Source organism: Flavobacterium arabinosi (assembly GCF_048158725.1).
GTDB classification, from domain to species: domain Bacteria; phylum Bacteroidota; class Bacteroidia; order Flavobacteriales; family Flavobacteriaceae; genus Flavobacterium; species Flavobacterium arabinosi.
Genome location: NZ_JBLNKX010000006.1, coordinates 230,687 through 288,357, shown reverse-complemented (window position 1 = coordinate 288,357; position 57,671 = coordinate 230,687). Strand labels below are relative to the sequence as shown.

The following is a 57,671-nucleotide window of genomic DNA, read 5'->3' as shown; positions in this document are numbered from 1 at the left end:
AATGGTTTTGTCCAATTGAATCTCGTAAATTCCTTTGTCTTTTGAACCTACATAAAGGATGTCTTTTTTTGGACTGTAAACAACATTCAACAAATTTTTGGAATCAATTCCGTATTGTTCCGAAATATTTGTTATTTGATTATTGGCAATCGAATAAAGTCCGCCACTTAGATCAAAAACGCCCCAAGCCGCTGCATAAAGCGTGTGGTTTTTGTCTTTTGCAAAATCCCAAACTATAGATTTTCCAAACGATTTGGAAGCTGTTTTTCCTGAAATCAAATCTTGAATTTTGAAACTATCCATAAATCCTTTGTTTCCGCTAAAAATAGTATTGTCATAAAATCCTAAACTATAAGCAAATTGATATTTATAAACTTGCTTTATAAGCGGTACATTGTTTGTATAAATGATTTTAAATAAACCTTCATTTGAAGTTGAAAAATAAACTTCGTCATTAAATACTAAAAAATCATTGACTATAAAAACACCAAAATGAGGTAAAATTCCTTTTGGTACTATTATTTTATTGGTTTTAATATCGATAATGGCAATACCCAATTCTGTACTTGCAAAAATGTTATTTTTGTAAGATAATAATTTTCGAGTTCTATCTATTGGTAAGCCGTTTTTGTGATTAAAAATAGTGAATTTATTACCATTAAATTTGTAAACCCCACCACCATAACTGGCAAACCACATATTCTCATCTTTGTCCTGAGTAATATCCCAACAACTATTATTTGTTATAGTATTTGGAAGGATAAGATTTGTAAAAGCGCCATTTTCTAATTTCGAAATTCCGTTCTCAGTACCAATCCACAAATCTGATTTTTTGTCTAAAAATAAAGAACGTACAGCGTTGTTAGGCAAACCATCAGCAGTGGTGTAATTTTTTGAAGGCTTGTATTGTGCCTGTAAAGAAAAAGCACTTAAAAATAAAAGGAGAAGTAAAAATTTAATTCGAAATTGCATCCATTAATTCTGTTTTGTTGTAAAATTTTTCAGAAACTTTTATGGCACGACCATTGTGCATTCTTAAATTAAAATCTTTACTATTAAATAATTCCACCATTTTTTTATTGATTATTGCACTACCACTGACTTTCAGAAAAATAGTTTCAGGAAGTAATTGAAACATTTCTTTTAAGGATTTTGTGACTACAATGGTTTCTTTTGTGGTTTCAATTTTGCATTTTCCATTGCCGTTTTCGGTTTCACAGCTAATGATGTCCGAAACTAATGCTACTTTAAAACCGTCATTATTTGGGAAGACAATTGATTTTTTATCACCATTTAGATTACTTTTTAAAACTTCAAATCGATTTAATGATCTTTTTTCTAGCGCTTTAATATCAAATTGTTCGATTATTGATTTTAGATTTAATGGATTGATTGGCTTCATTAAATAGTTAAGCGCACAATATTTTATTGATTCGGTGAAATGATTGTTATGTCCAGTAACAAAAACAATTTCAAAATTTATGTTTTCAAAATGATTTACCAAATCAAAACCGTTTTTTTCGGGCATATCAATATCTAAAAAAATTAAATCGGGATTATTTTTTTCGATAGAAACAATCGCCCTATCAACAGAATTACACAAATCTAAAATCTGAATTTTATCATCAAGGTAAGTTTTACAAAAGGTATGTATCAGTTCACGGGATTTTAGATCATCATCAATGATGATTGCTTTAATTTTCATGGATTTATATTTTACTTCAATTATAAACGCAAATAATTAGCTAATAAATAAAATAATTGACTTGTTTTAACATAATTTTTGCAAAAAAGCGAAGTTACCATTTTGATTTATTCTTTCGATATAATTGCTTAGAAATTTGTATTAGAATACATCATAAAAAAATGCCAACCGAAGTTAGCATTTTTTATTCTGGATGTGGTTTCTAAAATATCTAATTTTACTTCTTCGATATTAGTTTATTCTATCGTCATTGATTTTAGTTTGGCTCTATAGGCTTCAAGAGCAATAGATTTTGAAATAAAACCATAATATTTACCCTCTTTGATTACGGGCAGAAAAACAACTTTCGCCTTTTCAAATTTATTCATTACCGTTTCCATACTATCCTCGGGTGCTATTATTTCGATAGGCGGAATCATAACTTCTCTTATCAAGGTATATTTTACGCGATATGGGTTAAAAATAATTTCTCTGATGGTATTAAAATGTACTATTCCTACCATTTTGCGTTCTTTATCAACCACAGCAAAAATAACTTGATTGGAATGTGAAATTAAATCAACTAATTTTTCCAGATTTTCATCAGGAGAAACTGTTAAATAATCTGTTTGAATAATGGAATTAGTATCTAAAGTTGAGAGTACATTGGTATCTTTATTGCTGGTAAAAGCATGTCCTTTTTTGGCTAAATTTTTCACGTCCATTGAATGTTTTTCAAATCGTTTCGAAATGGCAAAACTAATAGAAGCAACTATCATTAAAGGAATCATCAAGTTATACCCACCAGTAATTTCCGCAATTAAGAAAATTGCCGTTAGTGGCGCATGAAATAATCCACTTAATATTCCGGCCATTCCCACCATGGTGAAATTACTGATTGGCAGTTTTGTCAATCCGGTAAGATTTAGAAATTTAGAAAAGAAAAAGCCAACATAAGAGCCTAAAAATAGGGATGGAGCGAAGTTACCCCCATTGCCCCCACAACCCAGCGTAATTCCTGTGGCGAAAACTTTAACCATCATCGTTACCCCAACAAAAGCCAAAAGTGCCCAACTGTTATTTCTAAATCCTTCAAACAGCGTATTTTCCATTAATTGTCCAGGATCATTCTCAGATAATGTTTTAATACTTTCATATCCTTCTCCAAAAAGCGTCGGAAAAATAAAAATTAGGATTGCCAAAACAGAGGCCCCCAAGAATGCTTTTTTATAAGGGGAAAATTTAAGTCGGTGGAAAAAATGTTCGACTTTTTCAAAATTTCTGGAGTAATAAACAGAAATAAATCCAGTGAATAACCCTAAAACAATATAGAAAGGAATATTATGGTAGTCAAAAGTTTGTTGTTGTCTAAAAGATAATAAAATGGTCTCGTCTAAAGCAATAACAGAGACTAATGCACCAGTCGCAGCCGCAATCATAATTGGAGTAAATGCTGAAATACTTACATCTACCAATAAAACTTCAATAGCAAACAAAACGCCGGCAATGGGTGCATTAAAAGCAGCAGCAATTCCGGCAGCAACACCACAGCCGATGAGGAGCGTACGGTCTTTATAACTTAATTTATATTTTTGAGCATAATTGGATCCAAAAGCGGCACCAGTAATTACAATAGGACTTTCTAACCCTGCTGAACCTCCTAAACCAACAGTTAGGGAACTAGTTATGATTTGGGCATACATTTGTTTTTTTGGAATAATACTCGCTTTTTTGGCAACAGCATACAAAATTTGAGAAGTTCCTTTTTCAATGGTGCCTCCTAAAACTCTTTTTACTACAAAAACGGTAAGCAAAATCCCAATGATTGGCAAAATACTATTGACAAATCCCAATTTTAAAATTCCACTGACATAAGTGGCAAACGAGAAAACCCAGTGTGCAAAAGTTTTTAAAACGATAACGGCAAAGGCAGCGGAAATACCAACTAAAACAGAGGATAAAAAGATAAACTGCTTTGGCGTTAACATGGATTGCGCAAAAGCTATTATGATTTCTAATTTGGATAAATATTTTTTGAACATTATAATTTTTTAAAAGGGTGCAAAACTACTACTATTTTAAGGGTAACAAATGTTTTTTAATGCTTCTTTTGTGCTTAATGGTTTTAAATTATGATTTAGAACAAAATTCTTCACCGCTTCGGGATTTGTTTTTGCATATTCCCGTAATGCCCAGCCAATCGCTTTTTGAATAAAAAATTCCTTAGAATGAGCCTGCCTTAAGCATTCTGAAAATAAAAAAGCAGTGTCCGTTTTTTGTTTGTAATTTAATTGGAATAAAATGGCACTTCGATTCAACCACATGTTCTCTGACTTTGAAAATCGTTCTATTATATTTTTGGTTTCCAAGGGAAATTCCAATAGATATTCACCCAAAATATATTTTGCAATCGTATCCACGCTGTCCCACCATGAATTGGTACCTATCAGTTTTTCAATCAGTTGAATATCCTCTTTTTTATAATTCCCTTTAAGTTCTTTTATCAAAATTTCAATGGCGCAATACTGAAATTCCCGTTCTTGTTTCGAGTACAAAGCAACTGCAATCTCTCTTGCATTTTCGGTAACTTCTTGTTTGTTTTCTTTCCAAATTTCCTTTAAAATACGTCTTCGTTCCTCTGTTTTTATTCCAAAAAAGGGAAAGTTATTCTTCATGTATTTTGCCATCGCAAAAGCATTTTCCGGATTTTTATTTTGTTTTAAAGCGTTTTCTAATGCAATTATAAAGTTCATAAATCTTGATTTTCAATACATTTAAAATCCTAGGGCTTTATCGTCTCCTCTAAAATCAGCACCACCTTCCAGTTTTTTATTTGGTAAAACCAAAATCGCATCCACTTTACCAATTACTGGTGTCGTTTTTTCGTTGATAAGATATCCTTTTGATTTCAAGGTTTCAAAGGTTTTAGTATCGAATGTACTGGGTTCAAAAGTAATTAAATCCGGTAACCATTGGTGGTGAAAACGAGGTGCATTTACTGCTTCTTGCATACTCAAACTATACTCGTAAACATTTAATATCGTTTGCAATACCGATGTGATTATCGTAGAACCTCCGGGAGAACCAACAACCATGAATAGTTTTCCGTTTTTCTCTACAATAGTTGGAGTCATTGAACTCAACATCCGTTTTTGTGGCGCAATACTGTTGGCTTCATTTCCAACTAACCCAAACATATTTGGTTCTCCTGGTTTGGCACTGAAATCATCCATTTCATTGTTTAGAAAAAAGCCCAATTCATCACAATAATATTTAGAACCATAACCGTCGTTTAATGTTGTGGTTGACGAAACGGCATTACCAAATTGATCCACAATCGAATAATGGGTAGTCTCCGTACTTTCATTATAATTTACTTTTCCTTCTTTTATTTCCGATGATAAAGTAGCTTTTTCGAAACTAAAATTCGACATTCTTTGTTTCAAATAATCATCTGCCATTAATGCTTTCAAGGGAATTTTTACAAAATCTGGATCACCCAGATAATAACTTCTGTCTGCGTAAGCTCTTCTTTCGGCTTCCACTATAACTTGAATGGCTTCCGTTGAATTATGTCCCATTTTAGCCAAGTCATAAGGCGCTATCATTTTGAAGATTTCAGCTAAACAAATTCCGCCACTGCTGGGAGGAGGCATGGAAATAATCTTCAAATCTTTATAATCAAAAGTGAGCGGCGTTCTCCATTTAGCTTCGTATTTAGCCAAATCTTCCAAGGTGATTATGGCTCCTTTTTCTTGAAGATAGTTAACTAATATTTCAGCCGTTTTCCCTTTGTAAAATTCATCTCTGCCATTTTTTGAAATCCTTTTCAATGTAGCTGCCAGCGCAGGATATTTGATAACATCATTTTCTTTAAAAGCAGTTGCAAATAGCGTTTTATCGCCATTTATTTTTATGATTTTGGCTCGATACGTATTTAATCGGTCTTCTTGTTTTTTGGTAACAATAACACCTCTTTCGGCTAATGCAATTACCGGTTTCAGAATTTCTTGAATCGGTAATGAACCCAACTTTTCATGAACTGCAAAAACACCGGCAATTGTTCCGGGAACTCCTATAGCCAAAGGAGATTCGGTACTCTTTCCTTTTATAACATTTCCTTTTTCGTCAAGAAACATGTCTTTAGTGGCTGCTAATGGCGCTTTTTCGCGGTAATCTAATGAACCAACTTCGCCATTTGCTTTTCGATACACCATAAAACCGCCACCGCCAAGATTTCCTGCAAACGGGTAAGCCACTGCAAGAGCCAATTCGGTTGCAACCATAGCATCAAAAGCATTGCCTCCTTTTCTCATAATTTCAACTCCAATTTTTGAAGCTTCTTCACGTGCCGAAACGACCATTGCTTCTTTAGCAACTAGTCCTGTTGGTTGAACCATAACATTTTGGGTTTTGCAACCAATAGAAAAGACACTCAATAGAATAATAATTTTTTTCATTCAGATGTTTAAATTTAAAAACCAACGGCTTTGTTGTCACCTCTTTTATCTGCGCCACCTTCCAATTTTCCATTAGGTAAAATCAAAACAGCATCTACTTCACCAATGATTTCTTTGTTTTTTTCATTGATAATGTATCCTTTTTTCTTCAAATTGATTAATAATTCTTTATCGAATGAATTCGGTTCAAAAGTAATTTCATCCGGTAACCATTGATGGTGAAAACGAGGAGCATTTACCGCTTCTTGCATGCTCATGCTAAATTCATACACATTTAAAATCGTTTGTAAAACTGATGTGATAATGGTGGAACCTCCTGGCGTACCCACGACCATGAAAAGTTTTCCTTCTTTTTCTACAATCGTTGGTGACATAGAGCTTAACATTCTTTTTCCGGGAGCGATGCTATTGGCTTCACTTCCAGTCAATCCGTATAAGTTAGGAACTCCCGGTTTGGCACTGAAATCATCCATTTGATTATTCAAAAAGAAACCTAATTCATCACAATATATTTTAGAACCATAATTATCATTTAAAGTGGTCGTTGCCGAAACAGCATTTCCAGCAGCATCAACAATAGAGTAATGCGTGGTTTGGTTGCTTTCATATCCTTTGATTGTTCCATGGGCAATATCCGAAGATTTAGAAGCTTTATCGAATGAAAAATCACTCATTCTTTTTTCTAAATAAGTCGCATCTACCAATTCTTTCATTGGAAGTTTTACAAAATCTGGATCACCCAAAAAATAATTCCTGTCGGCATACGCTCTTCGTTCTGCTTCTGTAATTACTTGAATCGTTTTTAAACTGTTGTGTCCCATTTGTGAAAGGTTGAAAGGCTCAATCATTTTCATGATTTGATTCAAACAAATTCCTCCACTGCTAGGAGGAGACATCGAGGTGATTTTTAAATTTTTATATTGAAAGGTAATTGGAGTTCTCCATTTGGCATTATAACTGTTTAAATCTTCTAGTGTAGCATTTCCGCCTTTTTTAGCAAGAAAAGAGACTAATTTTTGAGCTGTTTCTCCTTTGTAAAATTCATCCCGACCGTTTAAGGCAATTCTTTTTAATGTTGCTGCCAAAGCAGGGTATTTGATAGTATCATTTTCTTTATACACTTTGGAAAACAAACTATTCGGGCCATTACTTTTTAGGAAAGAAGCCCTATAATAGGCCAAACTTTCAGCTTGAAATTTAGTCACAACAACGCCTCTTTCTGCCAAGGCAATTACAGGTTTCAGAATTTCACTTATGGGTAAAGAACCATATTTTTTGTGTACTTCAAATATTCCTGCAATGGTACCCGGAATTCCGGATGCCAAAGCGGTTTCTCTACTTTTTCCCGCTATTACATTTCCTTTTTCGTCCAGAAACATATCTTTGGACGCCGCCAAAGGTGCTTTTTCTCTGTAATCTATTGCACCCGTTTCACCATTGGCTTTTCTGAAAACCATGAAACCGCCACCACCAATATTTCCTGCCTGTGGATGTGAAACTGCCAAAGCCAGTTCCGTGGCAACCATCGCGTCAAAAGCATTCCCGCTTTTTTTCATGATTTCAACTCCAATTTGCGAAGCTTCTTCACGAGCTGAAACTACCATAGCTTTTGAAGTGACTAAACCAGTTGGTTCAACAGTTTTTTCATTCGATTTGCAACCTAAAACGGCAAAGGCAAGTAGAAAAAGTATTTTTTTCATAGCGTTATTATTTTATTATTGGAGTGAATTCTTAATTCTGCAAAAAAATTGGTAAACTCATTTTCAAATTCGATATAAAATTCAGAAAGTTCATTAGTAGCAAATCTCATTTTAGATTCGTTTTTGGTACGATGATCCATTTGCGTCAAAATTCGATTAATTCCTTCAACAGTTTGATAACTCACTAACCAATTGTATTTGATCATGTAAGGCATTATTTCCTTGGTTCTTTCGGATAAAATCGCAGTGTTGTCTTGTAAGGATTGATAAAAGCGCGCTACAAAATCTTCCAATTTCTCATCAGAATAAGTGTGCCAGTTTTTAGCCAAAAAATGATCATAAAAAACATCAACAATTACACCTGCGTAATGATGGTATTTTTCATGTAACTTTTTGGTGCTACTTCTAAAAATGGGATGTGCATCGGTAAAAGTGTCAATGGCACGATGTAAAATGATTCCTTTTTGAATTTCTAATGGATAACTTTCAAAATGTTTTCCACGAATTCCATCAGCCATAAAATTGCCAATTTTGATTAAATCATTGTCGCCGGAAAGATAGATGTGGGCTAGGAAATTCATTCGCCTAATTTATGAATTATAAATGACTTTTGTAAACCGTCAATTATTATATTTGTGAGCAATTTAAAAATTAATATCCAAAAATTCATAAAAATAGAAATATGACTTTAATAAAATCAATATCAGGGATTCGTGGGACAATAGGAGGTAAAGTTGGTGATAATCTTACACCGGTTGATGCTGTTAAATTTGCTTCAGCATACGGAACTTGGTTAAAAAAATATATTGGAAAAGAAAAAATCACTGTTGTTGTAGGCCGTGACGCCCGTATTTCGGGACCAATGATTCACAATTTAGTGGTAAATACTTTAATTGGTTTAGGAATTGACGTGATTGATTTGGGGCTTTCGACAACGCCAACTGTTGAAGTTGCTGTTCCATTAGAAAAAGCCGAAGGTGGAATTATCCTTACTGCCTCCCACAATCCAAAACAATGGAATGCTTTGAAACTATTGAACGAAAAAGGAGAATTCCTGAATGGAGAAGAAGGACTAAAAATTCTTGAAATTGCTGAAGCAGAAGCTTTCGATTTCTCGGATGTGGATGATTTAGGCGCCATTATGATTAATGATGCTTATATGGATATTCATATTGATGAAGTGTTAAATTTGCCTTTGGTAGATGTTGATGCAGTAAAAGCAGCTAAATTTAAAGTGGTTGTTGATGGTGTAAATTCTTCGGGTGGAATTATTATCCCAAGGTTACTGGAATTAATGGGTGTTGAAGTAGTTGAATTATATTGTGAACCAAACGGACATTTTCCTCATAATCCAGAACCTTTAAAAGAACATTTGACTGATATTTCAGAATTGGTAGTCAAAGAAAAAGCAGATTTAGGAATCGTTGTGGATCCTGATGTGGATCGCTTGGCTTTCATTTGCGAAGACGGTGAAATGTTTGGTGAAGAATATACTTTAGTGGCTTGCGCTGATTATGTTTTGAGTAAAACGCCTGGAAACACCGTTTCGAATATGTCGTCTTCCCGTGCGTTGCGTGATGTGACAAATGCTCATAACGGAAGCTATGAAGCCAGTGCAGTAGGTGAGGTGAATGTAGTGGAATTAATGAAAAAGAATAATGCAGTAATAGGTGGTGAAGGAAACGGCGGAATCATTTATCCGGAATTGCATTACGGTCGTGATAGTTTGGTAGGAGTGGCACTGTTTTTAACGCATTTGGCCAACAAAAAAATGACAGTTTCTGCTTTGCGTGCTTCGTATCCGGAATATTACATGAGCAAAAACAAAATAGAATTGACACCACAAATTGATGTTGATGCGATTCTTGTTGCCATGACGGAGAAATACAAAAACGAAGATATTACCACTATTGACGGTGTAAAAATTGACTTTTCTGAAAATTGGGTTCATTTGAGAAAATCGAATACAGAGCCTATTATTCGTATTTATACCGAAGCGGCTTCACAAGAAAAAGCAGATACTTTGGCACTTCGAATCATTGACGAAATAAAAACAATTGCCGGAATATAATTCCGCATTTTTAAATAAAAAGAACCCTTTCAAAATAGAATTTGAAAGGGTTTTGTTTTTTAGAATACAGTAAAAAATGGAATTAAAAATTCACTCTAAAACTTACATTTGGCGTTAAGCCAAGTGACTTGTTATCTACTTGAATAGCATCATTAGTGTCATTTGGATTGACTTTGTAATAGCGATTGATTACATTATCTTGATTGGTAGCGTTAATTACACCGGCAGTAAAAGAAGCTTTAATAAATTTCGAAAGGTTGAAATTATAATTTAAAGAAGCATCTAAACGCATGAAATTGTCCAGATTTTCACTGTTTGGCAGATCATAATTTACCATGGTATTATTTCCGTTTTGTATGGTTGCGTTACCTTCAATTGGTTTTGTATACGGCTGACCATTTCTCCAAATACCACCAACCGCTATTTTTAGATTTTTACGAATATTGTAATAAAAACCAAGTGATACAGAATGCCTTATATCTACATTATTAGGAAAAGTTGAAGGTGTAAAAGTATCAAATTCATAATCATTTACACTAAACGTGTAACTCACCCAAACGCTATATTGACGCGCGGTTTTATTGGCTAAAAATTCAAAACCTTTGGCGGTGTAACTTCCATTTGCGTTGTTAAACTGAAAGCTGTTATAGAAACCCTGATTAGAAGCCGTAATGCCGTCAACAATTTTATAAAAACCTGTAGCCTCAATATTTAGTTTATTTTGATTGAATTCTACACCAAAAGAGCCTTGTTTACTCGTTGCAATTGGGATGTCTTTATTGTTGACTAAAACCCAACGTCTTTTTTCAACACCTAAAAAATCATCTTCAAAATCCACGATTTGGGTAGTAGATTGATTTTTAAATTCCCCTTCTAATTTTAAAGCGAATTGATCAGATAATTTCTGTCTGATGTTTATTCTTGGTTCGATCAAAAGCTTTTCAAATTTTTGAAAATAATTCAAACGCAATCCAACTCTCAAATAGGTATTGTTTTTATTGTATTCCACCTCAGAAAATAAGGCGTGATTCAATAAAACATCTTTTTTAGTGCTAGAGTAAAACGGAGCACTAACGGTGGTTTGATTTAGCATTCCTGTTTCATTAAATTGGTACCCAAACCAGAAATTTAAGTTGTCATTAGTTTTGTAATGTGTATTTAATTTTACTCCAGTTTCCAATACTTCATTAGCTTCGGTTAAGCGCTGATCCGTTTCCACTCTGTAATCCGCAGCGTCAATATTGTATCTGGAAAAGTAAGTGATGAAGTTTGAACTTAATTTTGAATTCCATTGTGCTTTCCAATTTCCTCCGTAACCAATATTTTTCTGGGATAAATTACTGGTTTTAGATTGGATTTCATTTGAATTTGTAATGCGGCTTTCTGAATAATCCAAAGCGTTATTAATACCAATAATATTCGCTCTGAATTGATGCTTTTCATTTAAATCAAAAAGTAATTTAGCAGTATAATCATAAAAGTAAAAATCAGAAGCCGTATTATTCTGGTCACTATCTGCATTGATTTCAGTGTCCTGAAAACTACGGTCAAAGTATTTAGTGTACGTAGGAGATTTATACAAATCAGTAATCGAACGACGTCCTGAAATATGAAGTTCTAATTTTTTAGTTATTGGAATTTCTAAAAAGGCATCGGCACTAATGGTGTTAATTCCTGCGCCACCAGAAAAGGTATTGGTTACCAGATCTTTCGTGTACATATTGATAGTACTGGAAACACCATCACTGTATTCAGCACTTGTTCCGTTTTTACTGACGATAACTTTGTTGGTAAGATTAGGATTGTAAGCAGAAATTAACCCGAAGAAATGACCGGAATGATACATTTTGATATTGTCCCAAAGGACTAAATTCTGATCATTAGTTCCTCCGCGCACGTTAATGTTGGCAATGCTTTCGTTGGTGCTTTCAACACCGGGAAGCGCTTGAATGGATTGCAAAATATCAGGTTCTATTAATCCGGGAAGAATACCAAATTTTTTAGTGTTTAAAACCGTGCTTCCATCTAGGTATTTTTGTAATCCAGGCGTTAAATAAACATTTATCAGCACCTGATTTAGCTCTTCGTTTTTTGTGGAGAGAACAATTTCTTTGCAATTATTTTGTGCTGAAAAAAATTCGTTAGCAGAAAATTGTCTGGATTCAAAACCCAAATAGGAAATGGTTAGCGTTGCATTTATGGGTATATTCTGTAAATTGAATTTACCATTTTGATCTGTAATTACCCTTCTTCCGATGTCATTTGCAACGACCGAAGCACCAATTAACGGAGACTTTTTTTCATTTGATAAAACAATTCCGCAAATGGATATTGTTTTGTTTATCACCGATACGGTAACATATCTATTATCTAAAGCTTTGAAATTTAAAAGTGTTTTCGAGTTTAAATAATCTATTGTTTCTTGTAATGTAAAGGAAGTATTTGGTTTTTCAATTGTAATAGCAGCTACATCTTCAACGGCATACGAAAACTTAATACTGAATTGTTTTTCTACGGAAATAATAACCTCGGGTAATGGAATCTTATTAGATGTATTTTGTCCATAAGAAATACTTCCTATACAAAGTAATACATAAATTAACCATTTATTTGACATCATAGTTGTAAAATATAACGATTTTGCCTTCAATTCTGTAGCTTAATTGAAGCGGAATTGTAACCGCTTGAAGCGCTATTTCTTTATTGGTATGTGTAAAACTTCCCGTAAACAGTTTTGAAGTATCTACGCCTTCTACTTTAATTTTTATATCATATTGACGCTCCAGTTCCGCAATAACCTGATTTAAGGGAATTTTCTTAAAACTTGATTCTTGTTGTATCCACGAAGGATTTTGGGCATTAAAATCTTCAACATTTTCAATAGTGCCATTTATAACCCGGAATGTTTTACCAGGAGGTAATTTAACGGTTTTATTATTGTAAGTCACACTCACCAAGCCTTCGTAACAATTAACTTCAAAATAGTTTTTACGTTCTTTTACATTAAACTGAGTACCTAAAACTTTAACGACTCCTGCAGTTGTGTTTACACTAAAAGTTTGTCCTTTTTGTACCTTAAAATAAGCTTCTCCTTCTAACGTTAAATCTCTTTTGTCAGCCCATTTTTTTTCGTTAAAAGTTAATTTTGAAGCGGAATTTAATATCACTTCTGAATTGTCCGGTAGTGTAACCGTTTTTGTTTGTGCTATTTGAGTTTCGAAAGATTTAGTGTTATTAAAAAACAAGAAATAGGCTGAGGTCAGCAAAACAACCAAAACTGCAGCAACTCTATAGAATGCTTTGAAGTTTAAAGTTCTGACTTTTGATTTCTTTTTAGAATGGTTTCGGGCCTTAAAAGCTTCCAAGGCAGCGTGAGCATCTACTTTTGGAGTTTCCAATAGTGATGTATAATGAGCAATTTTTTCAAGTGTATCAAAACCTTCAGATTGTTTTAAATCTTCAATTTCTTCGCTTGAAAGCTCATTATTTAACCATTTTAATATCTCTTTTTCGTTTTTCATTTTATATCTCTATGTTTATAAGACAACTAAGTTTTAAATTACCCTATAGCTAAATGACTAATTATATATTCTCTATTTGGGCTCTTAATAGTTGCAGCGCACCGGACATCCTTTTTTCTACGGTTTTTTGGGAAATATCAAGCAGTTCAGCTATTTCTCTGTACTTTTTCCCATCGATTCGATTCATTAAAAATACTTCTCGCTGCGCTTCACTTAATGAGGCGATAGCTTTTGTGAGTTTTTGTTTGAATTCTTCTTCTTCGAATAGATATTCTGGACTTTGATTATTGGTGTCTAAATTTGGAGCGTCTTTGGCGTACCTCAATACTACTTTTTGGTGCTTTATGTTATTTAGAAATAAATTATTGATACTGGTAAATAAATACGTTTTTACTTTACTAAAGTCAATTTTGGAACAATTCTCCCAAATTTTGGTAAATGCATCTTGAACGAAATCTAATGCAGCTTCATCATCACCACATTTGTAATAAGCAAAATTATTTGCTGATTGCACATGTTTTAGGTAAAAATCTCTAAAGTGATTTTCGTCACAAAGTTTACTGTTTTCGTCGCTCATTTAGTTTTAATTCATTTTTGTAGGTTGTAAAAGTAAATTATTTTTTCAAAAAGCAATTGGGTTAATTATAATTGGTTTCTTAGAAAAAATATCTTAAAAGTTAGATTGTTGATTTGTAGTATTTTATGAATTTTTTTGTAAAACTTTATATTTATTTTAAAATTTAAGTAGGGTAAAAAGAAAGCGAGTTGTCTTACTAATAGAAAGGCGTTAAAAACATCGCTTGTAAATATAAAAAATACATTAAATTTGAAAATTATGAAAAAATTAAAAATTGTTACAGGAATTGCATTGATGGCCATCTTAGGATTTACATCATGTCAAAGTGAAATTGATGACGTACAAGGAGAAAATCCAAATACAAATTCGGCGAACTCCACTACAACAAGTAATCTAAAACGTACTTCGATGTACGATGGTACATTTGATGATTTCTTGGATGGAGCGTCATGTTCTTCAATTTTATTACCAGCTACCGCTAAAATAAATGGAGTTCAGGTTTCTATTTTAAGTCAATTAGATTACCAACAAGTTATTTCTATTTTTGGACAGTATAATAATGATCAAGATACAGTTGTGTTACAATTCCCTTTAAGAGTTAGATTAAGTAATTATACGGAGGCTACCGTTAATAATCAAACCGAGTATAATGCGATTCTTAATGCGTGTACATCAGCGGAAACTTCGGGTCAAGATGCTATTTCTTCTGTAAATATTAGTTTCCCAATTACAATTTTAACTTATAATTTAAGTTTACAACAAACAGGAAGTATTGTCATCACATCCGAACAACAATTATATACGTATATGTCTAATGTAAGTAGCACTGAATTATTTTCGGTAAAATACCCGATTTCAGTTGCAATTGCTGATGGAACGAAAACAACTGTTTCAAGTGATGCTGAATTGCAATCCAGTATTAACGCATCTCTAAAAACTGAAGCAACAATGGCAGCAGCAGTTGAAAATTCAAAAAAATTAGAAACTATTTTAGTTAATGGAAAATTTAAAGTAGATTCATTTGTAAGCGCTGGAGTTAACTCAGCAACAAATTATAAAGATTTTACGGTAGATTTTGCAAATAATTTATCGATAACTGCTGTAAATCTACTGAATACAACAGTAAATGGTACTTATGCAGTAAGCTCGGAATTAGATGTTTTGCTAAAACTAAATTTTACTGGAAACGCTACGTTTACGTTATTGAATAATAATTGGAAAGTAACAAGTTTTACTGCTTCGACAATATCATTACAGAGTACAACTAATGCAGCAGTTACATTAGTGTTAAAACAAATATAGGCTACATCTTAGGTGGTGCTTTTTTAAAAGAACAGCTGCTGAACATGATGTAGCTGTTCTTTAAAAATAAACTTAAAATACAAAAGAGAATAATGAAAAAAGTAATTGCAATGTTAACAATGGGTTTTTTCCTATTAGTATCCTGTTCAAAAGATGACGCTAATGATACTGTTGAAACTATAAATCCTGTTACTAATAAACAAACAACCGGAAGTTCTTCGAATGATTTATTATCGGATAAAAAGTTTACTAGGATGGTTATAGAAGTAGTCTACGTACAAGGCTTTGAACCATCAACAACTGCGATTAACAATTTTGTGTCATTTCTTAATGCTAGAACTTATAAACCAAACGGAATAAGTATTGTAAAAAGAGCCATTCCATCACCTGGGAAAGCAACTTTTACCAATCAGGAAATTGTGGCAATTGAAGATGTAAACAGAACAAAATTCAATACATCGAATCAAATAGCGGTTTGGGTATTTTTTGCAGACGGAAAATCATCAAGTGACACAAGTACATCCGTTATTTTAGGCACCGCTTATAGAAATACCTCTTTAGTTATTTATGAGCAAACAGTTCATGGATTGAGTGACAGTTCATTTGAACCTAATAGAAGTTTATTAGAAACAACAGTCATTACGCATGAATTAGGACATATTTTGGGACTAACCAATTTAGGAACCACATTACAAAGTAATCACGAAGATGCGGCCCATCCCAAACATTGCAATGTAGAAACTTGCTTAATGTATTGGTCATCAGAAAGTGGAAAGGGAATTGCAAATATGGTTTCCGGAGGTTCAGCACCACAACTGGACGCGCAATGTATTGCAGATCTTCGTGCCAATGGAGGAAAGTAAAATTTAAATAATAGTATATATGAAACAGATAAAAATAAAATTTTTAATAATAGCTTTATTCATTGGAATAGCCTCAACAATAAATGCGCAAGAGAATGCCACCCATAAATCGAATGGTGGAATTAAAGGAGGATATAATTTAGCCGCTGTAAGTTTTGATGGTGAAGGAGAGACAGAACAACGACATAGTTTTCATGTAGGAATTTATGGCGAGTCATTTATAAGTAAAAGCTTTTCTATTCAACCGGAATTAATGTACTCTCAACAAGGATATGTAATTACAAATAGCAACGGTACTTTTACCCAAAAGCTAAATTACATCAATTTGCCATTAATGTTTAAAGCGTATCCGTCTCAAAATTTCTTCTTGGAAGCAGGACCACAAATTGGATTGGCTGTTTCGCATAAAGAAGAATATGATGGACTTTTTAGTAGTTCACAACAGTACGATCCTAATAGTTTTGATTGGGGAGTTAATTTTGGAGGAGGTTTTAAAACTGATTCTGGAGTAAGTTTAGGCGTGCGTTATCATTTAGGTTTGGGCGATTTGTACGATGAAGGAAAAGCACAAAATAGAGTTTGGCAATTTTCAGTAGGGTTCGATTTATAATCTTAAAAGTATCAGATTGTAAATTTAAATATCAAAAATAAAACCCTTTCAGAGTGAAGAACTTCGAAAGGGTTTTATTTTTGATATTTAGTTTAGGAATATTTTTATAACTTATTAATTGCGAAGTATTTTTAGTTAAAATTAATTAGATAAAAACAGGTTATTATTTTATAATTCGGAATCTGTTTTGGGAATGTGTTTGATGCTTTCTAGATATAACTCGATGTTAATTTTTAATTTCTTGATACGAGAATATTCATTTCCATTAAAAATGATGTAAAGCACGATAAGTGCAGAAATTATGTAAATAACGACACCTGATGTTGCGAAAAGATTGAAGGATATTATAGTGATAATAATACTAAATAATAGTCCAAATATTTTTAATGAATTTTCAGGATTTGATTGGACAGTATTAACTTCAATAATTTCAGGTAATTGTTGTAGTAATGAATTAATTTCGGGTTCATAAATTTCATTTTTTTTCAAATCAGCAATCAAATCTTCAACAGTTTTTATTTTCTTGTTTTTAGAATAAAGGTAAGGGAATATCTCATTGATAAAATTTTGATTTCTTAAATCTTGAATATTCCCAATCAACATTTTAACTTCATTGGGTAAATCTTTTCTGATGGCGATTTCCTTTTTTAAAGCATTAAAGCTTATTGTTGTTAATGAATCAACATTTTTATAAATATATTGAGTTAATTCTTCTTCAGAGAAGGAATTTATTTTTTCCTCTAGAATGATACGATTATCCATGATAAAATGTGGTATTAATTTATGAAAGAGATAAATATTTCTATATCTTTTACAAAAGTATTTCCTTTGGTTGTCATTATTTTACGTAAAACCTCAATTGAAATTATTAAAAATTCATAAAAAAGTAATTGACACTCAGAAATAACAAACTGCTACATTCTCAATTTCGTAAAATAATAATATCTTTGAGTTAAATTAAATTGCAATGACTACAATCGAAACGCCAACACAATTAGAACTTTACTTCCAAAAGTTTCGTCAAAATATAATAGGAATTAATCAAGATTTTCAATCCCCTTACGGAAAAAAACAAATTATTTATACGGATTGGACAGCGAGCGGTCGGTTGTATCGCCCTATTGAGGAAAAGTTGATGAATGAGTTTGGTCCTTTTGTGGCCAATACCCATACTGAAACTACGGTTTCTGGAACAGCAATGACCAAAGCGTACCATCAGGCACGAAACATTATTAAACAGCATGTAAATGCCAATAATGAGGATGTTTTAATTAATGATGGAACTGGAATGACGGGAGTTGTCAATAAATTCCAACGAATTTTGGGATTAAAAATCCCAGAAAATTTAAAGGATTTTATCAATATTCCCGCTGAAAAGAAACCGATTGTGTTTATTTCGCATATGGAACACCATTCCAATCAGACTTCTTGGTTGGAAACTATTGCCGATGTTGTCGTTATTCCTTCTTCTGAAGACGGATTATTTAGTATAAAAAATCTGGAAGTTTTATTAGAAAAATATAAAGATAGAAGTTTTAAAATCGCTTCAATAACGTCTTGTTCTAATGTTACAGGAATTAGAACACCTTATCATGAAGTTGCTAAAATGATGCATCTACATAACGGACTTTGTTTTGTAGATTTTGCCTGTTCAGGTCCCTATGTAAAAATAGATATGCATCCCGAAGATTCCGAAAGTTATTTGGACGCAATTTTCTTTTCACCTCATAAATTCCTTGGAGGACCGGGAACTTCCGGTGTTTTAGTTTTTAATAAAAAATTATATCAAAACTTGATTCCAGATAATCCGGGAGGAGGAACGGTAAGCTGGACAAATCCTTGGGGCGAACACAAATACATTGATAATATCGAAGATAGGGAAGATGGTGGGACACCAGGTTTTCTTCAGGTGATAAAAACCGCTTTGGTGATTCAGTTGAAGGAGCAAATGGGAATTGAAAATATTTTGAAAAGGGAACATGAAATCGTTACTATTGTTTTCGAATTTCTTGGGAACATCCCAAATATTAAAATTCTAGCGGGTCAGCATCGCGATAGGTTAGGAGTAATTTCTTTTTTTGTAGAAGACTTACATTTCAATTTAGGTGTAAAGTTATTAAATGATAAATTCGGAATCCAAACTCGTGGCGGGTGCAGTTGTGCCGGTACTTACGGTCATTTTTTATTGCACGTGGATCAGGAAACTTCCCATAAATTAATTGACGAAATTACACTGGGAGATTTAATCAGAAAACCGGGTTGGATTAGAATGTCTATTCATCCTACAACCTCAAATGCTGAAATTGAATTTGTTTGTAATGGAATTAGAGCATTAGCTGAAAACCATAAAACTTGGGCTTTAGACTATAATTACAATGCAATTACAAATGAGTTTGTACACAAACAGGCACAGCCTTTAGAAGATGAATTGGTAAAAGAGTGGTTTTCTTTTTAAAGGCTTAAAAGACATTGAAAAAATCACGTATCAGAAATTATAGAGTTTCTGATACGTGATTTTTTTTAAAGGAAAACTATTATCTTCGATGTTTCCATCTGTTATGGGTCCAGAAATAATATTCCGGAGCTTCAAGGATTTGTTTTTCAACTTCTTTGATATAAGCATGTGTAATTCCAAAATCAGGAATTGATTTAGGATTATCACTAATAGGAATTATAGTAAGTTCATAATACCCTCTTTTTACCTTTTTTACTTTTGCAAAAATAACAGTCATGTCGTATTTTTTTGCTAACATTTCAGGCCCGGTATGAACAGGAACTTCGATACCCATAAAGCTATCCCAATGAAATATTCTATCCGCTTTTGGAGATTGATCGCTGGCTAATCCATATACACAATGAATATCATTTTTTTGATTGTGTGCAATTAATGGTATTGTTTTATTAGTGGGAACTAATTCAGTATTGTATTTTGAGCGAATGTCTCTAACGAGTTTATCAAAATATTTATTGGCTAATTTTTTATAAACGCCGATACCTTGATAAGATATTTTTTGGTTGAGGGTAATCAACCATTCCCAACTTGCATAATGAGAGGCTATCAGCATAATACTTTTTCCTTTTTTTTCATATTCTTTCATGAGTTCCAGATTTGTTATTACAAATCTTTTGTTCATTTCTTCCGATGTAATAGTCATGGTTTTTATCATTTCCATAAACATATCACATAAATGTTGATAGGATTTTTTTTCGATAACAAGACGTTCTTGGTCATTAAGATGAGGCAATGCCATGGCTAGATTTGCTCGAACAACTTTTTTTCGATACCCAATGATATAATATACTAAGAAGTACACCACATCTGACAACCAATAAAAAATACGAAATGGAAGAATAGAAACAATCCAAAGAAAGGGGTAAGCGATAATAAAAATAAGAAATTGCATGCAGTAATTTTTTTTACAAATATAATGCAAAAATGAACATCGAGATAAATTTTGACTAGTTACTGCGTCTGCATTTGAGAATGACTATATTTACAATTCACAATAAATACACTTTATGAATACCTTTTTAATAGCAATAATTGTTGTCAATGTTTTAATTAGTTACAAGGGTTTTAATGATCTTACCTTTTTTAGAAAATATGAATTTCACGTCGGGAGTATTCGCGCAGGCGAGCAGCTACGAATGGTATCATCTGGTTTTCTTCATGCTGATTTACCTCATTTGATTTTTAATATGATGACCCTTTATTTTTTTGCACCTGTTGTAATTGGTTTTTTAGGTGATTTATCCTTTGTTTTTATTTATTTTGGAAGTTTAGTTTTTGGGAGTTTGTTGACAATGCTTTTCCACAGAGATCAATATAATTACAGAGCTGTTGGAGCATCGGGAGCCGTAACCGGAGTTTTATATTCAGCAATATTATTACAACCGGACATGATGCTGGGTATCTTTTTTGTAATTCCAATTCCTGCTTATCTTTTTGGAATACTTTATTTATTGTATTCTATTTACGGAATGAAAGCCAAGAATGATAATATTGGTCATACAGCCCATTTTGGAGGTGCTGTTGGTGGTTATTTGATAACACTTATCAAAGAACCTCAATTATTCGTAGATCACACTTTAATGGTCATATTATTGGCAATTCCCATAGTTATTCTTTTTGTGATGGAAAAAATGGGAAAACTATAATGGCATAACTTTTGAAAGAGAATTACAACAAAAAACAATTAAATCAGATCAACATGAAAAAAGCAGTACTATTTCTATCTATTATGTTTATGACGCTTTCATACGCACAAGAAGTTAAACAAGTTCCACAGATTAATGTAAATGGAGAAGGCAAAGTAAAAGTTGTTCCGGATCAAGCGACAATATTAGCTACTATTGAAACAAAAGGAAATAATGCCAAAGACGTTAAAAAACAGAATGACCTAAAGATTGAAGCTGTTTTAAAGTTTATAAAAAAAATGAATTTAGATCCTGCGGATTATAAAACGCAACGTGTTTCTCTAAATCCAGAATACGATTATGAAAAAAAGAAACACAATTATAATGCTACACAAACGATCGAAATTTTATTGAAAGATTTATCAAAATATGACGAATTGATGGAAGGATTAGTAGATGAAGGAATCAACAGAATTGATAATGTTACTTTTCAATCTTCAAAATTAACACAATATCAATCTGAGGCAAGAAAACTGGCTATGAAAGAAGCTAAATTGAAAGCAGAGGACTATGTTTCTGTTTTAGGACAAAAAGTGGGTCGTGCGATGACAATCTCTGATAATTCACAAATCTATTATCCACAGCCGATTCGATTTGCAGCCATGAAAACAATGGAAATGAGTGATGCCGCAGCACCAAGAGAAACACTTGCGGTGGGAGAAATTAATATTACGGCTAACGTAAGTGTGAGTTTTATTTTAGAATAATAAAACAAAATTATAAATAGAAAAATCCCGTCTCACTTTTTAGAATGAGGCGGGATTTTTTTTATAATAAATTAAGAAGATTCAGATTTAAACAAGTCTATTTTTTTTATATAAAAAAAACTCTTCAATCGCTTGAAGAGTTTTAGTGGGGAGAGCAGGATTCGAACCTGCGAAGTTTACACAGCAGATTTACAGTCTGCCCTCGTTGGCCGCTTGAGTATCTCCCCAAGACTCAATAAGCATTGCTTATTGTTGCTAACCGGGTGCAAATATATAAACTGTTTTGAAGTTTCCAAACTATATTTGCACTTAATTTTAGTATTATTTTTAAAGTATTGGTATTGAATAAAATAAAAAAATCTCCACTAGGGAGATTTTTTATTTTATTCGATTTAAGTACCTTATTTTGCTAAAAGCGCTATAATTTTTGCTCTTAATTCGTCGCCTCTTAAATCTTTTGCTACTATATTTCCTGATGCATCAAGAATGAAAGTAGCTGGAATAGATTGAACTTTATATTGTGCAGCTATTGGCTCATCCCAAAATTTTAAGTTAGAAACATGGTTCCAAGTCAATTTGTCTTTTGCAATTGCTTCTTTCCAAGCTTTAGCATCTTTGTCTAAAGATACGCCAACAATGTTAAGCCCTTTGGCATGAAACTCTTTGTAAATGGCTACTACATTTGGATTTTCTCTGCGACAAGGACCACACCAAGAAGCCCAAAAATCAACTATTGTAACTTTTCCTAAACATTCTTTCAGAGAAATTACTTTCCCCTCAGGATTAGGACCTGAAAAATCTGATCTTCATTTAGCTTCAGCAGTTGGAGCTGGAGCAGGAGCAGGAGATGTAGCTCCTACAGATGGTGATTTCATTTCAGCAAGTTTAGTTTTAATGGCTTTACCTGGTTTTGTGTTTTTTAATGATTCTTCTAAACTATTGTATAATTTTTCAGATTTTGCAAGATCAGTACTTGGGTCATTAAGCATTCCTTGGATAATTAAAGCAGAAATGAATGATTTTGGGTGTGATTCAGCATAAGTTACATATTTAGCTTTTGAAGCTGTACCTACTTCTTCTTGAATTTTAGAAAACTCTTTCATCAATCCATTGATAACAACAGTATCTTTGGTTTGTTGAGCAGTATTCATCGCTTGCATATTTTTAGTTTGGAAATCGATTAATTTCTTTTGAACTTTTGTAATTTCTTCATTGAAAGTTACATATTCGTCATTATTATAAGTTCCAGATACTTTAGATTTTTGTATGCTGTCTTTGTTTACAACTATGCTAATATCTCCATTTTCTAAAATAAAAGGTATTTTTCCTTGTACTCCTTCTACTTGGATTGTGTGGAAAGAAGGTTCTATAGCTTTTCCTTTAATTTCAAATTTACCATTTTCAATTTTTACGGTATCAATTGCAGTTAATCCACTACCATTTTCATTTGGTGTTTCCAGGATTACTGTTTTTCCATTTTCAAATCCAGTTGCAGTTCCAGAAATGGTATATTTATCTTTTGTACAAGAAGTCAGCATTACAACAGCCGAAAGTAATAAAATTATTTTTTTCATTATTAATTAGTTAATTGAGTTAAGTGTGCAAAAGTATTTAAAATTATAAATTATAAATACTTTTATGACCTAAATTTTTGTTATAATTTTTCATTCTTAATTAAGTGCTGGAATATATTTTATTTAGTTGCCTTTTATTCCATAATTTAAACGGATTATTTTTTTAAGGTCATGGTTTATTGAAAAGGGCATGTTTTTTAGCTTAAATTCAAGTAATAAATTCAAGAATTAAACATGATATTTTTAAGCCTTATTTAAATTGCTAAAAGTTGATTAGGCAATAATGATTTATTTAATTTTTGGAAATACCCATTTATTAAACGGGTTAAAATAAAAAAGCATCCTTTAGAAGGATGCTTAAATGTTTTCTTTATTCTTTTGAAAAATTAATCTTGGTTGATTGTTTTTCTCCATGTAAAAGAATTAAGGATATGTCTTTTTGCAAATCTACTAGGAGAATCAGCATTTACCATTTTTACGTAAGTTGCTTTAGGAACACTAATGTATTCGTAAACGCTTCCGTTTGAAAAATTGATAATCAATCTACCTTCAACGAATTTATAATCTGAAATTGTAGCAGTTGCTATTGTTTCAGTATATTCAGGTAGGTTTTGTTTAACAGTTTCAGGATTGATACTTACCAAAAAGTGGTACGCTTCAATAATTTTTTTACTATTTTCCTCTGCAGCTTTTAATCCTTCGTCATTTCCTTGAAATTTGTCAGGATGCGCTTCTTTCATCGCATTACGATAAATCGTTTTTAAATCTTTAAGCTCAGCAGTTTTTTCTACATTTAGTAGTTTGCGGTATTCAACTATTTTTTTCATAAATAAGGTAACTACTTGTCTTTTAATATAAAATCAATATAATTTGATTTCAAAATCAACAAATTTTTTGCAAAGGTACACTTTTTTTTAAATTTTTGGTTTGTGACAAAAAAATATTCAAAAAAAAGTACTTCAATTGTGTGTTTTTTAAAAAAGCAACGTGAAATGGGACTATTGTTGCGGTTTATTATTGGCTTTATCGAAATTTTTAGACTTTTTTGGATATTTATTATAACTGATATCGCTTGGGTTTTCAATTATTGATTTTATTGTAATCCAATCACCAATAGTATGTTTTTGGGCCATTTTATAGTCTAAAAGATATTCACCACAAAAAAAGTTATTGTTTTCATCTTTTTCCATAATTCCGGTGTACACCCCTTTTTGTAACATTCTTTCTTCAGAAGCTTTGGTCATAATCAATTTATTTAAAATAATTCTAGTTGGCAAAGTTAATCAAATATTACTTGTCTTGCTATGTTTTAGACTTTCTGATTACCTTTGTGTAATGGAAAAAATATTTCGTCCCAACCCGAATTCCTTCAAAAATACTTTTTGTGTCTTTCATGAAGAGTCTTTAGATAGTATAAAAGGATTAGAGCTTCAATACGACAGTAAATCAGGAAGTAAATATTATTATACTAAAGTGGGAATGTATCGTTTGTCGAATCACTGGGGACGATTGGCTAACAGTAAATGGCGTTTAGAGCCTTTGGAACCCGAAACTGATTCTAAAATAAAATTGGGTTTTGCTCCTTGGACTAATTTTTATCCAGATAATGTAGTTGAAGAATTGTATTATTTAGAAGCAAATTATATAAAAAATACGGCCAATTATCAACATAAAAACAATCCGAAATATGATAATAAAGCGATACTTCGGACCAGTTTTGAAACCAGTAAACGAATCAAGCAAATTCGGAATTTACTTAACTTGACTTCATGGGCGAAGTATTTTGATTATGATGATTTAGACGTTTTGCGTCAACAAATAATAAATGAGCTAATTTTCACTAATAAAACTTTAGAAGAAATAAAGAGAGAAATAGTTTAATCATCTGCGGCAATCATTATTAAATCCTTAGTCGTGATAGGTTTAGATAAATAGCCTAAAATATCTGGATACGTTTTTGATTTATTTTTATCTTCAATAGCTATAGACGAACTTACGATGTAAATAATAATTTGTTTGCTTATTTGAGATTTCAACAATTGCATTTCTTCCATGAATTCCCAGCCATCCATTATTGGCATATTGATGTCTAATAAAATTATATTAGGAAGCGATTTATTCTTTTCTAATGAATTCTGTAAGGCATCAATAGCATCTTTTCCATTTTTGAATGTGGAAATTGCTGAAAACATTTCAGATCTTTGAATGATCTTGTTAACGATGATTTGGTAAATAGCATCATCGTCTACTACCCAGATTACTTTTTTTATCATTGAATATAAATTTTAAATGTAGTCCCTACATTAGGCTCACTTTCCACGGTTATATTTCCTCCCATGGCATCAATTTGATTTTTTGTTATAAATAGACCAATTCCTTTTGAATCAACATGGTTACTGAATGTTTTGTACATTCCGAAAATTTTATCTGCATTTCTAACAAGGTCAATCCCAACTCCATTATCAGAAATTTGAAGTATTTTCATATCGTTTTCCATAAACCATTTTATTACTATAGTTGGTTTACGTTCCGGATGACTGTATCGTATAGAGTTAGAAATAATATTATAAAGAATACTCTCTAGATAGGCTGGATTATAATTTATAATTACATCCTTTGGCATGATTGTAGAAATCGAAACGTCTTTGGATGTTATTTGTTCATGAAGTACATTTTGGACTGTATCAATATATTGTTGCAAGTTTAATGGTTCAGATACTAAACCTATATTAGTTCTAATGTTTATTACTTCATTCAAATGAAGCATTGTTTCATTGAGTGAATTAGAGACAGATTTTAATAATTGAATCATTTGCTCTCTTTCTTCTTCTGATTCAGAGGATTCAATTAAAGACATAATCGATGCAATATTACTGGTATGTGATCTTAAATTATGTGAAACAATATAGGAAAAATTGAGCAGTCTTTTATTTTGTTCAGTGACTAAATTGAAGGAATTATTCAAGTCTTTTTCAGCTTCTTTAGTTTTAGTGATGTCAATCATAATTCCACGTAAACTTACGGCTTTACCATTTTCAAAAACAATATTTACAATATCTTTTAGCCAAATAACAGCTCCATTCTTAGCAATCATTCGATATTCAAAATCATGATTTAAACTGGCTTCAGTTTGTAATTTAGAATAATTTTGAACCCATTCTTTGTCATCAGCATAAACATGGTCTCCCCAAAAAGTTTTACTTGCCAACCATTCCTCAGGAGTATATCCTAATATATGCTCTACTTTTTTACTGATAAAAGTAAACGAAAAGCTTTCAATATCACATTCCCAAACAATTCCGTCAATTGTATTAATCAATGATTCCACTCTTTGTTTTGTATCGAGAATAATTTTTTCGGTGGCTCTGCGCTGGGTAATGTCCTCTGTAGAGACAATAATTCGTTCGAATGTTTTTCTATAGCCTCGAATTACATTCCACCTTAAATTAACATCTCGATATTCTCCTTCGGCATTTTTTATCCTGGAGTCTATAATAAATTGTTTTTTATTTTGAGTAATTGCAATTAAATGTTTAATGAAATCATCCGTAGATCTGAAATCAAGTAGATTATTGGTATTAATTAATTCTTCTTTGGTTTTGACTTTATGAAGTTTAAGACATGCATTATTTACATTAATTAATTTAACTAATGAATTACATTTAGTAACTACTTCTGGGTTGCTATGGAAGTAATTAGAAACGATTTCTGTTTTTTCATTGATTAGATTTAATTCTTGAAGGTATATTTTAATTTCCGAAAAATCTTCTTCTCTTAAAGGCAGGGGTGAGTCATCAAATAAACTTTTAAATCGTGTTTCTGTTTTTTTAATTTGTTCTTCAGCTTCTTTTTTTAACGATATGTCTTCAACTATTGCGATATGGCTAGTTACTTTTTCATTTACTTTCCAGAGTGGGGACACAGTAAGATTTACCCAAATAATAGTACCTAATTTTGTCACGTACCGTTTTTCCATAGAATACGTTCTGATTTTTCCTTTCCTTAGTTTTTCTAAATTCATCAGATCTTCTTCTAAATCATCGGGGTATGTTATGGATTGAAAATTTTTCCTTTTCATTTCCTGATTTGAATATCCTAATAAGTGGCAATATTGTTTATTAATCTCAATAAAATTTCCGGAAAAGGAATCTATGTATGCAATTCCTACGGCTGCCTGATCAAAAATAGCCTCAAACTTTATCTCAGAATTTAAAAGTTTTGTTGCTTGCGTATTTACTAAAGACTGTAATTCTTTAGGTATTTTTAAAAGAATATATATCAAGATCCCAAAAAGTGCCGCTAAAATGAGCCCTATAATTGCTGGAATTAAAATTGGGTAATAAAAATAATTTTGGTGTTTAGATATTAGGTATAATTTCCAGTCTCCATCAGTAATATAGGTAGAGATATTGTATTTTTTAGAAAAATCACTTTTATTGGGTAAATAAAAAACTTCTTTTTGTACAGTAACATTTTTCTTTGAAAACTGAAAATAATATTTTGAGTCATCAATATTATTAATTCCTGAAGATTTTAAAAAAGTTTCTAGTTTAATGATAACAGCTGAAAATCCCCAAAAAACATTATTTCTAAAAACAGGAAATCTACCCACAATTCCCATTCCGCCTTGTTTTAATTTTAATGGACCGGCAAAATACATCTTTTGATTTTCAATAGATTTTAAGGCTTCTTTCCTATAAGGAGCCTCTAAAATATTTAAATTCATAGCTGCGTCATTCCCCTTCCTTGGATAAATATACTTAATCACCCCATTAGGAACTAATTGAACGGCATTAATACTATTATTTGATTCCATAATTTTTTTACCTACATAATCAAAATTTTCGGGAACGCCTTTGTCATTAATTGTTAGTGCTAATGTCAAGGTAGTTGTATAACAGTTTTTAAGCGATTGCTCTATGTTTTGATGGACAACATGAAGAATAGTATTCATTTCTCGCTGCTCATCTTCTTTTATAAGTTGATATTGTTGCGAGACAATAAAACCTGTAATACAACTTAGAAATAGGAACGTAAAGAACCCCGTAGTTTTTGGTTTATTTAAAAACCAATTGATGAATTTGGGCCATTTTTTATTCTCCATTTATAATTTTTGGGAGGCTTTGGAAAGCTTATACTTTAAAAAATAAATGTATAAAAAATATTATAAAAGTAAAATCTTATTTTCATAGAAGTTACAGTGTTAATTTTTAAACAATTAAAATATTTTTTTAAGATTAATCTTATAATTATAATGATATATATTGGTGTGAAAACTAATAATTACACAAATAGTATCTCGACTTGTAACGTATTTTAAATTTAGGATCAATACTATCGAAAATTAAATTGACAATTATTTAAAATAGAAATTATCAAATTAAAAATAATTTGAATTTCAATAAATAACCCGAACTTTGCAGAAGTTCTTGAGTCAAATAATTGGTTTGATAATTTAAAAGAAAGTGTCATGAGTAGAAATAACGAGAGAAACATAAAAAAGCACAACGATAAGTTGCATAAAGCTCAGGATAAAGTAAAACAAGCTGAAATTTTTAGAAAGGAAAAACTAAAACAAATTACTAAAAAGTTCAATGAAGATAAGGCTTCAGAAAAATAATAAAAGATGGAAAACAATAAATTTGCAGAGTTGAAAAATGGTGTTCAGGACATAATTGATTTGATTGCCAATAAAAAGGCTAAAGAAGCTAACAATAAGTTAGTTGAAGTTAGTGAGGAACTTGATGAATTACTTGACTTTGCTGAAGAAGATGAAGATTTGATCGAAATTAGTAAGTATCAAGTATTATTGAATCAATTGCATCAAAAAATAATTACGCTTGACGGACAAGTAACAGATACAATTTAAAAGGTTTTTATAAAAAATGATTGAAAAAAAATGTCACTGCGGCTCCCGAAAAAACTTTCAGGACTGTTGTGAACCAATTATTAAAGGTATTCAAAAATCCCCAACTGCGGAAGCCTTAATGCGTTCCAGATATTCTGCTTATGTAACACATGAAGTTGATTATTTATTGGCAACTACGCATGTTTCTGAGAGAGAATACTATTCTAAAGCTGAAATTCTAAATTGGGCAACAAGTAATCAGTGGCTCCAATTAGAAATTATAAACGCTACTGAGAATACGGTTGAATTCAAAGCCTATTTTTTGGATAGTGAACTTCAAAATCAGATTCATCACGAACTTTCAACTTTCAAACTCGAAAATGGAAGTTGGTTTTACGTTGATGGAAAATTTTTTAATTAGTTTCCTCTTTTAATAAAAAGCTGCTTTTTTATGGTTTGAATGTTTTTAACTAAAAATTAATAAACGTTTGTCTAGACTACATTTTAAAATAATGTAATTTTAAAGTCTATGAAAAATGATAATAAAAAAGGATTTTATTTCAAGCAGTACGAAGCACCATTCCAGACTCCGTTTGATAAGCTCTTTGGTATTTTCAAAGAATTAATCGTACACACTTCGGGAGATTTCGATGAAGCAATCGATTGGCTACGGGAATTAGATAAAGAATATAAACTCACCGATGAACACTATACCATTGATGATTTTATCGAAGATTTAAAGAAAAAAGGCTACATCCGTGATGAACTCAAAGACGATGGAACTTCAGGAATTGGAATTACTGCCAAAACAGAGCGCGCCATTCGCCAACAGGCTTTAGACAACATTTTTGGAAATCTAAAACGATCGGGAAGTGGCAATCATAAAACCAAACATTCCGGAAACGGAGATGAGCACACCGGTGAATTTCGAGAATTTCATTTTGGTGATGGATTGGAACGAATCTCTTTGACCGAAAGCTTGCGTAACGCCCAAATCAATAATGGAGTAGCAGATTTTATGTTGACCGAAAATGATTTGGTTGTCGAAGAAACACAGTATAAATCCCAAATGAGTACGGTTTTGATGATTGACATCAGCCACAGTATGATTTTGTATGGTGAAGACCGAATTACGCCAGCAAAAAAAGTAGCGATGGCTCTTGCTGAATTGATTACAACACGTTACCCAAAAGATACTTTAGATATTTTGGTTTTTGGAAATGATGCCTGGACGATTGCAATCCGGGATTTGCCGTATTTAAAAGTGGGGCCTTATCACACCAATACGGTGGCAGGTTTACAACTTGCTATGGATATACTCCGTCGAAAACGAAATACCAATAAACAAATTTTCATGATAACAGATGGGAAACCAAGTTGTGTTCGGGAAAAAGACGGTTCCTATTATATGAACAGCAATGGACTCGACGAATATATTGTCGATAAATGCTACAATCAGGCACAACAAGCCCGAAAATTACACATTCCAATAACCACTTTTATGATTGCCAATGATCCGTATTTGCAGCAATTTGTAAATCGGTTTACCGAAGCCAATCAAGGAAAAGCATTTTATACCGGTTTGAAAGGACTTGGCGAAATGATTTTTGAAGATTATGAAACGAATCGTAAAAAAAGAATAAAATAAAGGACTAGAAAAAGATACAAAAAGACAATTCACAAACATGAAAATAGAAAATATAAAAACCCTCGGAGAATTAAAAAAATCAGGTTACATAAGCAAAAACATCAAGGATGAATTGCGTTCCAATCTTAGAGAAAAAATAAAATCAGGAATAGCTACTTTTGAAGGCGTTCACGGATTTGAGAATACCGTAATTCCAGAATTAGAACGCGCTATTTTATCGCGTCACAATATCAATTTATTGGGTCTTCGCGGTCAAGCCAAAACGAGACTGGCGCGCAAAATGATTGAATTGCTTGACGAATACATTCCATTTGTGACTGGTTCCGAAATTAATGATGATCCTTTGAAACCGATTTCTCGTTTTGCCAAAAATATAATTGAAATTGATGGAGATGAAACTCCAATTTCGTGGTTGCATAGAAGCGACCGTTTCTTCGAAAAACTTGCTACGCCAGATGTTACCGTTGCTGATTTGATTGGAGATGTCGATCCTATTAAAGCAGCCAATTTAAAACTGTCCTATGCAGATGATCGTGTGATACATTTTGGGATGATTCCAAGAGCGAATCGTTGTATTTTTGTCATCAACGAATTGCCTGATTTACAGGCTCGAATTCAGGTAGCGTTATTTAATATTCTACAGGAAGGCGATATTCAAATTCGTGGTTTTAAGTTGCGAATGCCACTCGATATGCAATTTGTTTTCACTGCAAATCCTGAAGATTATACCAATCGAGGAAGTATTGTAACGCCATTAAAAGATAGAATTGGTTCCCAAATCTTAACGCATTATCCGGAAACTATTAAAATTGCTAGAACCATTACAGAACAGGAAGCAAAATTGGATACAGTACAAAGCGATATGGTTTACGTGCCTTCTTTGGCTAGGGATTTATTGGAACAAATCAGTTTTGAAGCAAGAGAAAGCGAATATATTGATAATAAAAGTGGTGTGAGTGCCAGATTGAGTATTACTGCTTTGGAGAATTTATTAAGTACAGCAGAAAGAAGAGCATTGAAGTCTGGAGAAGATAAAACAACTTTACGTCTGTCCGATTTCATGGGAATTATTCCTGCTATTACCGGAAAAGTCGAATTAGTTTATGAAGGAGAGCAGGAGGGAGCAGCCGTTGTGGCGCAACATTTATTAGGTGATGCGATTCATACTTTTTTTCCTGCCTATTTTCCAAAAATTGAAAAACTAGAAAAGCAAGACGAGAAAACGCCTTATACCGATATAATCGAATGGTTTTTTGCCGAAAGTGGTTTTGAATTATTGGATGATTGTTCCGATGAAGAATATGAAAGAATCCTGGGCAGTATTGTCCCGCTTGAAGTTTTAATCAAGAAATACCAACCGCAACTGCAAAAAGAAGATAAATTTTTTATGAAAGAATTTATACTTTGGGGATTGGTAGAATACAAAAAACTGAGCAAAGACCGTTTCTCTGAGGGGTATCAGTTCAAGGATATTTACGGAAGTTTCATCAGTAAATTATAAATAACATACTATTTATTAAACCATAAAAGACATTTAAGGAATTATAAGTTTCTTAAATGTCATATATGGTTAAAATCACGTTTTCTTTTTGATTTTTTAATTTCAAAGAAGAAGATTTTGTGTTATAATTTTTTATTTATTTCATAATGAGACGCTAACAGTTTTATTTAGTCTACCTTGTCACGTTGGCAGTATTTGCAGTCAATAAAAAAGACATGGAAAATAGCTTTGAGGATTTAATTGCCTCTTATATTGAAAATAAAGTTGGGATATCCGAACATTTTTTGAGTGCCGACTTGGCTAATAATTTAAAACAAAATTTACTTACTTTGAATCAGGACAGCCTATTGATGGCTGCAGGAATTGGGAATTCTGAGAAACTTTCTTATGATGGTGCAATACGAGGTGATTCTATTTATTGGCTTGACAAAAAACACAACAATGCATTCGAAAATGAATTCTTTGCTCAAATTGAAGCATTTATTCTTTATCTAAACCAAAGTTGTTATGCCGGAATAACAGGTTATGAATTTCATTATTCGTTGTATGAATCGGGTGACTTTTATTTGAAACATTTGGATCAGTTCAAGAATAATCCAAGCCGAAAATACTCCATGATTAGTTATTTAAATAGCAATTGGCAAGAAAGTGACGGTGGTGAATTGCTGATTCATCAATTGGATAATAATCAGAAAATTTCGCCCACTCAAGGGAAAACTGTTTTCTTCAAGAGTGATGAATTAGTTCATGAAGTTTTGGTTACCCAAAATACCAGAATGAGTATTACAGGATGGTTGAAGAGTGATTAATTCCTAAAAAAGTGTTCCTTGTATGCCCTCTGGTTGTGAATTGTTATTGAATTTAAAGGTATCGGTTACAATAAACTGTTTTATAGTGTCATCAAATCTTCGTAAAACAATACTGTCACACAAAAAATGGATGTCTATTGAGGTAAATAAAGTTTTAGCTCTTTCGAGATTTTCCGGAGTTAATCTTCGTGCAATGGAAAGATGTGGATCATTACTTTTTTTCATATTTTGAATATGAAGTGATTCCTGAATTCGTTTCATTATGGGTTTCAAAATACTTTTAGAATCTTTATGGGGCGAAATAAAAAAGGCGCCATTTGGATAGGAGCTGAATTCATTTAAACATACTTCAACCGGATTTAAAGTGTCACACAATCGATCCAGTTGATTTCTAAAGATTTCAATTTGTTTATCAGTTGCTTTGAATTCACAAATGGTAATATGGCCAATAGAATTTTTACTATGAAACCAGCCTACTTCATTGGCCAATTGTTCTTTCATCGATTTAACCAATGAAACAATAGCTTCCGAAGGGTATATCGCAACAGAATAATCCTTTTCCATAATTTTAATGATTTATGCAAAAGTAAAGAAATAGCTATTGGAAGCTTTTGAAGATTTTATAAATCTAGAGCGTGCCTTTTTTTTTAATAGATATTTTTTTAGTTTACAAATAGGATTTTTATTAAAGCTTTTCTTTGCTTTAATAAAAAGACAATGTAGAAACATAAAATAGTAGTTTTACAGTCAAAATATTGTCTATGTTATTTCTAATTCTAAGCATCATATGCAGTGTAACTGTTGGTGTACTATTTAAATTTTCACGTAAGTATGATGTAAGTAATACACAAATCGTTGCTGCAAATTATGTATTTGCTCTTATTCTTTGTTATTTGTTCTTTAGTCCAGATCTTAATGATGTTGGAATTTCGGCACCTTGGGGTATTTATATAACTATTGGTATTTTGTTGCCGTCTATATTTCTTTTTCTGGCTGCATCCATAAAACATATGGGTATCGTGAAAACGGATGCTGCTCAACGACTTTCGTTGTTTATTCCTATTTTGGCAGCTTGGCTACTCTTCAAAGAAGATTTTAATATGTTAAAAATTGCTGCGCTTGTGGTTGGTTTTCCGGCATTATTGCTCATTCTCGCTAAACCTTCTCAAAACACCGAAAATAAATGGATTTACCCAGCAGTAGTTTTACTTGGCTTTGGAGTTATAGATATTCTTTTTAAACAAATTGCCCTTTATACAAATTTGCCATATACCACTTCATTATTTATTGTTTTTGGAATCGCGCTGCTAATTATGGTTGCGACTGTTATTTATGAAGTAGCATTCAGTAAAGTATCATTAAATATCAAAAATATTCTTTTTGGTGGTTTGGTTGGTATTTTCAACTTTGGAAATATTCTTTTCTATCTGAAAGCACATCAAGCATTTGTTCAAAATCCGTCAACTGTTTTTGGAGGGATGAATATGGGCGTAATTATTGTTGGTAGCCTTGTTGGTATTTTAATTTTTAAGGAAAAATTGACCAAAATGAATTTTGCAGGTCTTTTTTTAGCTTTGATAGCAATAATTTTAATAGTAATCTCACAGACAATTTAAAGATGCCCAAACGATATGTTTTCATTAACTAATTAAGAAATGAAGATGTTTCATTGCTTTTAGTAACTGTCTTTACATCTTGCCGTAAACACGTACGATATAATTTCCGTTTAAAAATTGTTTTGGATCAATTTGGCTTTGCAAGACAACTCCGCTATGAGGGGTTTCGAGCAACAATTGGGCTGCTTGTACTAATGGTGCTGCCGTAGTGGTTTGGATGGCTCTCAATTGATGTTTCCCTACTTTTTGCGGAAGTATGCATTTTGCAATCTCTTTTCTACGCAACATTCCAGCTGCATCTTTGCCTTCTATCGCTGCATATAAAACAATTTTGTCATCTTCAATATGAGGAATTATAGCTTCCATTTTTTCTTGAAGGCTTTTAATTGCGTTAGGTGAATTTCCTAAATTAGCAAGTTGTTCTTGGACCCAAGCATAATGACCTGGATGTCGCAAGGTTTTGTAGTCAAGTGAACGTACTTTTCCTAATAATGCGTCAGGTAGATCCGCTGCACCACCAGAGGTTAGATCGTCTTCGTAAGCAATGCCATCAATAATGATAGCTGCTCTTTCCGATAATGATGGTAGTGTAGTTTTTTTAAAATCCCTTAAGACGATGGTTTCTTTCAGATATTCTGTAGCTACTCCCACCGGACTCCAAGTAAATCCGTAATAATGTGGAGCAACAGCATGATTGGTCAGAGCACCAACTTTCATTTCCAGCTTATCTACCTTATCTATTTCAAAGTCAGTACAAAACTGTTGAAAAAGTCCATTGGCTAACAAGTCGATGTAGCCGGGAGCCAGACCAGTTTGAAGCACAAAACCAGTTTTGGCGTCTTTTGCCAAAGCCATTATTTCTTCGGTTTCTGAAACATATTCTGTGAGGTTGGCGTAATGCAGATTAAAATCTTTGGCGAATTGGGCTATCCTAGGTGCTTGGCTACCCGGAAGACAGTCTAGAATAATATCTCCTTGATGCAAGATTGCTTTCATTTCATCCGTTATACCTTTTTCAGCAAGGTGGAAATCCTTAATGAAACAGGATTTTGTTGTTCCTTCTTGAATCCAATGTGCTACTTTTTTTGCTTTTGAATGGGTTCTGTCACCAATAAAAAGAGTAGGAGCTACTTCACTCCATTCCATCAATAACAAACCAACAGCTTCGGCAATTCCACCGGCTCCAGCTATAACAATATTGTGATGTTTTTTCATATATTAAAGGTACTATTTTTTCTTGATTTAGGATAGTAATTTGTTGATTATGCAAACCGGATTCCTGTCAAGGATAGTAACGAAAAGGCCCCTTCCTCCTGCGGACTTGTACTAATAAGAGGATTTGTAGTCCTCTTTTTTTGTTAGTTTGTCCCGTACTAAAATAAAGCTTGTCAAAATGGGAGCATTTATTATTTTTATACACTTTAAAGGAAATAGGCATTCTATTGTATTCGTTTTTATAAAGAAGTACTAGTTATAAATTGTTTTTTACTTCGTAACCAGCTTGTAAGACGTACTTCTGCTATTATTTCCGGTGCAATAATGCCTTTATTCATTAAATTTTGAATGAGTCATTAAAAACTGTAGAACAATTATACTTTGCGATTATGATTTTGAATTTCCAAATGATATGCTACAAGCAATAGATCGTTTTGAACGCTAAGCAGAAAAAAATTAGGATAGAATTATTTAAAGCAATTTTATAATATTCAAGAGAACTGGTAATAGAGCATGGATTGTAAAATTACCGTCATAACAGTAAAAAATTGAATTATATTTGTTTATTTAAGCATTTAGGTTTATTGAAAATTTTCAGCACGGGACTTAATAATGTTGCAAGCGAGACTCTAAGTAATAATAAATTTTAAAAATGAAGTTAAACAAAAGTGCTGGAATACTTTTATATAAAAGAGCCCATGGTCAATTGTTTGTCTTGCTGGTACATCCCGGTGGTCCTTTGGGGAAGAGCAAGGATTCGGGTCATTAGTCTATACCAAAGGGAGAATTTAGTGAAGATGAAAATGCATTTGATGCCGCTATCAGAGAATTTGAGGAAGAAATAGGTGCTCGTTTAGATGGCTATTTTATAAAACTTTCTGCTGTAAAATTTAAACCAGGTAGGGGTCTTATTTTGCAATTACTAGGGAAGAAGGAACCCTCAATAAGACCAGTGCATTGAAAGAAAAATATCAAGTAAATCTATAACAAACAATTGTATTGGATGTTTGCGTAAAATTATAATAATCCTAATTTTTTAGCTTTATCTATTAGATCCCAATCACTGCCTTTTCCCATTAATAGCTGCTCTTTTATATTTGCTTTTCTTTTTTCTATAGCACTCATAGAAAGAGGAATATAGTCAGGAAGATTAACAGTTTTAACTCCTTGTGCAATTAGAATTAGAATCTGACTATCATGTTTATCCCAATTTATATCTTTTTTAAACAATTCTCTCTGAGATTCTAGTATAGTAGGGCTTCGGTATATATCTCCATTCATAATTTTTTTACAAATAATAGGGAATAATTCAAAGTTAATATCACTTTTAGAAACAAAACCTTCTGGGTTTATCTCTTTAATGATTTTATCTACAGTAAGGGGTTCACTGTGCATTGTAAGAAGAATAATTTTACAATTTTTATAATTTTTTCTTAGTAGCGAAGCTAGGTTAACACCATTTTCAATATTAAGCTCTTTACAAGGAGGAAGACTAATATCTAATAATGCCAAATCAATATTTGTATTTTGCTTTAGATGAAAAGATATTTGGTTGTAGGCATCTTGACAATTATAACTTTTTATAAAATTGGGAATATTTTTTTGAAATTGGTTATCTGATAAAAGGTTACTATAGCTATCAACTGTCATAGGGTGGTCATCAACTATCAAAATATTAAGGGGCTTATTCATCTTTGTTGGATTTCGTGCAAAATTAATTAAATATTACGGTTATACCGTAATATTTAAAGACAGTAAAGTTGTTTTTTTGTGATTAACCCAAATTTAATTTTTATGAAAAGCAAATTGTACATAGCGGGAATTGTTTCCCTTTCTTTTTTAACTTATTCGTGCTCCAGTGATGATGAGAGTTATGACGTTCAAGAGGTTAAAACTAAGAATTTTGAAATCACACCTCAGGCTGTTTTGAATGCAAAAACCATTGATTCCACTACAGTGAAATCAGGCCCGAAAATAAGTACTACAAGGGTAAGTGAGGAAGACGGTGATCCAAGCATTATCATACCACCAAGATAGTATTAAGTTCTACTTAATTGAAACAAAAGTACCATATGATTTATTTGTAAATCATATGGTATTCTTATTTCAAAATACTACATTTGAAATTATAAAATAATAATGCATTTTGAGTACCACTATTAAAATAATCTGTTTACTTCTACTATCCTTTTTTTTTTCATGCCAAAAGAATGAATCGGATGTCTCTGCAAAAAACGATACTGCTTTATTTGACAAAACTTACTTAGATGGTTTAGGAAAAAATAAAAAAGAGAAATACTTAGATTCAATAATTGATTTATTAAAATCTAAAGAAAATGATTCCATTGTTAGAGAGGTCTATTTAAATGTCGCGACGGAATATTATTATACCAATAATTTAGAAAAATCTTTATCTTCCAGTTTAAGAGCTTTAAAACTATCAAAACAGGCTAACGATAGTGTCAGAATTCCAAAAGCCCTATTTTATGTAGGCGATTGTTATCGAAACTCAAAAAGTGACAGTGCTTATTTTTACTATTTACAAGCAGAAAAATTATATTATAAAATTCACGATTATGATAATATAGGCAGAATGTTATTCAATAAAGCCTATGTTTTATTTTATGACGGAAATTATGTAGAATGTGAAGTTGAAATTTCTAAAGCATTACAGTATTTAAAAAAATCTACCAATTACCGCCTGATTTATTCTTGTAATTCGTTAATGGGAAATTGTTTAGAGAAATTGGTTAATTATGATGAAGCCTTACGTTATCATGAATTAGCCTTACGTAGTTTAGAAAAAATGAAAATTAAGGGAGAAGATAAAGATGTAGTAAATATTTACAACGTAAGTTCTGTTATTAATATATGCAATTTATACGATTTAAAAGGGGAGTTTTCTAAGTCCATAGAAAAACTACAAAACTTACTTTCAAAAGATTTAAGAAAGAAATCACCTGGCCTATATGCTAATGTTTTAAGTAATTTGGCTTATTCTAAGATGAAAAACGGGGATTATAAAAATATTGAATCCATGTTTTTTGAATCCTTAAGAATTGTCGATAGTATAGGGGTTGAGTCTGATATTTTGTATAAAAAAATACACATAGGTGAATATTTTTTAACTCAGAAGGATACAGTAAAATCAATTCAAAGTTTAAAAGAAGCGAATAAATTAGCCGTTAAAATTAAGAACAGTAATGAAATTTTAGCTTCATTAAAATTGTTATCCGAATTAGATAAGAAAAATAGGTTGTTTTATGCAAATGAATATATTAAAGTAAGTGACAGCATTAATGGAGTTCAAAAAAATGCTCATAATAAGTATGCCAGAATTGAATATGAAACTTCAAGAATAGAGGATGAAAATAAAGTTTTGACAAAAGAGAACTTCTATATTTTAATTGTTTCGTTTGGGTTAGTTTTAATGCTGATATTAATTATTGTTTTAAGATATTTAAAATATAGAAATAAAGAGTTGCAGTTTTTTAAGAAACAGCAAAGAGCTAATGATGAAATATACCAACTATTGACAGAGCAACATAAAAAAATTGATCTTGCAAAAGAGAGTGAGAAGCGCAGAATAGCTAAAGAATTACATGATGGTGTAATGAATAAAATTTATGGTGTTCGAATGAATTTAGGTTTCTTTAATTCTTTGATAGACGAGAAAACAATTGAAAAAAGAAAAGTATATATTTCTGAATTACAGAATATTGAGAGTGAGATTAGAATGATAGCACATGACTTAAGTCGAGGCTCTTTTTTTGAAGGGAATGATTTTAATGTACTATTGTCAAGTTTAATAGAAAATCAAAAAGAGTTCACTAAGACCCAGTTTAAATATGTAAATGATGGAATGTTTGAATGGACCACTGTTGAAAATATATATAAGATCAATTTATACCGTATCATTCAGGAGGCTATTTTAAATATTAATAAATATGCAAATGCAAAGAAATGTGAAGTAATAATTCAGAGAAAGGATGACGATATTTTACAACTTAGTATTACTGATGACGGAGCAGGATTTGATATGAAAAGTAAAAAAGGCGGTATTGGATTAACTAATATGAAAGAAAGAGCAAATTCTTTAAAAGGCCAATTTAACATTGAATCAAAAATTGGAGAAGGAACAAAAATTGAAGTTGTTTTTAATCTTCAGACACTATCTTATTAAATATTCAAAAAGGAGTGAAGCTGGTAAAAAGTTCACGTCTTCGTGAGCTTTAAATATTTGCGAACAGATAGTGCCATTATATTAACTAATAATAGCAAATGTACTAATTGTAAATAGTTGTAACAATTATGATTCTCCTTTTTTGAGCTCCTCAATAAAAAAGGAGGTTGACATCTCAGCTCTAGCAAGAAAAGCATTTGCAAACCTTTGCGTACTACTAAAACCAGCTTCTTCAGCTAATGCCATGTTAGTATAATTCCTTATTCTTTTATCTTGTTTTAATAGCAAAATTATATAGTCTACTTTAAGATCATTAATATACTTTGTAAATTTTTTTTCTCTGTAATGGTAGATTATCTGTGACAGATATTTACTATTAGAATCAAAAGCTGCTGTAAGTTTTGCCAATGATAAATCTTTTTTCAGAAATTTTTTATCCTTTTCAAATTTTTCCAATTGTTTCAAAACAGACGCAACAGTGTCTTTATTTATGTCTAATACTCTTTTGTTTATATTTTTGACTTCAACTTTAGTAACCTCATTTTTTTTCATAAGATCCTCAAACTTTTGTCTGTACATATTCTTGTTTCTAATATGTCTATAGGTAAGGAACAATATAGAGAAAAATAATAAAGCGATTACAGTTATAAAAATGAAATCATTATGTTTTCTTCTATCAAGAAGGGTTTTTAATATTGTTTCTTTCCAAAAGGAGTTCTTTAGTATCATATTCTTTATGATTTCTACCGGATAAATATTGGTATTTATTATTTAAAATACTGTCCGTTTTAAGTAATTTTCTGATGCAGTGACGTTGGGCTTTCAGATTATGATGGGTCTTATAATACCTTATTATCAATTCGTAGTTCTCATGAAGATCAGGTGAATGTAACTTTTAGCATCAAAAATTCCATCTGCTCTCCGATGCAGAAAATAAAGGCCCTTATTTACTGGGGTTTACAAAACTTGAAGTACAAATAAAGTACTGATTTTAAAAAAAATAACACTAAATAACACAAATTTTTATCCATTATTTCAAGTGGAACGCCGAATTTAGTCGATTTGTAGAATATCTTTTTTAAGAACACATAAACCCAGTGGTTAAAGCAAATTTATAAAATTATAGTTATATTTTTATAAAAATAGTCACAACATATTGTTTATCAAGACTAAAATAAAATCCTTTACACCATCACGCATAGGTTCATTATCTATTGATTGATAAGATTTTAAAGTAATTACACTGCAAAATCTTAGTAAATTATAGCAAAGGTTCTATTATCTTGATTTCCAGGACTCCAAAAATCCATCCAAGCTGAAGTTGGTTTGAAAAAAAATAGAAAATTATTTTTCTGGAGAAAATAAACATCACAATCGACTTTGTAAATATCTGTAAATCATTTAATTATATTTTAAAAAATCCGTTAGTGCATACGTGAATTTTGAAACTAATTATAAAAATAATGCAACAAAATAAAGAAATAGTTAGCGCAACTTTGTATTATAATTTTACTAAAATGAAATTAAAAAACTGTCAGAGTTTTTAATAAGGGTAAAGGTACAAATAGTAAAACTAAGTCTGATTAAGATGAATTAGCAGAATAATAAATTATTAATTGATTCTTTTAATAAAGAATTTATTTGATTATTTGAATTTACTCCTGCTTATTTTTATTAACTTTATTAATGGTAAATGAGTTTGATATTATATGTATTAAAAAATAGCTATTTTATTGTAAATCAACTAATTAGCGTGTTTAAAAAATTGAATTTAATTCCTGAATTAAGTCAAATTGTCCTTATACGGGAGTAAATAACACTTTTAATATTTCAAATTTATTACTATAGTTTTACTTTTATCTTGTTAAAATTAATGTTAGGGCGTTTTAGTATATTAAAATTAAATCTCAATATTAATTGTTTAAATCTTTTGTTATGATTAAGTCCAATGTATATATAAACATTAGAAAGATAAGAGAATTGAAAAATTTAACGAGAGAATATGTAGCTGAAGAATTGAAAATGAGTATGAGCGGATACGGTAAAATTGAACGAGGTGAGGTTGATTTAACTGTATCTAAATTGATTGAAATTTCTAAGGTTTTAGATGTCTCGATAGAATTTATATTCAAATTTGATGTTTCTATTTTTTTTAATGATACTAAAGGACAATAAAGCTAAATAAATTTTTACAAAATAAATGCACAATTAATTAAATTATGATACTCTATGTAATGATTATATAATACGAAATGTTCTCTTTTTTTACTGAATACTCCCCAAATGAGCCTACATGATTTTATGGATTTTAAACATTAATTTAAAAAACAAAATTATGGCTGTAAAAAACATCTATATTAATATTAAAGAATGCCGTGAGCAAAAAAATCATAGCACAGATTATGTGGCTATACAAATGGAAATGACTGTTAAAACATATCTAGAAATTGAAAAGGGAAGTGTAGACTTAAAATTATCAAAGCTAGATAGGTTGGTCAAAATTTTGGGTGTCAAAAAAAGCGAAATATTTAAATTAGAGTATTAATTATTTCACTTTTTTTGAATCCTAAAATTGATGTACTACTGCTAATTTTTATTAAAAAAAGAGTTTTAATGAAGGATTTTTTCTTCATTAAAACTCTTTTTACTTGTATTTATATTTTTACTTTTAAAACATATCCTAAAGATTCTAAAATTAAAATATAATGCGTTTTTGTAATGTCTTTTACAAAAGCATTTTGTTCACAAAAAGGTCCAGAATGTAACTTTATTTTATCTCCAATTTGGTACTGCATAACCGAAATCTCCGTGGCAGTATCTCCAATTGTGAGCCATTCCTTAATAGTCTCAATTTCTTTGTCTTTTACAATAGCATGTTTTCCTAACCAAAATAAATACCTCTCAACACCAGGTGACAGGAATACCATATTTCTATCTTTTTCAGCTATTTGCACAAAGATATAATGGTTAAATAAAGGTACTTCTACCTTTTTTTTCCTATCAGATCTTTGCACTATTTTTTGAATCATGGGACAATAACAGTTTACCCCAAGCCGCGTTAATTGTTCAGCTGCTCTTTTTTCCCATTTGGGTTTTGTGTATACTACGTACCATTTCATTGTCTTTATTTTTTTAAATTTAGAATTATCTACTTTTAGATATTAGAAATAATACTAGACTAGTTCTTAGTTTTTGTAATTGTAAAACTAAAATTTCTATTATCGTTAGGTTGTATTTAGATTTTTGATTATTAGTTAATTGTGTTTTTAAAAATCAAGATTTTCTATTATTTACTAACTAAGTTTTAGGATGATAAATTTAACTTCTATCCTTTCCGTTTACTTGTTGTTAATATGTTTTTTTATCCTGATTAAGGATTTCTAGCAACTAAAATCTCGTTTTTAAACTTCATTCCTAAGTTAATTTTGTTCTTGTTATCAGTAGTTAATTCAATGGTAATATTGATTTTATTTTTTGGAGTTTTTGTTTCCGAGATTTAACTCAATTGGTAGAAGTTAAAAATGCTGATTTTTAATTGATACAACATTAATTTTTTCTTTTTTGAGTAGTTATAATGTAACTATTCACGGGGAACCCTTATTCAATTCTTAAAAAAAAACATTGAAACCAAGAAAACGGTTCACAATATTTTTCAAAAATAAATTTACATTACCAAAAAACGATTTTTTAATTTTAAAACATTAAACAGATGAAAATTGGAATAACCTTTAGTGCTTTTGATTTGTTACATGCAGGGCACGTTAAAATGCTTGAAGAAGCTAAACTAAATTGTGATTATTTAATTGTTGGTTTACAGACGGATCCTACTCTAGACCGCCCAACAAAAAATAAACCTACCCAAACTGTTGTAGAACGCTATATACAATTAAAGGCCTGTAGGTTTGTTGATGAAATAGTCCCTTATGCAACTGAGCAAGATTTAGAAGATATTTTGAAGTCTTTTACCATTGATTTGCGAATCGTAGGTGATGAATATAAAGAAAGAGATTTTACTGGGCGAACTTATTGTGAGGAAAAGGGAATCGAGCTCTATTTTAATACCAGAGACCATCGTTTTTCGAGTACTAGCCTGCGTCAGGAAGTGTATCAAAAAGAACTTTTAAACACACACTAATGGTAATTAGTAACGATATAACTCATGTAGTTTTAACAGGCGGAATTGGTAGTAGATTGTGGCCTCTTTCCAGAAAAAGTCAACCTAAACAATATCTTGAGCTTTTTGATGGGCAGTCACTTTTTGAAAAAACAGTGGCTCGTAATGAAAATGTTTCCAATAAAACGATAGTGGTTGGAAATATTGAAAATTACAAAATGAGTAATACCATTATGTTAAAATTCAATAAACCATTTACTCATATTGTAGAAGCTATTCCGCGTAATACTGCTGCTGCAATTGCTTTTGCCGCATTTGCATCAAAACCGGAAGATGTTTTATTGATTACGCCATCCGATCATATTATAGAAGGGAACGATTTGTACGATACTGCTTTAAAACAAGCGATCGCATTAGCTAATCAAGATTATTTGGTGACTTTTGGCATAAAACCCACTAAACCAGAAACAGGATATGGCTATATTGAATTTGATGATGAAAATGTAATTGCTTTTCATGAAAAACCGAATTTAGAAACGGCAACAACCTACCTGGAAAACGGAAATTATTTTTGGAACAGCGGACTTTTTTGTTTTAAATCAGGTGCTTTTTTAACAGAATTAGAAAAACAAGAGCCAGAAGTTTATACCACTTCAAAATTGGCTTGGGAAGCCAATAAAAATGGTTTTCTAGACTACGAATTGTCACTCAAAATTCCTTCCATCAGTGTCGATTTTGCGGTAATGGAACGAAGTACTAATATTAAAGTTGTTCCTACCCATTTTGATTGGTCTGATTTAGGTTCGTTTGAATCGGTTTATGATTACTTGGTTCATAAAGGGCATCCCACTGATGTCTCTGGGAATATTGTAATAGGTACCGCTATTCACACCTCTTTTGTAGGTCTCGAAAATTGTTTGTTAATTCATACTGATGATGCCTTATTGGTCTTGCAAAAAGAAAATTCACAAGAGGTAAAACAGGTATATCAGCAATTAGAGTTATTAGAATCCCCTTTATTATAATTAAGGTTTTTCTAAACGATAATAATATAAAAAAGAGTTATTTAATTCTATAAACGTTACAATAAAAATAACAGATAAAAACCTTTAATATGATTCAAATAGAACATGATAACAGACCTTGGGGAGAATATTGGGTGTTAGAAGATGCTAAAACCCATAAAGTTAAAAGAATTCAAGTAAATTCAGGAGGCAGATTGTCCTACCAATACCACTTCCATAGATCAGAAGTTTGGACTGTTGTATCGGGTATTGCTCGTATTACACTAGATGGAACAATAAAAGATTATTCGGTTGGTGAAACGGCTATAATTCCACAAGGGATGCATCATAGAGTTGAAAATCCTTTTGACGAACCATTACTATTTATTGAAGTGCAACACGGAACCTATTTTGGTGAAGATGATATTGTTCGAATAGAAGACGATTACCAAAGAGCATAATAGCTATTTATTATACGAATCTCATGATAGATAAAAACTCAAAAATATACATAGCAGGTCACAATGGAATGGTAGGAAGTGCCATTTGGAGAACCTTGACTACAAAAGGCTATACTAATCTAATTGGAGCATCTAGCAAAGAGTTGGATTTGAGAAAACAAAAAGAAGTGAGTGATTTTATCCAAAAAACAAAACCAGACGTCATTATTGATGCTGCTGCTAAAGTGGGAGGTATCTTGGCGAACAAAAATTTTCCGTATCAATTCCTAATGGAAAATATGCAAATACAAAATAACCTTATCGATGTAGCCCACCGTTCGGGTGTTGAGAAGTTTATTTTTTTAGGAAGCTCTTGTATTTATCCCAAATTAGCGCCACAGCCATTAAAGGAAGAGTATTTGCTAACAGCTGCTTTAGAACCCACTAACGAATGGTATGCTTTGGCAAAAATCACTGGTGTAAAAGCCTGTGAAGCCATACGCAAGCAATTTGAAAAAGACTTTGTGAGTTTGATGCCAACTAATTTATACGGTACGCATGATAATTTTGATTTGAACAGTTCTCATGTTTTGCCCGCTATGATTCGTAAATTTCATGAAGCAAAACAAAATAATAATGCCGTAGTAGTCCTTTGGGGAACTGGTACACCCATGCGAGAATTTCTATTTGTAGATGATATGGCGGCGGCAGTAGTTTTTGCTTTAGAAAACCAACTTCCTGATTATTTGTATAATGTAGGAACAGGGGAAGATTTAACCATCAAGGAATTAGCTGCTACAGTCCAAAAAATTGTTGGGCATTCTGGGGAGATTATCTGGGATGACACCAAACCTGATGGAACTCCACGAAAATTAATGGATGTTTCCAAAATGAACAACATCGGATGGAAACATCAGGTGAATTTAGAAGAAGGAATTCAAAAAACCTATAATTGGTTTTTAGAAAATATCAAAAATTTTAAACAAATTAGTTATTAATAGTTTTCACTTGCAGTACCCTCCAAAGTTCTTTAGAGTAAGACTTCATAAATTTTGCGACTTTGCGCCACAATGCCTTTGTGCCTTATAATTACAACATGAATCCATTAAAAAAAACTGCCTTCATTACGGGAGTAACAGGACAAGACGGAGCCTATCTAAGTGAATTTTTATTAAAAAAAGGCTATATCGTACACGGATTAAAAAGACGTTCTTCTTCATTTAATACGGATCGAATTGATCATTTGTATCAAGACCCTCACGTAGAAAATAGGAACTTCATTTTACATTATGGTGATATGACTGATAGTACCAATTTGACTCGTTTAATTAAAGAAATTCAACCTGATGAAATTTATAATTTAGCAGCTATGAGTCATGTAGCAGTTTCATTTGAAACTCCAGAATATACAGGAAATGCTGATGGATTAGGAACCTTACGACTTTTGGAAGCTGTTCGTTTCTTGGGATTAGAAAAAAAGACTCGTATTTATCAAGCATCAACTTCTGAGTTGTATGGTAAAGTACAAGAAGTACCCCAATCAGAAACAACTCCTTTTTATCCACGCTCGCCTTATGCAGTAGCCAAGATGTACGCCTTTTGGATTACCGTAAATTACAGGGAAGCCTATGGGATGTATGCTTGTAACGGAATTTTATTCAATCATGAATCACCCATTCGTGGAGAAACTTTTGTAACTCGCAAGATTACTAGAGCGACTTCAAGGATTGCCTTGGGATTGCAAGACAAATTGTACTTAGGAAATCTGGATGCGAAACGAGACTGGGGCCATGCCAAAGATTATGTGCGTATGATGTGGATGATTTTGCAAGCTGATGAACCCGAAGATTGGGTAATTGCCACAGGAATAACAACTCCAGTTCGTGAATTTGTACGCATGAGTTTTGCCGAAGTAGGTATTGAATTAGAATTTAAAGGTGAAAGTGTAGAGGAGAAAGGCTTTGTAAAATCTTGCAGTAACCCTAATTATCAAGTTCCAATAGGTAAAGAAGTATTAGCAGTGGATCCAAAATATTTTAGACCTACAGAAGTAGATTTGCTAATAGGTGATCCCACAAAAGCCAAAACTAAACTGGGCTGGGAATGTCGATACGATTTAGCAGCATTGGTTAAAGACATGATGCAATCTGATTTAAACCTCATGAGGAAAGACCAATATTTGAAAGAGGGAGGTTATACTACCTTGAATTATTTCGAGTAGCTGATAAAAGGAAATAGTTAAAAAATAACTGCAACATAAAATTTTCTGCCTCATAAAAAAATTATTAAAATGAAAATCAAAAATATTTGCTGTTTAGGTGCTGGCTACGTAGGTGGTCCAACAATGTCTGTTATAGCCTTGAAATGTCCAGAAATTAAAGTGACTGTAGTCGATTTAAATGAAGCGCGCATTGCGGCGTGGAATGAAGAAAATTTAGATAAACTACCCGTTTATGAGCCTGGGCTAGCTGAAGTGGTTCGTGAGGCAAGAGGACGTAATTTGTTTTTTTCTACTGAAGTGGAAAGTGCAATTGACGCTGCGGACATGATTTTTATAGCAGTAAACACTCCTACTAAAACCTATGGTGAAGGGAAAGGAATGGCCGCAGATCTCAAATTTGTTGAGTTATGTGCCAGACAAATAGCCAGAATAGCCAAAAACGATAAAATTATAGTCGAAAAATCAACACTTCCAGTACGAACAGCCGAAACTTTGCAGACTATTTTAGACCGAACAGGGAACGGGGTCAAATTTGAAGTACTTTCCAATCCCGAGTTTTTGGCCGAAGGAACAGCCATCAATGATTTATTTAATGCAGACCGTGTTCTAATTGGAGGAAAACAAACTGAAAGTGGTCAAAAAGCGATTCAATCCTTGGTTGATATTTATGCGCATTGGTTATCACCAAAACAGATTTTAACCACGAATGTATGGTCTTCTGAATTGTCAAAATTAACGGCCAACGCCTTTTTAGCACAGAGAATCTCTTCGATTAATGCATTATCTGCTTTGTGTGAAGTCACTGAAGCCGATGTTGATGAAGTTGCCAATGCCATTGGAACCGACAGTCGAATAGGCCCCAAGTTTCTTAAAGCCTCGGTAGGTTTTGGAGGATCTTGTTTTCAAAAAGATATTTTAAACTTGGTGTATTTATGTCGTTATTTTAATTTGCCAGAAGTGGCTAATTATTGGGAGCAGGTAATTATCCTGAACGATTATCAAAAATATCGTTTTGCAAAGAATATTATTAGTTCTCTTTTTAATACCGTTAGCGGAAAAAAAATAACCTTTTTAGGTTGGGCTTTTAAAAAAGACACCAACGATACTCGGGAATCGGCAGCCATTTATGTAGCGGAACACCTAATTGAAGATGGTGCGGAAATCCATGTATATGATCCCAAAGTTTCTGAGGCAAAAATTATAGCCGATATGTGCTATTTATGGGAATTGAACGGACTTACAGAGCAGAAAATTGCATCCAAAATAAAACAAATTTTTGTGTATCAATCTCCAATGGAAGCTCTCGATCAAGCGCATGCAATTGCTGTTTTGACCGAATGGGACGAATTTAAAACTTACGATTGGAATGCCATTTATATCAATATGTACAAACCTGCTTTTGTATTCGATGGTCGTAATATTCTAGATGTGGAAAAATTAAATGCCATTGGTTTTGAGGTTAAAGGAATTGGTAAAGGCTAAGCCTTTCCATTGCGAAAAAAATCTATTTTTTAACTGTATTAATTCTATTTCTTGAAAGATACTTTGATAAAACTCAAACAACATCCCAAGTATGATACGGTCGTTAGTTGGGGTAAATTAATTTCTATTACAGGAAGTGCCCAAATTATTGTACAGGCTGTTGGATTTGCTTGCGGGATTCTCATCATTCGCTTGTTACCCGTTCAGGAATATGCCTTTTATACTCTGGCCAATACGATGTTAGGTACAATGACGGTATTAGCTGATAGCGGAATCTCTACTGGAGTCATGGCGCAAGGGGGAAAGGTATGGCAGGACAAAGAAAAATTGGGTGCCGTTTTAGCGACAGGTATAGATTTAAGGAAAAAATTCGGTTTTGTGAGTTTGGTGGTTTCTGTGCCTATTTTGTGTTATCTTTTAATCCACAATGGAGCAAGTATTGTAACGACCTTGCTTATAGCATTAGCCTTGATTCCTGCTTTTTATGCTGCCTTGTCAGATTCATTGTTGGAAATAGTGCCCAAATTGCATCAGACGATACTTCCCTTGCAGAAAAATCAAGTAAGCGTTGGTTTAGGCCGCTTATTATTAACGGGATTGACAATGTTTGTATTTCCTTGGGCATTTATAGCCATTTTGGCGGCAGGTTTGCCTCGTATTTGGGGTAATGTTCAATTGAGCAAAATAGGTTATGACTTTGCCGACGAGAATCAGCAACCCGATAAGGAAATCCGTGCCGAGATTTTAACTTTGGTAAAGCGGATCATGCCAACGTCTATTTATTATTGCGTATCGGGACAAATTACCATTTGGTTAATTTCTGTTTTTGGCAATACTAATTCCATAGCACAATTGGGAGCTTTGGGGAGATTAAACATGTTGCTTTCACTATTTAGTGTTATAATCACTACTTTGATCATTCCTCGTTTTGCTAAACTAACATCTGATAAATATCTTTTATTACAACGCTTTATCCAAATAATGGGAATATTAGTTATTCTATTAAGTGCAGTAGTTGTGATAGTTTATTTATTTCCAACTCCAATCCTCTGGCTCCTTGGCGATGCATATAAAGGATTGCCCTTCGAGTTGTTTTTGAGTGTTATGGGAAGTTGCATAGGATTAATGACCGGAATAGTTTTTTCATTATACAATTGCAGAGGTTGGGCATTTAATCCTATTATTGGAATACCACTTGGTGCATTAGGGATTATTTTAGGAGCATTATTTTTTAAATTAACTACTCTTTTAGGCGCATTGTATTATAACCTTTTTTTAGCAGCTTATTCATTCCTGGTTAATGTTGGATTTGCTTTTTATAGTCTGCATAACTTGAAAAAAAATAATTGAAATGTTTTCCCTGTTTCAAATCGGATAAATAAATAATTAAGTAAAAAAATATGAAATTAAATATACTGAGCAATAAAATAGGTTGGTTTGGGAAATTCTCCGGTTATGAATGTCTAACAGAATATTTTCCTAAGGGTGTAAGTTTGCAGATTACAAGTTCAAAAAAACATTTTTTCAGTAAGGCTTTTGGCAAATTAATTCAAAAATACAGGAAATGGAATGGAATAAGTACTTCAGAAATTTTTGCGGAATTTAGTTTTATCAACAAGATGTCTTATAGGAGTATGTCCCATATCCTTTACTTGGAAAGTCACCTTCATATTCTGTATTTAATACAAAAAAAGAAGAAAAAATTAGTAGCTACTATTCATTTACCGATAAGCCAATGGAGCGAAGAAAGGCTTCAGAAATTAACTTATTTAGATAATGCCATCCTTTTATATGAAGAAGAGACAGACGAATTTGGTAAATATATATCTCCAGAAAAAATTCATATTATAAAACATGGGATAGATATTGATTTTTTTAAACCGGGTGATCCAACTTTGGTTAAAAAGAATAAAGTTTTGTTTGTTGGCCATTTTCTACGTGATTTTGAAATGTTTATGAAAGTCTATTATTTGCTTTTAGATAGTGATTTTGGAAAAAAACTAGAGTTTCATTTTATCATACCAGTAGCATTTAGAAAAATCGCTGCGTTGGCTACTATTGTTAACTCAAAAACGGTATTTTTTCACGGAGGTTTAAGTGATGAAGAACTACTGGAATTTTACCAAACCAGTTATTTAATGTTGATGCCAATGATTGATTCTGGCGCCAATACTGCAATTGTACAAGCCATTGCGACAGGATTGCCCATTATAACCACAGACATAGGAGGAATAAGATCTTATGGAGGAGGAGAAGTATTTGAGGTGATTAAAAGAGATGACTTTGAAGCCATGACAGCCCTTTTTACAAAATATTATAATGATTCCGATTTTAGAAATAGTGTTGCCCTAAAACAACGGAATTTTGCATTGGAACAGTTGGATTGGAATGTCGTTGCAAAACAGCACTTAACTGTTTATAAAACAATTCTAGGAGAATTGAAAGAAAAAATTGTTTCTTAAATAATAATGATGTTTGTAGTTTTTTAGAATTGTATATCAATATATGCCAACTTATGAATCCAACCACAATAGGATTGTTCTTCAATAAATTAAATTATTTTTCAAATAAATTTAGAATTATATTTTTTAAAATTAAGGGGCTTCAAGTTAAAAAAGGAACTCGTATAGGAAAGATTTCATGTGAATGGCTAAATAATTTATTCGTTGGAAGTGATTGTGATATTCAAAATAATGTTGATTTTCGGATTGGTTCTCCTTTTAATAAAGAGTGTAATATAACTATTGGAGACAGAGTATTTATTGGTCGTTGTTGTGAGTTTGTATGTAGTACAAAAATAAAAATAGGTAACGACTGTTTTATAGCCAGTAACACCACTATCAATGATACAGGCCATGAATATGCAAAACATATTAAAATAAAAGATCAACCAATAACTACTGCAAAAATAACCATTGAAGATGATGTTTGGATTGGAACATCTTCGGTTATATTACAAGGAATTACAATAGGTAAAGGTGCTATAATCGGAGCTGGATCAGTAGTAAATAAATCAATACCAGAATATGAGATTGGGGCAGGGGTACCCGCACGTTTTATAAAAAAAAGAATATAAAACATGAATTCAGCAATTTGGACTTTAATAGGAAGGTCATTACCACCACAGTTTACAAAAGTAATAAAATGAAAAAAGGCATTGTTTTAGTGGCAAATTTAAAAAGCCAATTGCACAGTGAAAATTTAATTTATTCCATTCGGAAAAGTGCTTGTAGTTTACCTATTCGATTGATTCACTTTGGGGGAGAACCAGTAAATTCTAAATACATCCTAGATGAGGTTGAATTTTTAACTGTAGATGATTTTTCTGAAGAAGCAAAAGCTTTTGTAAATAATTTAAAAAGTGTTCTAACGGATTGTCCAATGGGGTATTTATACCGTTTTTTAGCTTGGTTTTCAGATTGGGATGAATTTATTTATTCAGATAACGATATTGTTGCTTTGATGAATTGGGAACGTTTGTTTGAGTTTACAAAAGGATTTGACTTGGTTCATGCCGATAAAGAGTACACCACTATTGGAATTTATAATTATTTGCAACCTCAAAAAGTAGATGAAATTTTTGGGAAGGATAGTTTAAAATCAGCAATTACAGCGGGACACATGCTGGTGAAAAAAAATTCAAAAATGATTAACGATATGAATGCCGCCGTAAATTGGTTTAATCAAAATCCTGAAATCCCCATAAAACATGACCAAGCCTTAATACACATTGCAGCTTTGCTGGGAGACTGGAAGCTGCTTAATTTATGCAAGCCCCCACACAATTGGTTGAGCACTTGGTCAGGAGATTATAAAAATAGTTTGGATTTAATTCAGACTCTTCAAGGATGTGAAGAACGAACTTCAGCACCTACCGAGAAAGTAACCATAAGCCATTTACATTATTCAGGCAGAGGAAGATTAGGTTGCGAACCAATTGATGAATTAATATTTTCAAATCAAACGAATAGCAATCGAAAGTGGCTTCTTTTTAAAATACACTATGCTGATTTATTCCATATAACTTATATAAGGGAACAAATTAAGCGAGTCAAAAGATACTTAAATCGTAAAATGGCAACCAATAAATAAAATTAATGATTTCAGCAATTTGTACTCTTTTTGAGGGCAATTACCATTATGGTGTTGCTACACTTTCTAACTCACTTTATAAGCAAGGATTTCGAGGAACCATTTATGTTGGTTATCGCGGAGAATTACCCAATTGGGCATTAAAAGGAAAAAAAGAGGCTATTGGTAAATGGAAAGAAGCAGTTGTTTTAAATCCGGTTGAAGGAATGCAGCTTGTTTTTTTGCCTTTAATTACCAATTATAGTTTAACTAATTACAAGCCCGACTTTATGTTGGAATTATGGGAAGGTCCCGCAAAGGAAGCAGCAGCGCTGTTTTATTTTGACCCCGATATAGTAGTTCATGATTCTTGGACTTGTTTTGAACAATGGGCAAATTGTGGCGTAGCACTTTGTGAAGATCTTAATTCTCCTTTTCAAGAATTTCATCCCCGTAGACAAGGTTGGAAGACCTATTATAAAAAGTACAATATTGGTTTGCAGTTTAAAAACCAAATTTATGTGAATGGAGGCTTCGTCGGACTTCTTAAAAAAGATATTTCTTTTTTGAGCTTGTGGATTAAGCTGCAAGAGCATATGGGGGATGCGATAGGAGGTCTTGATAAATCCATTTTTTCAAAACAAACCTACAATTCAACCATATTGAAAGTGGAAGGTTTCCAGATTTTTGACAAATCAGATCAAGATGCCTTAAATGTAACCATTGAAGCATACAACGGCACCATTAGTTACATTGGTAAAGAAGGGATGGGATTTGGACCCGGTAAAGCAACGATGTTTCATGCATTGGGAAACAACAAACCGTGGAACGTAAATTTTTTGCAAAGAGCATTGCAAGGAAGATCTCCTAGACCTGTTGATGAATGGTATTGGCAATATGCAGCTTATCCCATTTTAGCACATTCTAAAGGAGAAAAAAGCAATAAATTGAATGCTATTAAGATAAGCAAGTTTCTTGGACGGTTTTATAAAGTTTAATAAAAAATGAAAAGTTTAAGGGCAAGAATCATCTTCCATGTTTTTCATAAAATAGGAGTTTCTAAAAGAATCAACACGAGTTTTTGGAAATTCTTGGGACTAAAAATAGGTCAAGGTACTTACATTGGTAAAAACACAAAAGTTACTTGGCCTCATCAAGTTGAACTAGGAAATAATTGCAGATTAGAGCATGGTATCTATTTTCATTATGATGGTATCTATTCACAAGGTCCCTCCATTTGTATTGGCAATGATGTATTTATTGGAAACAATACAGAGTTTAACATAACCGATAGAATTACAATTGGGAGCAATTGTTTGATAGCGGCAGGCTGTCGTTTTGTAGACCACAACCATGGGCTCGAAAAAAGTATGCTAATCAGAAACCAACTAGCACCTAAAAGTGAAATTATTTTGGAAGAAGATGTTTGGTTAGGATGTAATGTAGTTGTTTTGATTGGTGTAAAAATCGGCAAAGGTGCGGTTATAGCTGCGGGCTCGATAGTAAACAAAAACATTCCATCATATGAAATTTGGGGCGGTGTACCTGCCAAAAAAATAGGAAAACGAAAAACAACATGAATATACTCTTCATTTGCGGCTCAGCAGAACCTGGTAAAGATGGTGTGGGCGATTATATCCGACGTTTGTGTGGAGAATTGTCAAGAATAGGCCATCAAGCCCAGATTCTTTCCCTGTGCGATAAACACGCCGACCTTTTTTTTACAGAAACTCAATTTGTCGAAGGGAGTTCCGTTATTGTGAGTCGCATTCCTATGGGAAGTTCTTATAACCAACAGATGGCTTGGTCTCAAGAAATTTTGAATGCAGCAAATGTCGATTGGATTAGCCTGCAATTTGTACCTTATAGTTTTGATTCCAAAGGATTGCCGTTTTGGTTGCCTGGATTTTTAAATAAACTGAAAGGAAAACACCAATGGCATTTTATGTTTCATGAGTTGTGGATAGGAATTGAGCGAGAAGCGACATTCAAAAAAAAATGTGTCGGGTTTTTGCAAAAACAAATAATTCAAAAACTTGAAAAAAGTATTGCCCCCAAAGTGGTGCATACCCAATCCAAAATTTATCAGCATTATTTATCTAAAATAGCGATTGCATCTCATTATTTGCCGCTTTTTGGAAATGTTTCCGTGACTGCTTCCAAGAGCGAGGATCCAGAATTAGTCAGAATAGTAGTTTTTGCAACAATTCACGACAAAGCTCCTTTTGAAGATTTCATAATAGATTTAAAAAAAGAGTTGGAGCACCTGCACAAAGAATCAAAATTTGTTTTTATAGGACGTCATGGTGCCATGTTGGGTACTTGGACCAATATCTTAGAACTGTATGCAATTGAATATGAATTATTAGGTGCATCCAGTGAAGAAAAAATATCAGAAGTATTGACAAATAGTGATTACGGGATTTCTTCCACTCCTTACAAGATTTCAGACAAGAGTGGTGTTTTGGCTGCAATGCGCGAACATCAATTGGCCATCATAAGTGTGGCTAAGCCTTGGGTTGATCAGGAGGATATTCCGGTTTCATTCGATGATATTATTCAGTATCGCAAGGAAAACCTGAGTTTGATTAAACCATCCGAAACGGGGATGAATAGTTTAAGTAGTGTGTGTGATGTTTTCTTGAAATCTATTAGCAATTAATTTTTAAATGATTCAGAAAAGAGTTTTTGGTTTAGATTTTGCCCGAGCATTGGCGATAATTTTCGTTTTACTATCTCATTTTTTCAAAAATTTTGAGGTTTTAGGTTTTTTTGGAGTAGAACTGTTTTTTGCTCTAAGTGGTTATCTTCTAGGTCAAATAATGTGGAGAATTTTTGATAAAGGTACTTCTCTTGAGATCGTGTTTAATTTTTGGCAAAGAAGATGGTTTCGAACAATACCCAATTATTTTTTGTTTTTATTGTTAATGATACCTTTTCATATTTATATAAAAAAGGATACTATAGATTGGTCCGTAATTAGTGAGTATTTTTATTTTGGTCAAAATTTATTAAAAGTATCAAGTGGTTTTTATGGTATCTCTTGGAGTTTGTGTGTGGAGGAATGGTTTTATTTGTTGTTTCCAATTCCAATCTTTTTATTCAGAAAATTAGGTTTCAAAAATATAAATTCCTTTTGCTTTACCATTCTACTATTTTATGTGTCGTGTTTTATAATTAAAAATTATCTTTTGGCAACAGGAATACATAATTTAAGAATGGTAGCATTGGGAAGACTAGATTCAATAACATCTGGAGTATTGGTGGCAGTTATCAAATTAAATTTCAACGAAAAAAAAACAAATGCTTTGGCCTTATTGGGTGTATTGTTGTTCGTGTCAAGTTTAGGTTTAATGATGTTTTCCAAAAAGGATTCCAGTGAAAGTATTTTACTCCTTTTCCTGATTCCATTGTCCTTTTCATTTGTGCTTCCTAAAATAGAGCGGCTAAAATTCCCGGAAAAAAAGTTTGCTTTTATAAGGAATGCCGTTACTAATTTAAGTTTGTGGTCTTATTCCATCTATCTAAGTCACATTCCCATATTATTTACTTTGTATTACTTGACAGATGGGTTGGCAAGTAGTTTGTTTATGAAATTATCAGTTAAAGTTTTGGGTTTTATACTCACCGTTCTGGTTTCAAAATGGTTGTTTGTTTATTTCGAAACTCCTTTAACAAATAAAAGACCAAAAGAGGTTAGACCAACTTCAGTTGCTTTTACAAAAAAAATACAACACTAATTCAATATGAAGATACTCTTATTCAGTCATTCGTTTTACCCTAATATTGGTGGTATCGAAAGCATCTCATTGATGTTGGCCAACAATTTTGACAAGCGACAAGATGTTTCCGTAATTGTAGTTACGCGAACCAAAGAAAAAGGGAGTAAGTTATTTCCGTTTCAGGTTGTTAGAGATCCGTCACTAAATGAAATTACTATTTTGTTAAATTGGTGTGATGTGGTACTCGAAAATAATCCTTGTTTTGGGATGTCTTGGCCTAACCTTTTAATCCGTAAGCCTAAAATAGTAGGTTTACAAACATGGATAGCTGCTCCAAACGAAAAGATAACGTTTCAGCAACGATTAAAAAAAAGAATCTTAAGTGATTATGATGTAGTTACGGCTTGTAGTAATAAAATTAAAACCTTCACTTTTGATAAGGCCCTAGTAATAGGAAATCCCTACGATTCTAATAATTTTCAACAACATGCTGTAATTAAAAAGTACGATTTTGTATTTGTGGGACGCTTA

At 32.2% G+C, this 57,671-nt stretch carries 57 protein-coding genes, 1 tRNA gene and 1 pseudogene (2 of these 59 running past the window's edge); 35 read left to right on the top strand and 24 right to left on the bottom strand.

The window, feature by feature from the left end; all coding sequences use genetic code 11:
* The 7 genes from ACM55K_RS13955 to ACM55K_RS13925 all read right to left on the bottom strand — a co-directional run.
* Positions 1-972, bottom strand: the beginning of a protein-coding gene (locus ACM55K_RS13955) for a sensor histidine kinase (RefSeq protein ID WP_416850884.1). 2,022 nt of this gene lie to the left of the window's left edge; 972 of the gene's 2,994 nt are visible here — the first part of the coding sequence; its start codon is at positions 970-972; its stop codon lies beyond the left edge, outside the window.
* Positions 956-1,705 carry a LytR/AlgR family response regulator transcription factor gene (locus tag ACM55K_RS13950; RefSeq protein WP_416850883.1) on the bottom strand — a complete coding sequence of 250 codons (750 nt, stop codon included), beginning with the start codon at positions 1,703-1,705 and terminating at the stop codon, positions 956-958. The genes ACM55K_RS13955 and ACM55K_RS13950 overlap by 17 nt, the downstream gene beginning before the upstream one ends.
* A gap of 236 nt (positions 1,706-1,941) precedes the next feature.
* On the bottom strand, positions 1,942-3,726 hold the full coding sequence (locus ACM55K_RS13945; protein ID WP_416850882.1) for a chloride channel protein: 1,785 nt from the start codon (positions 3,724-3,726) through the stop codon (positions 1,942-1,944).
* Between the two features lie 36 nt (positions 3,727-3,762).
* The gene (locus ACM55K_RS13940) at positions 3,763-4,437 is read right to left on the bottom strand and encodes a DNA alkylation repair protein (protein WP_416850881.1); all 675 of its coding nucleotides are present in this window, start codon (positions 4,435-4,437) and stop codon (positions 3,763-3,765) included.
* A 21-nt stretch (positions 4,438-4,458) separates the two neighbouring features.
* Positions 4,459-6,144 (bottom strand): gamma-glutamyltransferase, encoded by a 1,686-nt coding sequence (gene ggt / locus ACM55K_RS13935; RefSeq protein WP_416850880.1) that lies wholly within the window; start codon positions 6,142-6,144, stop codon positions 4,459-4,461.
* Positions 6,145-6,158: 14 nt separating this feature from the next.
* Entirely contained in the window at positions 6,159-7,844 is a 1,686-nt protein-coding gene (gene ggt, locus ACM55K_RS13930; protein WP_416850879.1) for a gamma-glutamyltransferase, read from the bottom strand.
* The gene (locus ACM55K_RS13925) at positions 7,841-8,425 is read right to left on the bottom strand and encodes an acyl carrier protein phosphodiesterase (RefSeq protein ID WP_416850878.1); all 585 of its coding nucleotides are present in this window, start codon (positions 8,423-8,425) and stop codon (positions 7,841-7,843) included. The genes ggt (ACM55K_RS13930) and ACM55K_RS13925 overlap by 4 nt, the downstream gene beginning before the upstream one ends.
* Before the next feature lie 101 nt (positions 8,426-8,526).
* Here ACM55K_RS13925 and glmM point away from each other — a divergent pair, with 101 nt between their 5' ends.
* The gene (gene glmM, locus ACM55K_RS13920) at positions 8,527-9,915 is read left to right on the top strand and encodes a phosphoglucosamine mutase (protein ID WP_416850877.1); all 1,389 of its coding nucleotides are present in this window, start codon (positions 8,527-8,529) and stop codon (positions 9,913-9,915) included.
* An 82-nt stretch (positions 9,916-9,997) separates the two neighbouring features.
* On the opposite strand, the gene ACM55K_RS13915 is transcribed toward glmM, so the two are convergent.
* From ACM55K_RS13915 to ACM55K_RS13905, 3 genes are all read right to left on the bottom strand, one after another.
* Positions 9,998-12,535 carry a TonB-dependent receptor plug domain-containing protein gene (locus tag ACM55K_RS13915; protein WP_416850876.1) on the bottom strand — a complete coding sequence of 846 codons (2,538 nt, stop codon included), beginning with the start codon at positions 12,533-12,535 and terminating at the stop codon, positions 9,998-10,000.
* Positions 12,522-13,436, bottom strand: coding sequence for a FecR family protein (locus ACM55K_RS13910; RefSeq protein WP_416850875.1), 915 nt, complete (start codon positions 13,434-13,436; stop codon positions 12,522-12,524). The genes ACM55K_RS13915 and ACM55K_RS13910 overlap by 14 nt, the downstream gene beginning before the upstream one ends.
* Positions 13,437-13,497: 61 nt before the next feature.
* On the bottom strand, positions 13,498-14,013 hold the full coding sequence (locus tag ACM55K_RS13905; protein ID WP_416850874.1) for an RNA polymerase sigma factor: 516 nt from the start codon (positions 14,011-14,013) through the stop codon (positions 13,498-13,500).
* 258 nt (positions 14,014-14,271) lie between these two features.
* Here ACM55K_RS13905 and ACM55K_RS13900 point away from each other — a divergent pair, with 258 nt between their 5' ends.
* From ACM55K_RS13900 to ACM55K_RS13890, 3 genes are all read left to right on the top strand, one after another.
* Entirely contained in the window at positions 14,272-15,315 is a 1,044-nt protein-coding gene (locus ACM55K_RS13900) for a hypothetical protein (protein ID WP_416850873.1), read from the top strand.
* Positions 15,316-15,407: 92 nt separating this feature from the next.
* Positions 15,408-16,178, top strand: coding sequence for a membrane metalloprotease (locus ACM55K_RS13895; RefSeq protein WP_416850872.1), 771 nt, complete (start codon positions 15,408-15,410; stop codon positions 16,176-16,178).
* Positions 16,179-16,197: 19 nt separating this feature from the next.
* Positions 16,198-16,788, top strand: coding sequence for a porin family protein (locus tag ACM55K_RS13890; protein WP_416850871.1), 591 nt, complete (start codon positions 16,198-16,200; stop codon positions 16,786-16,788).
* A 168-nt stretch (positions 16,789-16,956) separates the two neighbouring features.
* On the opposite strand, the gene ACM55K_RS13885 is transcribed toward ACM55K_RS13890, so the two are convergent.
* Entirely contained in the window at positions 16,957-17,550 is a 594-nt protein-coding gene (locus ACM55K_RS13885) for a hypothetical protein (RefSeq protein WP_416850870.1), read from the bottom strand.
* Positions 17,551-17,755: 205 nt separating this feature from the next.
* Between ACM55K_RS13885 and ACM55K_RS13880 the strand changes: the two genes are divergently transcribed.
* On the top strand, positions 17,756-19,243 hold the full coding sequence (locus ACM55K_RS13880) for an aminotransferase class V-fold PLP-dependent enzyme (RefSeq protein WP_416850869.1): 1,488 nt from the start codon (positions 17,756-17,758) through the stop codon (positions 19,241-19,243).
* Between the two features lie 79 nt (positions 19,244-19,322).
* Here the strand turns inward: ACM55K_RS13880 and ACM55K_RS13875 are convergent, their stop codons facing one another.
* Positions 19,323-20,192, bottom strand: a complete 870-nt coding sequence (locus ACM55K_RS13875; protein WP_416850868.1) for a lysophospholipid acyltransferase family protein — start codon at positions 20,190-20,192, stop codon at positions 19,323-19,325.
* A 115-nt stretch (positions 20,193-20,307) separates the two neighbouring features.
* Here ACM55K_RS13875 and ACM55K_RS13870 point away from each other — a divergent pair, with 115 nt between their 5' ends.
* Positions 20,308-20,946 (top strand): rhomboid family intramembrane serine protease, encoded by a 639-nt coding sequence (locus ACM55K_RS13870; protein ID WP_416850867.1) that lies wholly within the window; start codon positions 20,308-20,310, stop codon positions 20,944-20,946.
* A gap of 53 nt (positions 20,947-20,999) precedes the next feature.
* Entirely contained in the window at positions 21,000-21,692 is a 693-nt protein-coding gene (locus ACM55K_RS13865) for an SIMPL domain-containing protein (protein ID WP_416850866.1), read from the top strand.
* A gap of 146 nt (positions 21,693-21,838) precedes the next feature.
* Here the strand turns inward: ACM55K_RS13865 and ACM55K_RS13860 are convergent.
* From ACM55K_RS13860 to ACM55K_RS13840, 5 genes and pseudogenes are all read right to left on the bottom strand, one after another.
* Positions 21,839-21,919, bottom strand: a tRNA-Tyr gene (locus ACM55K_RS13860).
* Between the two features lie 174 nt (positions 21,920-22,093).
* A pseudogene (locus ACM55K_RS13855) lies at positions 22,094-22,480 on the bottom strand (TlpA family protein disulfide reductase); the annotation flags it as partial.
* Positions 22,481-22,498: 18 nt separating this feature from the next.
* Positions 22,499-23,266: a DUF4369 domain-containing protein gene (locus ACM55K_RS13850; RefSeq protein WP_416850865.1), complete on the bottom strand. Its 768-nt coding sequence runs from the start codon at positions 23,264-23,266 to the stop codon at positions 22,499-22,501.
* A 386-nt stretch (positions 23,267-23,652) separates the two neighbouring features.
* Complete coding sequence (locus tag ACM55K_RS13845) at positions 23,653-24,093, bottom strand: KTSC domain-containing protein (protein ID WP_416850864.1); 441 nt, start codon at positions 24,091-24,093, stop codon at positions 23,653-23,655.
* Between the two features lie 171 nt (positions 24,094-24,264).
* Positions 24,265-24,510, bottom strand: coding sequence for a hypothetical protein (locus tag ACM55K_RS13840; RefSeq protein WP_416850863.1), 246 nt, complete (start codon positions 24,508-24,510; stop codon positions 24,265-24,267).
* Between the two features lie 91 nt (positions 24,511-24,601).
* On the opposite strand from ACM55K_RS13840, the gene ACM55K_RS13835 reads away from it, so the two are divergent.
* Positions 24,602-25,147 carry a hypothetical protein gene (locus ACM55K_RS13835; RefSeq protein WP_416850862.1) on the top strand — a complete coding sequence of 182 codons (546 nt, stop codon included), beginning with the start codon at positions 24,602-24,604 and terminating at the stop codon, positions 25,145-25,147.
* Here ACM55K_RS13835 and ACM55K_RS13830 read toward each other — a convergent pair.
* Together ACM55K_RS13830 and ACM55K_RS13825 are read right to left on the bottom strand one after the other, a co-directional pair.
* Positions 25,144-25,539, bottom strand: a complete 396-nt coding sequence (locus ACM55K_RS13830) for a response regulator (protein ID WP_416850861.1) — start codon at positions 25,537-25,539, stop codon at positions 25,144-25,146. The two genes, ACM55K_RS13835 and ACM55K_RS13830, sit on opposite strands and share 4 nt — an antisense overlap.
* A complete protein-coding gene (locus ACM55K_RS13825) occupies positions 25,536-28,370 on the bottom strand; it encodes a PAS domain S-box protein (protein ID WP_416850860.1) in 2,835 nt (944 codons plus the stop codon). The genes ACM55K_RS13830 and ACM55K_RS13825 overlap by 4 nt, the downstream gene beginning before the upstream one ends.
* 366 nt (positions 28,371-28,736) lie before the next feature.
* On the opposite strand from ACM55K_RS13825, the gene ACM55K_RS13820 reads away from it, so the two are divergent.
* The 6 genes from ACM55K_RS13820 (at position 28,737) to ACM55K_RS13795 (ending at position 33,072) form a co-directional block, all read left to right on the top strand.
* The gene (locus ACM55K_RS13820) at positions 28,737-28,886 is read left to right on the top strand and encodes a hypothetical protein (protein WP_416850859.1); all 150 of its coding nucleotides are present in this window, start codon (positions 28,737-28,739) and stop codon (positions 28,884-28,886) included.
* 6 nt (positions 28,887-28,892) lie between these two features.
* On the top strand, positions 28,893-29,135 hold the full coding sequence (locus ACM55K_RS13815) for a hypothetical protein (RefSeq protein WP_416850858.1): 243 nt from the start codon (positions 28,893-28,895) through the stop codon (positions 29,133-29,135).
* 16 nt (positions 29,136-29,151) lie between these two features.
* Complete coding sequence (locus ACM55K_RS13810; protein WP_416850857.1) at positions 29,152-29,535, top strand: YchJ family protein; 384 nt, start codon at positions 29,152-29,154, stop codon at positions 29,533-29,535.
* Between the two features lie 108 nt (positions 29,536-29,643).
* Positions 29,644-30,762 carry a vWA domain-containing protein gene (locus ACM55K_RS13805; RefSeq protein ID WP_416850856.1) on the top strand — a complete coding sequence of 373 codons (1,119 nt, stop codon included), beginning with the start codon at positions 29,644-29,646 and terminating at the stop codon, positions 30,760-30,762.
* 37 nt (positions 30,763-30,799) lie between these two features.
* A complete protein-coding gene (locus tag ACM55K_RS13800; protein WP_416850855.1) occupies positions 30,800-32,263 on the top strand; it encodes an AAA family ATPase in 1,464 nt (487 codons plus the stop codon).
* Positions 32,264-32,478: 215 nt separating this feature from the next.
* Positions 32,479-33,072: a 2OG-Fe(II) oxygenase gene (locus tag ACM55K_RS13795; RefSeq protein WP_416850854.1), complete on the top strand. Its 594-nt coding sequence runs from the start codon at positions 32,479-32,481 to the stop codon at positions 33,070-33,072.
* A gap of 3 nt (positions 33,073-33,075) precedes the next feature.
* Here ACM55K_RS13795 and ACM55K_RS13790 read toward each other — a convergent pair whose 3' ends face one another.
* The gene (locus ACM55K_RS13790; protein WP_416850853.1) at positions 33,076-33,636 is read right to left on the bottom strand and encodes a 2'-5' RNA ligase family protein; all 561 of its coding nucleotides are present in this window, start codon (positions 33,634-33,636) and stop codon (positions 33,076-33,078) included.
* A 197-nt stretch (positions 33,637-33,833) separates the two neighbouring features.
* On the opposite strand from ACM55K_RS13790, the gene ACM55K_RS13785 reads away from it, so the two are divergent.
* Complete coding sequence (locus ACM55K_RS13785; protein ID WP_416850852.1) at positions 33,834-34,688, top strand: EamA family transporter; 855 nt, start codon at positions 33,834-33,836, stop codon at positions 34,686-34,688.
* A gap of 72 nt (positions 34,689-34,760) precedes the next feature.
* Here ACM55K_RS13785 and ACM55K_RS13780 read toward each other — a convergent pair whose 3' ends face one another.
* Positions 34,761-35,903, bottom strand: a complete 1,143-nt coding sequence (locus ACM55K_RS13780) for a saccharopine dehydrogenase family protein (RefSeq protein WP_416850851.1) — start codon at positions 35,901-35,903, stop codon at positions 34,761-34,763.
* 772 nt (positions 35,904-36,675) lie between these two features.
* Here ACM55K_RS13780 and ACM55K_RS13775 point away from each other — a divergent pair.
* Complete coding sequence (locus ACM55K_RS13775; protein ID WP_416850895.1) at positions 36,676-36,864, top strand: NUDIX hydrolase; 189 nt, start codon at positions 36,676-36,678, stop codon at positions 36,862-36,864.
* Between the two features lie 56 nt (positions 36,865-36,920).
* Here ACM55K_RS13775 and ACM55K_RS13770 read toward each other — a convergent pair whose 3' ends face one another.
* Entirely contained in the window at positions 36,921-37,595 is a 675-nt protein-coding gene (locus ACM55K_RS13770; protein ID WP_416850850.1) for a response regulator, read from the bottom strand.
* A gap of 102 nt (positions 37,596-37,697) precedes the next feature.
* On the opposite strand from ACM55K_RS13770, the gene ACM55K_RS13765 reads away from it, so the two are divergent.
* Both ACM55K_RS13765 and ACM55K_RS13760 read left to right on the top strand, forming a co-directional pair.
* Positions 37,698-37,940, top strand: coding sequence for a hypothetical protein (locus ACM55K_RS13765; protein WP_416850849.1), 243 nt, complete (start codon positions 37,698-37,700; stop codon positions 37,938-37,940).
* A gap of 109 nt (positions 37,941-38,049) precedes the next feature.
* The gene (locus ACM55K_RS13760) at positions 38,050-40,086 is read left to right on the top strand and encodes a tetratricopeptide repeat-containing sensor histidine kinase (protein WP_416850848.1); all 2,037 of its coding nucleotides are present in this window, start codon (positions 38,050-38,052) and stop codon (positions 40,084-40,086) included.
* Positions 40,087-40,212: 126 nt separating this feature from the next.
* On the opposite strand, the gene ACM55K_RS13755 is transcribed toward ACM55K_RS13760, so the two are convergent.
* Positions 40,213-40,638: a helix-turn-helix domain-containing protein gene (locus tag ACM55K_RS13755; RefSeq protein WP_416850847.1), complete on the bottom strand. Its 426-nt coding sequence runs from the start codon at positions 40,636-40,638 to the stop codon at positions 40,213-40,215.
* Positions 40,639-42,021: 1,383 nt separating this feature from the next.
* Between ACM55K_RS13755 and ACM55K_RS13750 the strand changes: the two genes are divergently transcribed.
* Positions 42,022-42,261, top strand: a complete 240-nt coding sequence (locus ACM55K_RS13750; protein ID WP_416850846.1) for a helix-turn-helix domain-containing protein — start codon at positions 42,022-42,024, stop codon at positions 42,259-42,261.
* A gap of 160 nt (positions 42,262-42,421) precedes the next feature.
* Positions 42,422-42,631, top strand: coding sequence for a helix-turn-helix transcriptional regulator (locus ACM55K_RS13745; RefSeq protein ID WP_416850845.1), 210 nt, complete (start codon positions 42,422-42,424; stop codon positions 42,629-42,631).
* A 109-nt stretch (positions 42,632-42,740) separates the two neighbouring features.
* Here the strand turns inward: ACM55K_RS13745 and ACM55K_RS13740 are convergent, their stop codons facing one another.
* Positions 42,741-43,205 carry a UpxY family transcription antiterminator gene (locus ACM55K_RS13740; protein WP_416850844.1) on the bottom strand — a complete coding sequence of 155 codons (465 nt, stop codon included), beginning with the start codon at positions 43,203-43,205 and terminating at the stop codon, positions 42,741-42,743.
* A gap of 590 nt (positions 43,206-43,795) precedes the next feature.
* On the opposite strand from ACM55K_RS13740, the gene ACM55K_RS13735 reads away from it, so the two are divergent.
* From ACM55K_RS13735 to ACM55K_RS13665, 15 genes are all read left to right on the top strand, one after another.
* Complete coding sequence (locus tag ACM55K_RS13735) at positions 43,796-44,221, top strand: adenylyltransferase/cytidyltransferase family protein (RefSeq protein WP_416850843.1); 426 nt, start codon at positions 43,796-43,798, stop codon at positions 44,219-44,221.
* A complete protein-coding gene (locus ACM55K_RS13730) occupies positions 44,221-45,225 on the top strand; it encodes a mannose-1-phosphate guanylyltransferase (RefSeq protein ID WP_416850842.1) in 1,005 nt (334 codons plus the stop codon). Before ACM55K_RS13735 ends, ACM55K_RS13730 begins: the two co-directional genes overlap by 1 nt.
* 98 nt (positions 45,226-45,323) lie before the next feature.
* The gene (locus tag ACM55K_RS13725) at positions 45,324-45,665 is read left to right on the top strand and encodes a phosphomannose isomerase type II C-terminal cupin domain (RefSeq protein WP_416850894.1); all 342 of its coding nucleotides are present in this window, start codon (positions 45,324-45,326) and stop codon (positions 45,663-45,665) included.
* 26 nt (positions 45,666-45,691) lie between these two features.
* Positions 45,692-46,642: a GDP-L-fucose synthase family protein gene (locus ACM55K_RS13720; RefSeq protein ID WP_416850893.1), complete on the top strand. Its 951-nt coding sequence runs from the start codon at positions 45,692-45,694 to the stop codon at positions 46,640-46,642.
* Positions 46,643-46,740: 98 nt separating this feature from the next.
* Positions 46,741-47,865 carry a GDP-mannose 4,6-dehydratase gene (gmd, locus tag ACM55K_RS13715; RefSeq protein ID WP_416850841.1) on the top strand — a complete coding sequence of 375 codons (1,125 nt, stop codon included), beginning with the start codon at positions 46,741-46,743 and terminating at the stop codon, positions 47,863-47,865.
* A 69-nt stretch (positions 47,866-47,934) separates the two neighbouring features.
* Positions 47,935-49,347, top strand: coding sequence for a UDP-glucose 6-dehydrogenase (locus tag ACM55K_RS13710; RefSeq protein ID WP_416850840.1), 1,413 nt, complete (start codon positions 47,935-47,937; stop codon positions 49,345-49,347).
* 51 nt (positions 49,348-49,398) lie between these two features.
* Positions 49,399-50,697 (top strand): MATE family efflux transporter, encoded by a 1,299-nt coding sequence (locus ACM55K_RS13705; RefSeq protein ID WP_416850839.1) that lies wholly within the window; start codon positions 49,399-49,401, stop codon positions 50,695-50,697.
* A gap of 50 nt (positions 50,698-50,747) precedes the next feature.
* A complete protein-coding gene (locus ACM55K_RS13700; RefSeq protein ID WP_416850838.1) occupies positions 50,748-51,809 on the top strand; it encodes a glycosyltransferase family 4 protein in 1,062 nt (353 codons plus the stop codon).
* A 53-nt stretch (positions 51,810-51,862) separates the two neighbouring features.
* Positions 51,863-52,423: an acyltransferase gene (locus ACM55K_RS13695; RefSeq protein ID WP_416850837.1), complete on the top strand. Its 561-nt coding sequence runs from the start codon at positions 51,863-51,865 to the stop codon at positions 52,421-52,423.
* A 68-nt stretch (positions 52,424-52,491) separates the two neighbouring features.
* Positions 52,492-53,439 (top strand): alpha-mannosyltransferase, encoded by a 948-nt coding sequence (locus ACM55K_RS13690; RefSeq protein WP_416850836.1) that lies wholly within the window; start codon positions 52,492-52,494, stop codon positions 53,437-53,439.
* Between the two features lie 5 nt (positions 53,440-53,444).
* Complete coding sequence (locus tag ACM55K_RS13685) at positions 53,445-54,416, top strand: hypothetical protein (protein WP_416850835.1); 972 nt, start codon at positions 53,445-53,447, stop codon at positions 54,414-54,416.
* Between the two features lie 6 nt (positions 54,417-54,422).
* Positions 54,423-54,998, top strand: a complete 576-nt coding sequence (locus tag ACM55K_RS13680) for an acyltransferase (protein ID WP_416850834.1) — start codon at positions 54,423-54,425, stop codon at positions 54,996-54,998.
* Positions 54,995-56,080 carry a hypothetical protein gene (locus ACM55K_RS13675; RefSeq protein ID WP_416850833.1) on the top strand — a complete coding sequence of 362 codons (1,086 nt, stop codon included), beginning with the start codon at positions 54,995-54,997 and terminating at the stop codon, positions 56,078-56,080. Before ACM55K_RS13680 ends, ACM55K_RS13675 begins: the two co-directional genes overlap by 4 nt.
* Before the next feature lie 7 nt (positions 56,081-56,087).
* Positions 56,088-57,158: an acyltransferase family protein gene (locus tag ACM55K_RS13670; protein ID WP_416850832.1), complete on the top strand. Its 1,071-nt coding sequence runs from the start codon at positions 56,088-56,090 to the stop codon at positions 57,156-57,158.
* A 6-nt stretch (positions 57,159-57,164) separates the two neighbouring features.
* Positions 57,165-57,671, top strand: partial view of a glycosyltransferase family 4 protein gene (locus tag ACM55K_RS13665; protein WP_416850831.1) — the beginning only. The gene runs 510 nt beyond the window's last position; the window shows 507 of its 1,017 coding nt (coding positions 1-507); it begins with the start codon at positions 57,165-57,167; its stop codon lies off the right edge, out of view.

What these genes read in the sequence shown, in the direction of transcription:
- ACM55K_RS13950 (WP_416850883.1), bottom strand. Translation starts at nt 1,705, where the DNA reads ATGAAAATTAAAGCAATCATCATTGATGATGATCTAAAATCCCGTGAA.
- ACM55K_RS13945 (WP_416850882.1), bottom strand. Translation starts at nt 3,726, where the DNA reads ATGTTCAAAAAATATTTATCCAAATTAGAAATCATAATAGCTTTTGCG.
- ACM55K_RS13940 (WP_416850881.1), bottom strand. Translation starts at nt 4,437, where the DNA reads ATGAACTTTATAATTGCATTAGAAAACGCTTTAAAACAAAATAAAAAT.
- ggt (WP_416850880.1), bottom strand. Translation starts at nt 6,144, where the DNA reads ATGAAAAAAATTATTATTCTATTGAGTGTCTTTTCTATTGGTTGCAAA.
- ggt (WP_416850879.1), bottom strand. Translation starts at nt 7,844, where the DNA reads ATGAAAAAAATACTTTTTCTACTTGCCTTTGCCGTTTTAGGTTGCAAA.
- ACM55K_RS13925 (WP_416850878.1), bottom strand. Translation starts at nt 8,425, where the DNA reads ATGAATTTCCTAGCCCACATCTATCTTTCCGGCGACAATGATTTAATC.
- glmM (WP_416850877.1), top strand. Translation starts at nt 8,527, where the DNA reads ATGACTTTAATAAAATCAATATCAGGGATTCGTGGGACAATAGGAGGT.
- ACM55K_RS13915 (WP_416850876.1), bottom strand. Translation starts at nt 12,535, where the DNA reads ATGATGTCAAATAAATGGTTAATTTATGTATTACTTTGTATAGGAAGT.
- ACM55K_RS13910 (WP_416850875.1), bottom strand. Translation starts at nt 13,436, where the DNA reads ATGAAAAACGAAAAAGAGATATTAAAATGGTTAAATAATGAGCTTTCA.
- ACM55K_RS13905 (WP_416850874.1), bottom strand. Translation starts at nt 14,013, where the DNA reads ATGAGCGACGAAAACAGTAAACTTTGTGACGAAAATCACTTTAGAGAT.
- ACM55K_RS13900 (WP_416850873.1), top strand. Translation starts at nt 14,272, where the DNA reads ATGAAAAAATTAAAAATTGTTACAGGAATTGCATTGATGGCCATCTTA.
- ACM55K_RS13895 (WP_416850872.1), top strand. Translation starts at nt 15,408, where the DNA reads ATGAAAAAAGTAATTGCAATGTTAACAATGGGTTTTTTCCTATTAGTA.
- ACM55K_RS13890 (WP_416850871.1), top strand. Translation starts at nt 16,198, where the DNA reads ATGAAACAGATAAAAATAAAATTTTTAATAATAGCTTTATTCATTGGA.
- ACM55K_RS13885 (WP_416850870.1), bottom strand. Translation starts at nt 17,550, where the DNA reads ATGGATAATCGTATCATTCTAGAGGAAAAAATAAATTCCTTCTCTGAA.
- ACM55K_RS13880 (WP_416850869.1), top strand. Translation starts at nt 17,756, where the DNA reads ATGACTACAATCGAAACGCCAACACAATTAGAACTTTACTTCCAAAAG.
- ACM55K_RS13875 (WP_416850868.1), bottom strand. Translation starts at nt 20,192, where the DNA reads ATGCAATTTCTTATTTTTATTATCGCTTACCCCTTTCTTTGGATTGTT.
- ACM55K_RS13870 (WP_416850867.1), top strand. Translation starts at nt 20,308, where the DNA reads ATGAATACCTTTTTAATAGCAATAATTGTTGTCAATGTTTTAATTAGT.
- ACM55K_RS13865 (WP_416850866.1), top strand. Translation starts at nt 21,000, where the DNA reads ATGAAAAAAGCAGTACTATTTCTATCTATTATGTTTATGACGCTTTCA.
- ACM55K_RS13850 (WP_416850865.1), bottom strand. Translation starts at nt 23,266, where the DNA reads ATGAAAAAAATAATTTTATTACTTTCGGCTGTTGTAATGCTGACTTCT.
- ACM55K_RS13845 (WP_416850864.1), bottom strand. Translation starts at nt 24,093, where the DNA reads ATGAAAAAAATAGTTGAATACCGCAAACTACTAAATGTAGAAAAAACT.
- ACM55K_RS13840 (WP_416850863.1), bottom strand. Translation starts at nt 24,510, where the DNA reads ATGACCAAAGCTTCTGAAGAAAGAATGTTACAAAAAGGGGTGTACACC.
- ACM55K_RS13835 (WP_416850862.1), top strand. Translation starts at nt 24,602, where the DNA reads ATGGAAAAAATATTTCGTCCCAACCCGAATTCCTTCAAAAATACTTTT.
- ACM55K_RS13830 (WP_416850861.1), bottom strand. Translation starts at nt 25,539, where the DNA reads ATGATAAAAAAAGTAATCTGGGTAGTAGACGATGATGCTATTTACCAA.
- ACM55K_RS13825 (WP_416850860.1), bottom strand. Translation starts at nt 28,370, where the DNA reads ATGGAGAATAAAAAATGGCCCAAATTCATCAATTGGTTTTTAAATAAA.
- ACM55K_RS13820 (WP_416850859.1), top strand. Translation starts at nt 28,737, where the DNA reads ATGAGTAGAAATAACGAGAGAAACATAAAAAAGCACAACGATAAGTTG.
- ACM55K_RS13815 (WP_416850858.1), top strand. Translation starts at nt 28,893, where the DNA reads ATGGAAAACAATAAATTTGCAGAGTTGAAAAATGGTGTTCAGGACATA.
- ACM55K_RS13810 (WP_416850857.1), top strand. Translation starts at nt 29,152, where the DNA reads ATGATTGAAAAAAAATGTCACTGCGGCTCCCGAAAAAACTTTCAGGAC.
- ACM55K_RS13805 (WP_416850856.1), top strand. Translation starts at nt 29,644, where the DNA reads ATGAAAAATGATAATAAAAAAGGATTTTATTTCAAGCAGTACGAAGCA.
- ACM55K_RS13800 (WP_416850855.1), top strand. Translation starts at nt 30,800, where the DNA reads ATGAAAATAGAAAATATAAAAACCCTCGGAGAATTAAAAAAATCAGGT.
- ACM55K_RS13795 (WP_416850854.1), top strand. Translation starts at nt 32,479, where the DNA reads ATGGAAAATAGCTTTGAGGATTTAATTGCCTCTTATATTGAAAATAAA.
- ACM55K_RS13790 (WP_416850853.1), bottom strand. Translation starts at nt 33,636, where the DNA reads ATGGAAAAGGATTATTCTGTTGCGATATACCCTTCGGAAGCTATTGTT.
- ACM55K_RS13785 (WP_416850852.1), top strand. Translation starts at nt 33,834, where the DNA reads ATGTTATTTCTAATTCTAAGCATCATATGCAGTGTAACTGTTGGTGTA.
- ACM55K_RS13780 (WP_416850851.1), bottom strand. Translation starts at nt 35,903, where the DNA reads ATGAAAAAACATCACAATATTGTTATAGCTGGAGCCGGTGGAATTGCC.
- ACM55K_RS13770 (WP_416850850.1), bottom strand. Translation starts at nt 37,595, where the DNA reads ATGAATAAGCCCCTTAATATTTTGATAGTTGATGACCACCCTATGACA.
- ACM55K_RS13765 (WP_416850849.1), top strand. Translation starts at nt 37,698, where the DNA reads ATGAAAAGCAAATTGTACATAGCGGGAATTGTTTCCCTTTCTTTTTTA.
- ACM55K_RS13755 (WP_416850847.1), bottom strand. Translation starts at nt 40,638, where the DNA reads ATGAAAAAAAATGAGGTTACTAAAGTTGAAGTCAAAAATATAAACAAA.
- ACM55K_RS13750 (WP_416850846.1), top strand. Translation starts at nt 42,022, where the DNA reads ATGATTAAGTCCAATGTATATATAAACATTAGAAAGATAAGAGAATTG.
- ACM55K_RS13745 (WP_416850845.1), top strand. Translation starts at nt 42,422, where the DNA reads ATGGCTGTAAAAAACATCTATATTAATATTAAAGAATGCCGTGAGCAA.
- ACM55K_RS13740 (WP_416850844.1), bottom strand. Translation starts at nt 43,205, where the DNA reads ATGAAATGGTACGTAGTATACACAAAACCCAAATGGGAAAAAAGAGCA.
- ACM55K_RS13735 (WP_416850843.1), top strand. Translation starts at nt 43,796, where the DNA reads ATGAAAATTGGAATAACCTTTAGTGCTTTTGATTTGTTACATGCAGGG.
- ACM55K_RS13730 (WP_416850842.1), top strand. Translation starts at nt 44,221, where the DNA reads ATGGTAATTAGTAACGATATAACTCATGTAGTTTTAACAGGCGGAATT.
- gmd (WP_416850841.1), top strand. Translation starts at nt 46,741, where the DNA reads ATGAATCCATTAAAAAAAACTGCCTTCATTACGGGAGTAACAGGACAA.
- ACM55K_RS13710 (WP_416850840.1), top strand. Translation starts at nt 47,935, where the DNA reads ATGAAAATCAAAAATATTTGCTGTTTAGGTGCTGGCTACGTAGGTGGT.
- ACM55K_RS13700 (WP_416850838.1), top strand. Translation starts at nt 50,748, where the DNA reads ATGAAATTAAATATACTGAGCAATAAAATAGGTTGGTTTGGGAAATTC.
- ACM55K_RS13695 (WP_416850837.1), top strand. Translation starts at nt 51,863, where the DNA reads ATGAATCCAACCACAATAGGATTGTTCTTCAATAAATTAAATTATTTT.
- ACM55K_RS13690 (WP_416850836.1), top strand. Translation starts at nt 52,492, where the DNA reads ATGAAAAAAGGCATTGTTTTAGTGGCAAATTTAAAAAGCCAATTGCAC.
- ACM55K_RS13685 (WP_416850835.1), top strand. Translation starts at nt 53,445, where the DNA reads ATGATTTCAGCAATTTGTACTCTTTTTGAGGGCAATTACCATTATGGT.
- ACM55K_RS13680 (WP_416850834.1), top strand. Translation starts at nt 54,423, where the DNA reads ATGAAAAGTTTAAGGGCAAGAATCATCTTCCATGTTTTTCATAAAATA.
- ACM55K_RS13675 (WP_416850833.1), top strand. Translation starts at nt 54,995, where the DNA reads ATGAATATACTCTTCATTTGCGGCTCAGCAGAACCTGGTAAAGATGGT.
- ACM55K_RS13670 (WP_416850832.1), top strand. Translation starts at nt 56,088, where the DNA reads ATGATTCAGAAAAGAGTTTTTGGTTTAGATTTTGCCCGAGCATTGGCG.